Origin of the sequence: Spirulina major PCC 6313 (assembly GCF_001890765.1) — a bacterium.
Taxonomy (GTDB): Bacteria; Cyanobacteriota; Cyanobacteriia; order Cyanobacteriales; family Spirulinaceae; genus Spirulina; species Spirulina major.
Map to the genome: position 1 here is coordinate 1,785,673 of NZ_KV878783.1, position 57,671 is coordinate 1,843,343.

The window sequence follows — 57,671 nt, forward strand, 5'->3', positions numbered from 1 at the left end:
TTGATCAGGGTGGTTTGGTTGATGTCGCCGCTGGTGTCAATGAGACGGCCTTCTTTGGCGAGGCGGATCGAGAGGGCGGTATCCGGCAGGGCTTGGAGCATACTGTAGATGGCGACGGGAATGCCGTGACTTTGCACAAATTGGACGATGCGATCGCCCGCCCCCGGTGCTTCCCCATCAAAGCCAATAATAAACCCGGCCATAATTCGCAAGCCGGAATGGGTAATCTTATCCACCGATTCCCCTAACGGGCTGCGGGTATTTTGAAACTTCTTCGTCACTTCAAGGCTACCTTCATCGGGGGTTTCAATCCCCAAAAACACAGAGCCAAAGTTACAAGCCACCATCATGTCCATTAGCTCTTGATCTTGGGCAAGATCCACCGAAGCCTCCGTGTTGAAGGTGAACGGATAGCCCCGTTCTTCAATCCAGGGCTGCAAGGCTTGAAGCAACAATTTCACATTGCGCTTGTTGCCGATGAAATTGTCATCTACCACAAACACCGTTTCGCGCCAGCCCAATTCATAGAGATATTGCAATTCTGCTAAGAGTTGCTCCGGGGTTTTGGTGCGGGGTTTGCGACCGTAGAGCACAATAATGTCGCAAAATTCACATTGGAACGGGCAACCCCGCGAAAACTGCACCGACATCACCGCGTAGGCATCCAAGTCCAGCAGGTCATAGCGAGGAATCGGGGTGGAAGTCACGTCGGGCTTTTCCCCACCGGAGCGAAAGGTTCCCGATTGAGCACCGTTTTGGATCGCTTCGACAAACATCGGTAGGGTAATTTCCCCTTCATCCAGAATCAGAAAATCAATGCCAGCGGCTTCGCAATCTTGGGGGATGGACGTGGGATAGGGCCCACCCGCCGCGACTAATTTGCCCCGCCGTTTGGCTTCTCGAATTTGATCGAGCAGGTCTTTTTTCTGCACAATCATGCCTGACAAAATAACGATATCAGCCCAGTCCCATTCTTCGTCGGTGACCTCGCGGACATTGCGATCGACGAGTTTCATGTCCCACTCTTGGGGAAGGAGTGCCGCGACGGTAATTAATCCTAGGGGCGGTAAAAAGGTTTTACGGCCAATGAGCGCGATCGTTCGTTCAAAAGACCAAAAGCTTTTCGGAAAAATGGGATAAATAAACAGGGCTTTCATAAGCAGGCATTTGTGGGGGTAACAATGTCGAAGTTCCGTCAAATTGCGTCATGCAAAACAATCTGAATAGACACCCGGCTTAACTTTGCATTGTAGAGGATTGCAGAAGATGAGTATTGGACTCTCGACGCTGACCGATGAGGCGGTCAGCTAATCGCCATGTAAATTTCCAGTGCGATCCCCTTACAGCAAGGGCTTCAGGCTCATTAATATGCAGTTTAGATGCTGATCAGCTTACAACCTGGGCCTCTCTACCCAGACCACGAATGATCTGGGTTTTGCATTTTTGAGTAATCCGACTCCGATGCCAGATCAACCCCTTTAATCTTCTTTGGCAATAATCCACACGGCATGGATAATACCGGGAATATACCCTAAAAGGGTCAAGAGAATATTAAGCCAGAAGGCGGGACGAATCCCGACTTGGAGAAATACACCGAGTGGGGGTAGAAAGATAGCGCAAATAATCCGAACAATATCCATGGGTTGGTTAACTGTATATAAAGAAGGACAGAGAAGGGCGAAAGAACTTGCCCTGATTGGAATGTGAGGGCTTAGATTTTAGGAGGGAGCCAGCCCTGTAAACTGTGAGTCACCAGACAAAACCCTCAAATAGCTGTGACCAAAGCTCCCGTCTCCACAATGCCCTGAAAACCTGGTGGGGTCAAGGTATCCCCTGGGTGCATCTGAGCCATCTGACACCGTGCTGATCGGTCTGTCGCGGTCGTTCAAACCCCACGAGGTCAGTGTGACGAAATGGCTGCCCCTTTTGCCCTGCTGAGGCGCGATCGCGCTTTAATGATGTTCAAACTTCGATCGCGGGGGTTCGGCTAGGGCGGGGAAGAGTTTGGCTTGGAGGGACATGACAACCACATAGAGGGTGGGAACCATGAAAAGAGTGAGGAAGGTGGCGACGAACATGCCGCCGAACACGGCTGTACCGAGAGATTGCCGACTGCCTGCCCCGGCTCCGGTGGCGATCACGAGGGGGAAGATACCGCAGAGGGTGGAGATCGCGGTCATCAGGATCGGGCGGAGACGTTCGCGGGAGGCTTCGATCGCTGCCTTGACGAGGGGCAACCCTTCGGCGCGGAGTTGGTTGGCGAATTCGACGATTAGGATCGAGTTTTTACTCGCTAACCCGATTAACATGACCAGCCCCACTTGGCAGTAGACATCGTTGATTAAACCCCGCGAGGATTGGGCCAACAACGCGCCGAGGATGGCGAGGGGAACCGCCAGCATGATGATGAAGGGGTCGAAAAAGTTTTCGTATTGGGCGGCGAGGACGAGGAAGACGAAGACGAGACCGAGGCCAAAAATCCAGGGGGCTTGGCCGCCGGATTCCACTTCTTCGGCGGAGGTTCCTGACCATTCGTAGCCGAGGCCGGGGGGGAGGGCTTCGGCGGCGATCGCTTCCATGGCGGCGATCGCATCCCCGGAACTCATGCCGGGAGCCGCACCGCCGGTGATTTCGATGGAGCGGTTGAGGTTGAAATGGTTGATGGTTTGGGCTCCGGTGCTGGGGGTGGCTTTGACGAGAGCGCCGACGGTGTAGAGGCGGCCATTTTGCGATCGCACATAGAGCGTATCGAGATCGGCGGGATTGTCGCGGAACTGTTGATCCGCCTGGACATAGACGCGGTAGTTGCGTTGGCCGAGGGTGAAATCATTGACATAGCGAGAGGCGATCGCCGTTTGCAGCGTCCGCAACAGGTCATCAATGGGCACTTGCAACGCCTTCGCCCCGCCCCGATTAATCTCTAAATCCAGCTTGGGTGTACTGGCGGCAAAGGAGGTAAACACCCGTTGCAGACCGGGATTTTGATTCGCTGCCCCGATGATTTTGCCGGAAGTTTGCACCAAGGTATCCAGGTCATTCACCCCCCGCCGGTCTTGGAGTTGGAACGAAAAGCCGCCAAAGGTTCCCAGACCACGAATCGGGGGTGGATTGACAGGGAAAACTCGCGCTTCGGTGATGCCCATCAAGGTGGGGAAGAGTTTGCCAATGATGGCTTGCACCGATTGATCCGGCCGCCGCCGTTCTGACCAGGGTTTGAGGGGAGAGAAGATGATGCCATTGTTAGCACTGCTGCCCGTGAAACTGAAGCCGGTGACGGCAAAGGTGGCGCGGACTTCGGGGACTTTCAACAATTCTGCTTCCACTCGCGCCACCACATCGCTGGTGTAGTTGAGGGAAACGCCTTCAGGGGCTTGAATCAGGGTGATGAAATAGCCTTGGTCTTCTTCGGGGAGGAAACCGGAGGGAACTTTGGTGAACATGAACGCCGTGCCGACGAGGGCGATCGCAAACACCCCTACCAACACCCAGCGAAACCGCATGATCGTCCGGAGGGTGTCGGCATAGCTGCGTTGGCAGAAGTCGAGGAAACCATTGAAGCGATCGAAGAGCCATTGCAGCGGCGCGGGGGCGTGGCGACCTTGACGCAGTAAGACCCCGGAAATGGCGGGGGTAAAGGTGAGGGCGAGAAAGGTGGAAACGGCGATGGAAAAGGCGATCGTCAGGGCAAATTGACGATACAACGCCCCCGTGGAACCGGGGAAAAAGGCCACGGGCACAAACACCGCCATCAGCACCAACGAGGTGGCGATCACGGCTCCAGTCAGTTCCTGCATGGATGCGATCGCAGCTTCCCTCGGTCGCATCCCTTGGGTTTGAATGAGGCGATCGATATTTTCCACCACAATAATCGCATCATCCACCACCATCCCCGTCGCCAAGGTCAAGCCAAACAGGGTCAACGCATTGATCGAAAACCCAAACGCCTTGACGAAAATAAATGTGCCAATCAACGACGCTGGAATCGTAATCGCCGGGATCAACGTCGTCCGCCAATCCTGCAAAAACACAAAAATAATCAACACCACGAGGGCGATCGCTTGAATCAACGTCCACACCACCTCCGTCATCGAGGCTTCCACAAACTCCGTCGTATCAAACCCGATCGCATAGGTCATGTCCGGCGGAAACTGGTCAGCCAGCCGCGCCATCTCCGCCTTCACCGCTGCCGCCACCTCTAGGGCATTACTCCCCGACAGTTGCGACACCCCCAAGCCCACCGCCGTATTGCCCCGAAACCGCAAAATCGTGTTGTAGTCTTCCGCGCCCAATTCAACGCGCCCCACATCCCGGAACTGCACCAAGGAACCACTATCGGGATCGGTCGCCAGCACCATCTGCTCGAATTCGTCGGCACTGGTGAAGCGGCTGAAGGATTCAAGATCCAGTTGATATTGCTGCTCGCCATCGTTGGGCGACTGACCTAAACGCCCCGCCCCAATTTGGAAATTTTGCTCACTGACCGCGTTGGTGACATCGAGCATCGTCAAGCCCCGACTGGCCAGGCGCTGGGGGTCTACCCAGAGGCGCATCGCGTAGCGCCGTTCTCCGAAAATTTGAATCCCCGCCACCCCTTGAATCCGCTTTAAGGCTTCCGCCACGTAGAGATCGGCATAGTTACTTAAAAAAGAGGTGTCGTAGGTTCCCCCCTCAGAATAGAGGCTCAAGGCCATCAAAAAGCCGCTGGATTGCTTGCTGACACTGACCCCGGTACGCTGAACGGCTTCGGGGAGGCGGGCTTGGACTGTGGCGATCCGGTTTTGGACATCCACAGCGGCGAGATCGAGATCGCGCCCAGCATCAAAGGTGATGTTAATTTGGCTGGTGCCGTTGTTGCTGCTGCTGCTGGAGATGTAGCGCACGCCTTCGACACCGTTGATTTCCTGTTCGAGCACGTTGGTGACGGTGTTTTCAACGATTTCGGCGCTGGCCCCGGTGTAGTTGGCGGTGACTTGGACTTGGGGCGGCGCGATTTCGGGGTATTGGGCGATGGGTAAGGTGGGGAGAATCACCCCGCCAATCAGACTAATCACGATCGCAAAAACGATCGCCACCACCGGACGCTTAATAAAGGTGTTGACAAACATAAGCTATGGAGCGGTAAAGGACGCATCGGGCGCATCGGGCGCATCATCGGGGAGGGGCATGATCGGTGCGCCGTCAGTGAGGTTGAGAATCCCGGAAACGACGATGCGATCGCCCGGTTGCACCCCCGACAGAATATTGTAGGCATCTCCTTGAATCTGCCCCAGTTCAACAGGACGCTGGCGAGCAATGAACTCCGTATCGGGAGGCACTTCATCCTCCTCGGTCGGCACTTCAGCAACAAACACGAAGGGCTTCCCGGCTAACCGCGTAATCGCCACGGTCGGCACGAGCAAACCCGGCTCCGTGCGCCACACCAGCCGCGCCCGCACAAACTGCCCATTCCGCAATAATTCGCCGGGATTGATGAAGCGGGCTTTGGCGAGGAGGGTTTGTTGGGCGGGGTTAACGTTGGGATCGATGAAGCTAATTTCGCCGGTGTTGAGGATGTTGCCCTGTTCGGTCACCAGTTCCACCAGTTGCCCCAGTTGCAATTCAGGGGCGCGTTCGGTGGGGATCGAAATGCTGAGATTGAGGACGTTATTTTGGGTCAGGGTGGTGAGGGTGTTGCTGTCGGTGACCACATCCCCCAGTTCCACGGCAAGATCCCCCACTACCCCCGCAAAGGGCGCAGTGACAACGGTTTCTTCCAGTTGGGCTTGGGCGCGGTTGGCGTTGGCCTGGGCGGATTGGCGGTTGGCTTGGGCTTGGGTGAGGGTGGCGCGGGCAGCGGTGATCCGTTCATCGATCGCGGCTAGGGTGGCGATCGCCACATCGCGATCGCGCTTCGCCTGGTCTAATCGCTGCTCACTCAGCACCCCTTCTTTTACCAAAAACTCGATCCGTTTGTAATCTTCCATTTTCAAATCCACATCGGCTTTGAGGGCGATGCGATCGGCATTGAGGGCCGCGATCTCAGACTGCACATTATTTTCCACCGCCCGTTCTGAGTTAACGGTGGCGAGCAAACTGGCCAGATTCGCCTCAGCCTGATCGGGTTTGAGTTCCACCAACCGCGCTCCGGCCGCGACGCGATCGCCCGCCGCCACAAAAATTCGCTGCACCCGTCCCGTCGCCTCCGGTCGCACCTCCACCACCTGTTCCGCTGCCAGCGACCCGACAAAATCCGTCGAATTGGCCACCATTGTCGGCCCCAGGGTGATCAACTTCACCGGCAGAGCTTGGCTTTGGGGCTGTCCGATGGCCGTCTGCTGTTGTTGCTGTCCACTCCACCAGCGCCATCCCACCCCCACCCCCGTCAGGAGGACCGTCGCGCCCACCAATGCCATCACCCGTACTTTCGAGTTGGGCCGTTGCGGCGGGATTGGACTGATTTGGCTGGAATTGGCGTTAGACATCGGGCATTCCTGGCGGATTTTACAGATCGACTCACTCCGAATCGTAACGAAAATTCAAAAATTAAGGCTACCACTCCAGGCAGATTCAGAATAAATGCTGAACCATGGTCATCGGGTAGGCGGCTTCCGGTGTTATTGATCCGGGGTGAATTGTTGGGCATAGAAGCGGGCATAGCGACCGTTCTGGTCGAGGAGTTCGGCGTGGGTTCCGGCTTCGACGATTTGCCCCTGTTCCATGACGAAGAGGCGATCGGCGCGGCGGACGGTGGCGAGGCGGTGGGCGATGACGAAGACGGTGCGATCGCGCATAATCCGTTCTAATGCCTCCTGCACAAGGGCTTCGGATTCGGAATCGAGGGCGGAGGTAGCTTCGTCCAAAATGAGGATGTGGGGGTTGAGGTACATGGCGCGGGCGATCGCAATCCGTTGCCGCTGACCCCCGGAGAGATTCACGCCCCGCTCGCCCACATAGGTGGTGTAGCCTTGGCTGAATTCCGTGATGAATTGATGGGCGTTGGCAATTTTGGCGGCGGCTTCCACTTGGTCAAGGTGAAAATCCTGTTGCCCAAAGGCGATATTTTCGGCAATGGTTCCAGAAAATAAAATCGTTTCCTGGGGTACAATCCCGATCTGCTGCCGCAGACTTTTGAGGGTCACATCTGCGACGTTAATACCGTCAATCAGAATCCGTCCGGTGGCGGCTTGGTAGAAGCGGGGTAATAGATTAACTAAAGTGGTTTTACCGGCTCCCGAATGACCCACAAGGGCGATCATTTCACCGGGATGCACCAGAAAACTGAGGTTATTTAACACCGGTTCACCGGGGACATAGGCGAAGGAAATATCGTCGTATTCGACTTTACCAGACACTCTGGGGAGAGCGATCGCATCCTGTTTTTCCTCCACCCCTGGCGTTAAATTCAGCAGTTCAAAGACTCGATCCACTGACGCTTGAGCTTGTTTGAATTCGTTGTAATTCGAGGTGGTGATACTAATCGGATCAATCAGCATCCCCACGGCGGCCAGATAGCCCACAAACTCACTGCCCGTTAAATTCCCCTGGGCAATTTGCCACGTTCCTAAAAAGAAAATAAACACCACACTCATGGCATAGAGAAAGCCCACAAAAACAATCTGAAAGGCTTTGATTTTTTCGGTCATGTAGCGAGTGCGGCGGTTGTCTTCGGCGTAGTGGGTAAATTGGTTTAAGGTGTAGTCTTCAGCGGCAAAGGCTTGAACGAGGCGAATCCCGCTGAAATATTCAATCAACAGGGAGGAAAGGTCAGAAATCCGGTTTTGGCTACGGCGAGAATATTGCAAGAGTTGTTCCCCAAAAAAGCCCACCAACAGCGCCATCAAGGGTCCAATCACTAACGCGCTCGCGGTGAGTTGCCAGTTGAGATACACCATCATTCCCAAAACAACTATCAGTTGCAAAATACAGGGCACAAACTGCTGAAAAATCTTATTCACAATTTCGCCGATTCGATCCACATCTTCCGTGAGCCGATAGGATAAATCCCCCGTTTTTGTCTGTTCAAAATAACTTAAGCTCAACCGTTGTACATGGGCATAGACGGCTTTTCGGAGGTTGAGGGTGAGTTGGAGGGCGGCTTTGGCCATGAGGGTGTCTTGGCCGTATTGCGCGATCGCCCGCACGAAGAAAATCGCCGCCGCAATGCCCGCAATCCTTGCACTGCCCTGCACGTTTCCCGTCCCCACCGATTCGGCTAAGGCTTCCGCGATTTTAATCAAGGCGGGCCAACAGGCGGTAAACACGAGCGTCGCCAGGAGAGCAGAGGCGATCGTCAGGCGTTGAGCCTGAATATAGGGGGCGAGTTGGCGATAGTGAAACGGGGTTTTCAAGGGTTTTACGGAAAAAAATAAGGGCATGACCGGCCGGGTCAGCAATCCACGGCCGGAGAGACAACAACGCAGCCACTGGATTTAAGCGGGGGTGTGGGCTTCGATGATGTGGGTGGAGGGGGTGGTGTGATGGTTTGCGGGGGACGTGTTGACGGGGAAAAAGGGTTGATGCAGGCTGATCAACTGGGCGAGGGTGCGCTTCAGTTGAGTCCGGGGCACGATCGCATCCACAAACCCACAGTTGAGCAGATATTCCGCCGTTTGGAAATCATCGGGCAGTTTTTCGCGGATCGTCTGTTCAATCACCCGCCGCCCCGCAAAGCCGATCACCGCCTTCGGTTCAGCTAGAATCACATCCCCCAACATCGCAAAACTCGCCGTCACGCCGCCCATGGTGGGATTGGTGAGAATCGGGATATAAAGAAGCTTGGCTTGGCGATGGCGTTCGAGAGCGCCGGAAATTTTCGCCATCTGCATCAAACTGAGCATCCCTTCTTGCATCCGCGCCCCACCGGAGGCACAGACGATAATCACCGTTAACCCTTCTTGCGTGCCGTACTCAATCAGGCGGGTCAGTTTTTCCCCCACCACTGATCCCATACTGCCGCCCATGAAGCTAAAGTCCATCACGCCGAGGACGACGGGTAAACCATCGAGGAGGCCGGTGCCAATTTGCACGGCATCGTTGAGGTGGGTTTTGGCTTGGTATTCCCGCAGGCGGTCTTTGTAGGCTTTGCGATCGCGAAACTCCAGCGGGTCCATCGGGCAAATGTCTTCATGGAGCGGGGTCCAGGTTTTCCCGTCGATCAATTGGTGAATCCGCTCGGTGCTGCCGACGCGCATGTGATGGTGACAGTCCACGCAAACCTGTAAATTGGCTTGCAGGTCTTTGGTATAGGTTAAAACGCTGCATTTTGGGCATTTCGTCCAAAGGCCATCGGCGATTTCGCGCTCTTGGTGGCCTTGGGGGGCAACGGGTTGGTTTTTTTCGCGATTGGCAAACCAGTCAAATAAAGACATGTTGGGATTTTAACGACTCCGCTTCAATGAGTTGCAATGGTGAAGAACAGGGGGCGTGGTTAGCCAAATTCATCATCGGTTTCCAGTTCTTCTTCCTTGGGACTCAGCAATAGTAATGCTGTCCATCGATCCGGGCTGAGGACTTGTACAGCCGTTTCGCCGGTCAAAAAACATCCGCTCGCCCCCACATTGACGACACGACTTGGAATGTCATGACTGGCTAAAATTTGCTGCATGAGTTCGGCTTCCCAGCGTGCGCCTGCGATCTTAATTGTTATCCATGACACAAAATTCATAATATCAAGACGCGGCAAGTCTCGTTTCATCAGGTCTCAAATTTCATCCCGCCCCCAACAGAAAGCGTTGATAAGTGGATACTATTATGTCACCCCAAAAAAGGGTTAGGGTGGCCCCTAGGGCCAGAAAGGGGCCAAAGGGGATCGGTTGACGACGATCCAAGAGCCGCAGGGCGATCGCACCGCCGCCCAAAAACGCCCCCAAGGCACAGCCCACAAAGGCCGCCAGGGCTGCCCCCTGCCAGCCCAACCACGCCCCGATCAGGGCTAATAATTTCGCATCCCCCGCCCCCATCGCGGTACGTCCATAGATGAGGGAGCCAATCAGGGCGATCGCTTCCAACCCCCACAGGGCAAACACAGCCCCAAAGATGCCCGTCACCAGCCGATCGGCACTGCCTTGAAATGCCCCCGTTTCAAACCAGCCTTGAATGACCATGAAGCCCAGCCCCGCGACGAGACCCGATTGGGTGAGGGGGTTGGGGAGGGTAAGGGTGTCGCAGTCGATCAGGGCGAGGGCGAGGAGCCAACTGAGCAGGAGACAATAGCCGATCGCGCTCACCGTGGGGCCAAATTGCCAAAAGACCGCGAGGAACAGGCCGCCCGCGATCGCTTCAACGAGGGGATACCGCAGTGCGATCGCGCCTCGACAGTACCGACACCGGCCCCGCAACCAAAACCAGGCGAACACCGGCACATTGTCATGCCAGGCCAGCCGCTCCTGACAGCGGGGACAGTGGGAGGGCGGCGCGAGAATCGATTCTCCTGCCGGGAGGCGATAGATCACCACGTTGAGAAAACTCCCAATCGCCGCGCCAACGATGAAGACAAATAAACTACTAATGACCTGAATCAGACTATCCATAGGCGGGGTGCGATCGCAATTTAAGCCGTACCATACCAAAGTTTTAATCCCTCACCCAACCCTCTCCCCCAGGCGCGAGGGCTTTTTTGTGGCCCGCGTTTCCTGCTGCCTTAAAGCCACTCTTCGGCGGTGGTGAAGGTGGGAAGGTTGGGGGGGATGACGGTGCGATCGCAACTCGTCTTACGGCTTTCTTGCTGCGTCGCCACATTGATCGTCACCGCCTCGAAGCGCACCGACTGCGCCCCCAGAGGCACAATTAATTGGGTCATGGTGGCGAGGCTGCCTGTCCCATCGGCTTCAAACTCAATGAACGCCCGTGGCCCGTCGAGGAGTTGGCGCGTTTCCCGATCCTGAACCCAGAGTTTGACATAGACCGTGCCCAGGGTTTGGGGCGGTAATTTCACCGTCATCAAAATCATTTCTCCAGCGGTGAGTTCTCCCGCTTGCACTTCGAGGATCGGGGCGGGGACGGCGGCGGGTTCCGGCGGTGGGATGGGGCGATCGCGGATGTCCGGATCGGGAGTGGGGAGCGTGGGGCGGCTCGCAGGCGCAACGGTGTTGAGTTCCGGGGGGTAGGGGAGTCCGGAGGTGTCGTATTTGGGGGCGAGGGGGCTGGGGCGTTGGGCGAGGGTGCTAATGGTGTCGGGGTCGTCGTCTTCATCATCGACCACAAATTCTTGAATGGGCCAATCGCCTCGCTCCCAACGGTTCGCATCGGTGGTCATTTGACGCTGTTCGGCTTGGGCGATCGCACTCAATGCCTCTTCCACAGAATCCAGGCCGGTAATGCGATGCTCGCCATAATCAAACCGATGGGAATCCTCATGATCGGGGTGATCAGCCTCAACAGAATCACGATCATCATCCTGACTGGCGTGCTTGGTGCGGTCGGGCCCGGTGGGCATTGCATCGGTGCGATCGCTTTCCGTGGTCAAATCGCTCAACCGTCGCCAAAAATGCTGCTCAAATTGAGATGGGGACGCGGCTTCTTCCACTGGTTTGTCCGTGGCCGCAGCGGGATCATGGGAATCTGGTTCGGCGGCCGCGTCGAAGGGTTCCGATGCTGGCCCGGAGTCTGCCTGTTTTCCTCGTGCCGTGTGGTTTTGTAAGACAGTCGCCAGCCGCGAATCCAGCGGCGGCGGAGGGTCATGGCGTGGAGCCTCAGACCCCAGAGAAACGACGGGAATCGGTTCAGAGGGGATGTGATGGCGTTGTTGTGTCGCGATCGCCCAATCCTCTTCGGTGGGATAGGCGAGAGGTGGCGGGGGGGCTGGGGAATCGGGAGGTTGAACCGGCGCGGGTTCCGTCGGGGGAGGAGGTGCGATCGCCTCTAGATCGGGAAAAGCGGGCAACGGGGAAACTTCCGAAGCAGCCGCTTCCGGCGGCGGCGGCAATGCCAGGGGATCGCGATCGCGACGCGGCGGCGGACTGCTGAAATTAGGCAGATCGAGCACTTTCCGGCGGGGGCCTTGGGGTTGATTCAACCGAGGCGGCATCACCGACAGGGGACGCGCCTTCACACTAGGGCCACTGTTCCAAAAATCATCAAGGGGCGGAACTTGCATCGGCGGTAAATGGACTTCCGGCGGGGGTTCCGGTTGCGGTAACGGCACTTGTTTCACCGTATCCAACAATTCCGCCAAACTCGCCGTGATCGAAAAACTCTGGCTCGTCAGTTTATAGGGAATCGTCTGCTCTGCTTGATAGGCATACACCTCTAGCACCACTTCCCCCAAAATTAACCGCGTCTCATACCCCGTCGGCACATCTAATAAATAGTTAAACACCAACGGAATCGTCGCATCACTCAGGGGCTGCTCCACATTCAACAACAGGTCAAAGGTTTGGGGATCGCGGAGTTCATAGCGCAACACCCCATCAAACCCCTGATCCAAAATGCTGGGGTGTTGGGGTGGGAGGAAGTTCACATGACCCGAAATCAAAATCGGCTCTTCTTGACGACGCACAAAGGTATCTTGCAGCAGAGTGATTCCCAACTGTACCTGGCTGAAGTTGGGGGCTGGTGGGTGGTCAGTAGCTTCAACGGGGGTGACTTGGGGCGGCGACGGCGGCGGCACATAGGGGGCCGGTTCCGTCACCTGGGCCAGGATACTTTCCAGGCTGTTGATCGACTGTTCGAGGAGGGAATGGGCGGTAACGCTGTCGAAGTCGTTGGGGTCTGGGGTTGGTTCGGGGGTTGGTTCGGGGCGAGGCAGGGGATCGGATGGAACCCCATTAAGGGGATGATCGCGATAACCGGGCTGTGGTGGCGGGGGCGCGGTAAAAACAGGTCGCGGCTCGACGCTGGGGGCTGTGCCGTTCCGATCGCGCCCCTGGGCAACCTCAGCCGGTGGTGCGATGGGTGGCGATGCGATGGGTGGCGATGCGATGGGCTCGGCTTTGGGAGGTTGAACCCGAAGTAAGAGAGTTTGGCTCTCGGTGTCAAGACTGGGGGCATTGAAACGAAATTCCCATAGACCCGTTTTAAGTTCAGTAAAGGGAATCACCACCATCAAGCCATCTTTGTTGGTGCGGCCGGTGCGTTTTTGCGATCGCTTCTGGGGCGGCTCTTGATCCAGCGTTTGGTAAAACACTCGAATCTCCACATCCGTATCCGCAGGACACCCCTGGGCCACAATGCGATACTGTCCCGCTGCTAACGCTAACTTCCGATTTTTAATCGGAAACCACGATCGCGTTTCCTTTTTTTGTAGTAAAAACTCCCAAGCCTCCATGCCTAATCCCCATCGTGAACGGTCTGAATTTCCGTCATCCCCATCACCCCTGCTCCATCGCATCCTTAGCCAAGCGTTGCTTCAGTGTAGCTAATGAACCGAGCAAATCCGCTTGGGACTGCTGGGTCTGCTCCTGAGTTTTCAGCCATTTTAGGCCAACCATTCCCGCTTCGGCCTCGCTTTCGCCCAGAACCAGACAAAGGGATGCGCCACTGCGATCCGCCCGCTTGAATTGTTTTTTAAACGCTGCCCCGCTGAGGTCAAATTCCACCCGCAGCCCCGCCTGACGTAATGCCTGGGCTAATTTCATCCCTTGGGCCGTGGCGCGATCGCCCTGAGACACCAAATACACCTGCGCCCATGCCGTTGGCGCATCCTCACCCCTCAACTGCTCCAGCAGCAAGATCAACCGCTCCACCCCCATCGCCCAACCCACCGCCGGAGTCGCACTACCGCCCAACTCCGACACTAGCCCGTCATAGCGACCGCCGCCGCACACCGTCGCCTGAGCACCGAGATCCGTAGACTGAATCTCAAAGGCCGTATGGGTGTAGTAGTCCAACCCCCGCACCAGACGCGGATTAATCCGATACTCAATCCCCAAGGTGGTTAGCATTGCCTGCACCTGCTCGAAATGGTGGCGAGAGGCATCGCTGAGATAGTCCAAAAGCTGGGGCGCATTTTGAACGATCGCTTGCGTGTTCGGGTCTTTGCTGTCGAGGATGCGCAGGGGGTTACGGGTGAGGCGGTCTTGGGAATCGGCATCAAGATCCGCCTTGTGGGGGGTGAGGAACTCGATCAAGGCGGCGCGGTAGGCGGTGCGATCGCTCTGATTCCCCACGGAATTAATCTCCAATTGCAGCGACTTCAACCCCAACTGCTGCAAAATATCCGTCGCCACGGCGATCACTTCCACATCCGCCGCCGGGGACTCACTGCCGATCAACTCCGCCCCAATTTGATGAAACTGCCGCTGCCGTCCCGCTTGGGGTCGCTCGTAGCGAAACACCGGCCCCCCATACCAGAGCCGCTGTACATTACGTTTCGCCCCTAGTTTATGCTCAATGAAGGCCCGCACCACCCCCGCCGTAAATTCCGGCCGGAGGGTAATACTGCGATCGCCCCGATCCGTGAACGTATACATTTCTTTCCCCACCACATCGGTGGCTTCACCAATGCCCCGCGCAAACAATTCCGTCTGCTCAAAAATCGGTGGCCGCACTTCACTATAAAGCGCATTCCCAAACACCGAGCGGGCGATCGCTTCCACCTGTTGCCAGTACCCCACTTCCTCCGGCAAAATATCCCGTGTGCCCCGCAGCGCCTTAATTGTACCCATCCCGCTTTTCTTGCTTCCCTCAGCGATTAATCAGTGATTCGAGAAAATCTTAACAAATTCTGAAACCCCCTCCCGCCGAAAATGCCCTGATTCTCGTTCGGAACGCCATCATCAGCCGCGATCCGCGTCAACCCTGCCCCCCCGCACGGAGCAATAGTCACGGAGCGATCGCCCTCCATCAAAATCCCCCCCGCGATCTTGAAGGTGAAGGGTGGATGCGATCGCCGGCCTAGGCCGGCAAATCACCCGATCCAATGTTCGAGTATTGCTCAAAAAAGTATGGAGGTTAGCGGATTCGAACCGCTGACATCCTGCTTGCAAAGCAGGCGCTCTACCAACTGAGCTAAACCCCCGTGTTTGGGTGCGTTTTTTTGTGACGCATTAGCCATTATACAGGCTCTAGAAGAATTGTCTAGGGTTTTGCTAGAATTTGTGCCAACCCTCCGCTATGTTGACCCCAACCCATGACCCAGATCATCGCCACCTTTTATAAATTTGTTGCGTTGCCCGATTGTGTAGACCGGATGGCTCAACTGCGGGATCTGAGCCAGGGCTGGGCGGTGCAGGGGACATTATTACTCGCATCTGAGGGGATTAATGGCGCGATCGCTGGGTCTGCCGCAGCGGTGGAGAGGGCGATCGCCGACTTACGCACCCTGCCCCCCTTTGCCGACCTCACCCCCAAACTTGCCACCACCCCCACCCCCCCCTTCCAACGCCTCAAAATCAAACAGAAAGCCGAAATCGTCACCTTCGGCATCCCCGACGCTGACCCGCATCGCGCCGTCGGAACCTACGTCGCCCCCGCAGACTGGAACGCTTTAATCACCCGTCCCGATGTTGTCCTCGTGGACACCCGCAACGATTACGAGGTACAAATCGGCACATTCCAGGGCGCTCATGATCCACGCACGGCATCTTTCCGCGAATTTCCCCACTACGTCCAAGACCACCTCAACCCCCACACCCATCCGAAAGTTGCCCTCTTTTGTACTGGCGGCATTCGCTGCGAAAAAGCCACCTCCTATCTGCTTCAGCAGGGTTTTCCGGAGGTCTATCATCTCCAGGGCGGCATTCTTAACTATTTAGACCAGATTCCCCCAGAGCAAAGCCTGTGGCAAGGGGAATGTTTTGTCTTTGATGAACGGGTCACGGTACAGCCGGATCTGACCCCCGGCAACTATACCCTCTGCCATCACTGTGGCTATCCTCTGCGTCAGGGTACAACCATCTGCCCGGACTGTCAGGCTGAACAGTCCCCGTCATGAGGCGATCGCACCCAGCCGCAAACCCAGAACGCCCCGGTACTGCGTTGGGTTGAATCCTACAGGAATTGAGACCCTTGGAACGGCAGTTGAATGAAAAAGGTCGTGCCTTGGCCCACCTCGGTTTCAAAGCGAATTTGGCCTTGGTGAGCATCAATAATAGATTTTGCGATCGCTGTCCCTAACCCCGTGCCTCGCTTCTTCCCATAGGTCACAAACGCCTCAAAAAAAGTTTCCCGAATTTCCAGCGGAATACCCGGGCCATTATCTTGAATAGCGATCGTGACCCCCACTTTTCCGGTCGTCACGGTCACGCCGATCTCGCCCCCCTCGCCATCCAACGCCTCCACCGCATTCACCACCAAATTTTGCAACGCCCGCATTAACTTATTCTCATCCGCTTCCAGGGTGAGGGACTCAGGGCAACTCAAGACAAACGTCACATTGGCCTGAGCAAAATAAATACGATTCAGTTTTTCAAAGCGATGGAGCGCCGCCGTTAAATTAATGTCCTGTTTACGAAGATGGGCACTTCCCCGCGAAAATTCCAGCAATTCTTCCGCCATGGCCGCCATCCGAATTGACTGCTGTTGAATCAACTCACACCATTCAATCGTGTCTTCATCATCTTCGTACATTTCCCGTAACATACTACTGGATAAGTTGATGCTACTGAGGGGACTTTTGAAGTCATGGATGATGGTATTGACCATTTCACCCAACAACACCATTTTGTCTTTATAGGTCACCTGCTTGACAAACTCTTCAGTGGTGGTGCGCAGCCGTTGAATAATAAAATTAAAGAGATGAAGAACGGTTTCACCCTTTGTATTATTGAGAATATCAATGAGAACATTACGGGGAAACCTTGCTAGGGTTGCACCTTCGCACACCATGGCTTGGGCACTACGAGGCTTACCATCTAAAATTCCGAACTCACCAAAGAAATCATCAGAATTGGCTTGGGCAACAATTTGGTAATGATCATTGATCGTATGTTTTCGGAAGAGCACAGTGCCGTCTAAAACTAGGTAAAGATAATCTGAAACTTCACCTTCTTCAAAAATAACAACATGGTCTGAAAACGTTTCAATAATCGCCCGTGCTGACAGTTCCTCAGCTTGTTCAGGTTCAAAGAATTTAATGAACTGGTGGCTTTTGAGATCCATGGCCTATTTCGGCAACTGAAAGTAATGCAAAGTGGTTTAATCATACCCTACTCAAACTTTTTTGAGTTTCCCCCTCCATAGTTCTTAGGAAAAATATTGGGAGTGAATCCAGAGCATGACGATTTATATCGGGTTAGATTTTGGGACATCGGGAGCGCGTTTGGTGGCCATCACCGCCCTTGGTGATGTGATCGCGACAGCACAAGTTCCCTGGACAGATGGGGGTGAAACTGCGTCATGGCAACGGGGGTTAACGTCGTTACTGGACGCGATCCCGATCGCAGTCCGGCAACAGACCGCTGTCCTGGCCATTAATGGCACATCTTCTACTGTAATCCTATGCGATCGCACAGGTCAGCCCCTTGTGCCTGCTTTGCTTTACAACGACGATCGCGGCAAAACCGTAAAAAAATCCCTGGCCGCCCTGGCTCCGCCGGATCACCTGGTTCAGAGTGCCACCTCTAGTTTGGCGAAGGTGCTCTGGTGGCAGGTTAACAGCGATTGCACCCTGTGGCCACAGGCGCGGTATCTGCTCCATCAAGCGGACTGGCTCGCGGCGCAACTCCACGGGCGGTGGGGCATCACCGACTATCACAACGCCTTGAAATTGGGCTACGACGTGGAGCAGCTACGGTATCCAGATTGGTTGCAGGCGTGGGAGGGGTTTCGGCTTTGCCCCCAGGTGGTGGAGCCGGGAACGCCCGTCGGGACTGTGACGGCAGCGGTGGCGGCGCGGTTTGGTTTCCCCCCAGATTGTCAGGTCTGTGCAGGGACGACGGATAGTATTGCGGCGTTTTTGGCCAGTGGGGTGATGCAACCGGGGGAGGCGGTGACCTCGTTGGGGTCAACGCTGGTGTTGAAATTGTTGAGCGATCGCCCGGTGCATGATCTGGCGGCGGGGGTCTATAGCCATCGCTTGGGGCAACGGTGGTTAACGGGGGGCGCGTCGAATACGGGCGGGGCGGTGTTGGCGGCGTTTTTCGATCCGGCGGAACTCGCGGCATTGAGTGAGCAGATCGACGGGACGCAGCCGAGTCCGTTGCAGTATTATCCCCTGCTGAAACCGGGCGATCGCTTCCCGATCAACGACCCCACCTTAGCCCCCTGTCTTGAACCGCGACCCGCTGATTCGGGGGCCTTTCTCCACGGCCTCCTTGACAGCATGGCCCGGATCGAAGCCGAGGGCTATGCTCGCCTCGCCGCCCTGGGCGCAACGCCGTTAACCCAAGTTTGGACGGCGGGCGGCGGCGCACAAAATGGGGCTTGGATGGCCTTGCGGCAACGACGGTTAGGGGTTCCGGTGGTGCGATCGCCCCAACAGGAGGCGGCCTACGGGACGGCACGGCTCGCCCAATGGCAAGGTTTACGCCAGTTTTAAACAGTCAATGCAAATCCAAGCAAGAGGAAGCGAAGCCCAAAGGGTACACTGGGTGAGGGGCTATTCTAACGGGTACTGAGGCCGCATCCTCAAGGCATAGGCAGCCAAGGCGATCGCAAGGGGCAATCGTGGCGGTGAGGGGAACGCGCTAAACCGGGGTTGACAGGTTTAAGTCACCATTTTTTTTGAGTTTTTTCATCATCAGTAGTATCGACCTTTTTTGAGCAACCATGGATTTATTGGAGTATCAGGCGAAGACATTGTTTCGGGATGTGGGCATTCCGGTGTTGCCGTCTCAGCGTATTTACCAACCGCGTGATATTAAAAAACTACAGGTTCCCTATCCGGTGGTGCTCAAGTCTCAGGTGCGTGTCGGGGGACGGGCCAAGGCAGGGGGGATTCGGTTTGTGGAAAATACAATTGATGCGATCGCCGCCACCCAAACCATTCTTACGATTGCGATCGCGGGGGAATATCCCGAACTCGTCCTCGCCGAAGCCCGCTACGCCACCCAACAGGAACTCTATTTAGCGATCGTCCTGGACTACCATTTTCAGCATCCGGTGCTGCTGGGGTCGGGGCGGGGTGGGGTCGAAGTGGATACGGCCCTCGATGATATTCAAATCGTGGTGATTGAGGGGGAATTTTCCCCGTTTCATGCCCGGCGGTTAGCGATTCAAATGGGCTTAACCGGAGAGAGTATTCAAGCGGTGGGCCATATCGTCGAAAAAATGTATGAGCTTTTCGCCAGTAAAGACCTCGACAGTATTGAAATTAACCCCTTGGGGATCAATGCAGCGGGAGAAGTGATGGCCCTTGATGGCAAAATTACCCTCAGCGATACGGCGATCGCCCGACATCCCCAACTCCAGACCCTCCTCGACCATCCCGACGATCAAGACCCCCAGCCCACGCCCCTCGTCAAAGCACCAGCGGGCTGGTCAAATCCCAAAAAAGGGGAAGTGGGGTTAATCAGTCCTAATCCAGGAGTCGCGGCGATGGTCTGGGATGGCTTGGCAAAAAGTAAGACGCGCCCCGGCCAAAGTTGGCCCCTTGACCCCTATGGCGATCTGGCCGCCCAGACAACCCGTGCGCTACAGGCGGCGATTGACTGGCCCGATCTCAAAAGTGTGGTGGTGTATCTACCGGGGGAATTGGCTCCGGTGATGGGGGCGGCGATCGCCACCCTTCTCGCGCCACCCTCCACCCCCAGCACCGATGACCGCCTTGAACGCCCCACCGCCCTCGCTGTCAGCCGCCAACGGCGGGCCCAACCCGTCGCCCCCGCCCCCACCGAACGCCTCAAACCCCTCCCGAAACTCGTACTCTACTGCCCCGGCGGCTTAACCGACGTGGATCTTGCCGCTTTGGACACCTTACCCATCCACAGCGTCACCACCATTGACCAACTCCTCGCCGCCTTGACCGCCTAAGTCTCCCTGATGTCCTCGCCCTCACTGATCCCGATTTGCTATGATGTTCCCCCTCATTCAAACCAACCATATTTTGCTCCAGGGCATTCACGAACCCCTCGCCCAACGGATGATCGCGCCGATGCGTCGCTACGGGACGGAGATCGTGGCGGGGGTCAGTGTGGGGCAAGGGGGCAGCCAGGTGGACGATATCCCAGTATTTGACTTGGTGGAGCAAGCGATCGCTGCTGTGGGCGACATTGATACCAGCGTGGTTTGTGTGCCGCCGGATCAGGTGGCGGATGCGGCCCTCGAAGCGATCGCCGCCGGGATTCGTCAGCTGATCCTCGTGCCGCCCCAAGTGCCGCCCTTGGATACCCTATCCCTGATTAACCGCGCCAAGGCCACGGGAACGGTGATCCTGGGGGCGGGCAGTGCCGGGTTAATTGTGCCGGATCGGTTTTTGGTGGGAACCCTTGACCCCCAATGCTACAGCGTCGGCTCAGTGGGAATCATTGACCGCACCGATCGCATTGGCGATGCGATCGCTTGGGAACTAAGCCAAGCCGGAATTGGGCAATCCGTCGCCGTTCACCTCGGCACCGGGTCAATTTTGGGAACTACCTTCGCCGATTGGATTCCCCTCTTTGCCAGCAACGACGACACAAAAGCGATCGTCCTTCTCGAACAACACCTCTGGGGTAACGAAGCCGCCGCCACGGTCATCCCCTCCAACATCGATAAGCCCATTTTTGCCTATGTGGCCGGGCAAACTCTCCCGGTGAACGCGCCGCCTGGCGATTCCGCCACCTCGATCGCCTCCCAAAAAGTTCACGCCCTCCCCCACACCAACACCGCCGCCGAAAAAATCGCCGCCTACAAAGCCGCTAAAATCCGCGTCGCCCAATCCCCCCAACAACTAACGGAATGGCTGGCGAAAGCCCTGAAGTAGACCGTACACATTCCATGGGGTCACGATCATGAAAACAACGTCTGTGCAACCGATTTCCTGGGTCTTGGGGGCGATCTATGGGCTGCTGTTGGTGATGATTTCCTGGCTGGCCTATACCGATAATCTGCCGGACTATTTGGGGCGAATCCCTCACTACGACCTGATCGGGCATTTCTTTTTGTATTTTGTGGCGACCTATGTGGGGCATCGGATGCTGCGGGGACGGCGGCTCAGTCTGTGGGGGTGGCGCATTCCTCTCTTTCCCTTGATTTTTGGGATTATTACCGTCGTGGATGAATTTACCCAGGCGTTGTCCCCCGTGCGCACCTTTAGCGGTTTGGATTTGCTGATGAGTTTGATCGGGCTGGCGGTGGGGTACGGGTTGGCAGAACAGGCCCGCGATCGCCCGGCAACCCATCCCGATTCAACACGTTAACAAAACCTTACGGAGCGATCGCACCCCCTCCCCACCTGGCGCATACTAAGCAATAGTGCTGATATTCTGAACACGAAACTAACCCATGACTGCCACCTCCCCCGCTCCCCGTCTGGCGACCCACGCGGTTAACGCCCTCCTCAACATCAAACCCCTGGCCGCCCTCGCCAAAAACCGCGCCCGCGCCATGATGATCAACCGGGCTGAACGGATCGGCGTGCCGTGGCGCGATCGCGTCGCTGAACTGCGTCAACTGGATTGGGAACCCCACCGCGCCCAAGTGGAAAACCCCGACCTTGACTATCCCGAATACTATTACCGCGCCTTCCACGCCTACGACCAAGGCAACCTCAGTTGGGATGCCGCCCTCGAAGTGGAATGCGCTGCCCATACTGTCCACGCGCCCCTCTATCCCAACGCGGGCAAAGACGGCGACAAACGCGGCGATCAACACCTGCGATCGAGCTATCACGAGGTGTTACAAGGGCAGATCCCCACGCCCCCCCGTGACATTCTCGACCTCGGCTGTAGTGTGGGCATGAGCACCTTCGCCCTTCAGGATGTGTATCCCGACGCTCAGATCACCGGCCTTGAACTCTCCCCCTATTTCCTCGCCGTCGCCCAGTACCACAGCGAACAGCGCGATCGCGCCATCACTTGGCGACATGGAGCCGCAGAACAAACCGGCCTGCCTGATGCCTCCTTTGATCTCGTCTCCGCCTGTTTAATTTTCCACGAATTACCCCTCACCGCCGCCCGCGATATTTTCAAAGAAGCGCGGCGACTCCTGCGGCCTGGTGGTCATTTCGCCATGATGGATATGAATCCGCGATCGCAAATCTACCAAAAAATGCCCCCCTACATCCTCACCCTCCTCAAAAGCACTGAACCCTACCTCGATCAATACTTCGCCCTCGATGTAGACCAAGAACTCCCCGCCGCCGGATTCGCTCCCCCCACCATCACCCCCAACACAATCCGCCATCGTGCGATCGTCACCCAAGCGATCTAACCCCCATTCTCTAGGTCAAAGCCACAACCGAGCGCACCCTTCGACTCCGCTCAGGGTGCGCTCGTTGAATGTTCTAGCCTAGTCTCTCCTTGCCATACCAGATTCGGGCAACAAAGACAGAATCTAGAGAGGTGAGCGGAGTCGAACCGCGATCGCTCAGGCTTCAACTGCACTCAGCCTCTACAATCCGGATTTGGTATCAGTCTCCATCTCCTAGATTCTGTCGCCGAACGGTTGGGGTTTGGGATTAGACCGTCCGATCTTTCAATTTTTTGCCAATTCCGAGAGCTAACCCGGTCACTAAGAGTGTCGTTCCCGGTTCTGGTACATTTTCAGGGTTTTTGCCCCCTTGACGGTAGGCTTCATCGGCTTTGATGTCCACAAATGCCCGCGTAAATGATGCTGCACTTTGTCCCCCACTACGCAACAAATTCAAGTCCCACATGGCTCCCGTCACCGTCTGATCCCCCGTTGCCCAGGCTAAATCGACATAATCTTGGCCCGTTGTACCAGACTGATTGATCAGAGCATTTGTCGCATTGTAGGCAGTCGTTTGATAGCCCCCTGCACCATCAGCAACAAACGCATTCCCGTGGCCATCTGCACCGATCACTCGTTGGCCTTGTGCATCCTGTGCTGAATAATTCACCACTACATTTAAGAGTGCGTCATGCTGTTGCAGTCGATTGAGGGTGTTGTAAAACGACAGGACAGAATTGCCAATATCGCGATCTTCATCAGTCACCAGCACAATATTGACAGCAGCATCGTTCCGAAATTGATAGCGGTCAAAGGCAAAATCAATGCCTGCGTACCCATCTTCTGAACTACCACGAGAAACTAATTTTTGAGTGGCTTGGGCAAAGGCAGCAGCATCACCAAATTGTTGACCACCGAGCAAGAACGATCGCCCCAATTCTCCCGAACCGGTTTTACCAAATCCGACTAAACCGAAGCGGTTGGCTGCGCTGCCTGTGCCCACTCCTTTCGCCTGTAGACTCACATCTAGGTCACCAATCATCTGACCTAACCAGGTATGTTCACCGGCCATGGAGCCAGATTCATCCACAATGAATAAAAAATCGGCAAATTCTGCTGCGATCGCACTCGGCATCAAAACACTTGTGAGGGCAACACTTAAACCGGTAATGGCAATGGAGTGAAGACCTTTACCCATAGAACTCAAGAAAACAGACATGAGCTTTAACTCCTAAAAAATGAATCAGCTTCAATCTAAAAAAACGTTAGCTAGAAGAGTTTGAGATAGATTGAACCGATAATTATGCTCAAGGTATTCTCTACGCATATTCAGTTTTTTTATGCAGAGTTTAGATGACGTTGTTGTCCCAGAGGAGTTTGTCGAGGAGGAAATTGTCGAGGTCTTCAAAGGTGGAGGCGTAGGTGATTGTGGGGGTTTCGTAGCCTTTGAGGGAGACGGTGTATTGGCTGAAGCGTTGTTGGGCGCGACCGAGATCGGCGAGGTAGTTGTAGGTGGATTCGCCGAGGGCAATGTCGCGGTGGATTTGTTTGGTGCAGGATTCGAGGCGAAAGGCGGCGTTGACGGTGTCGCCGATCGCGGTGTAGTCGGGGCGATCGCCCGTTCCCGTATTACCAACCATGGCGTAGCCGGTGTTAATCCCCACGCCAATGCGCAGGGGAAAGGGTAAGGTGTAGTGGTTGCCGAGGTCGGCGGTCATTTTGTTGAGGTCGCTGACGGCTTGGAAAATCGAGAGGACATCATCTTTGGCGATCGCCTGCTCGCCGTGGAACCAGATCGACATCACCGCATCGCCGATATATTTATCCACCCAACTCCCCGATTCACGGATAATCTGACCCGCTTGCCGGAACCAATCCCCGATTAATTTCGAGAGGATCTTTTCATCCAGTTTGCGTGTCAACACCGTAAAATTCCGAATATCCACCACCAGCACCGACATCAAGCGCCGCACATGGAGCACCGAGGTTTGGGTGTCTTTGGCGCTAAGCTGATCCGTGTTCTCTTGGTTGGTATTGCCAAAGAAAAACCGTAGTTCGCTTTGACCAAAGGTGACATGATCGCCACTCTTGAGCACCACGGGCACATTGACCCGCCGCCCATTAATAAATGTGCCGTTGCGACTGCCCAGATCAATCAGATAAAAAATGCCGGTTTCGGTATATTGCAACATGGCGTGATTCCGGGAAATCCACCGATCCGGAATCACAAAGTTATTCTCCGCTCCCCGCCCAATCGTCCAATGGTTACGACCCACCAACGGCAAGTAGCGTTTGCCGGTAGCTGTGCGTAGTAATAGATATGGAAGGATTCCCGAATTCATACGGGCAATGGGAGAGAAGAAAAAATGGGTGGTGTCTTGGCCTTTAATTGTACGGTTGAATGTTTAAAATGCCATCTTTAGGGTTCTTGTGGGGTGGTGCAGTGGAGGCCGCCCCCGCCAGCGGCGATCGCATCAATCATTGATCCAAACCGAGGACGTATCGCCGTTCCCAAAAGCCGTTAGGCTAGAACATAGAGCAATCATAGAGATACTAACGAACGTGACATACAATATCGGACTATTAGGGCTGGGCACCGTGGGGACAGGCACAGCAGAGATTTTGCTCAACCCCGACGGTCGGAGTCCTCTGCTCAGGGATATTCGGATTCATCGGGTCGGCGTGCGTGCCCTCAACAAACCCCGGACGGTAGACTTTGAACCCGGTGTTTTAACCACTAACCTGGATGCGATCGTCGCTGACCCCGAAATTGACATCATTGTGGAATTAATCGGCGGCGTTGAACGGGCGCGGGAATTGATCCTCGCGGCGATCGCCCACGGCAAACATATCGTCACCGCCAACAAAGCCGTCATTGCCCGCCACGGCGATGAAATCTTCTCCGCTGCCCAAACCGCAGGCGTGTATGTTCTCCTCGAAGCCGCCGTCGGCGGCGGGATTCCCATTATTCAACCCCTCAAGCAATCCCTGGGCGGCAACCGAATCGAGCGCGTCACTGGCATCATCAACGGCACAACGAACTACATCCTCACCCAAATGCAAGATGAGGGAGCCGCCTTTGATGATGTTCTCGCCGAAGCCCAAGCCCTGGGCTATGCCGAAGCTGACCCCACCGCAGATGTGGATGGCTTTGATGCGGCTGATAAAATTTCGATCCTCGCCTCCCTTGCGTTTGGGGGACGGGTTCGCTACGAAGACATCGACCGCCAAGGGATTCGCAACATCAGTCCAGCGGATATTACCTATGCCCAACAACTGGGCTTCACAATTAAATTGCTGGCGATCGCCCAATGGAGCACCGCCCAAAACTCCCTACACCTCCGCGTCGGCCCCACCCTCGTCACCAATCACCACCCCCTCGCCAGCGTCAACGGGGTATTTAACGCTATCTTGATCGATGCCGATCCCCTCGGTCAGGTGATGTTCTATGGCCCCGGAGCCGGCAAAGGAGCCACCGCCAGCGCCGTCACCGCTGACCTGCTCAATATCACCGCCCTGCTCCAAAGCGAAAAACTCGAAGACGGCCTCCATCCCCTCCTCACCTGCACCCACACCGACTATTGCCCGATCACCCCCACTGAAGCGGTGGAAACCCGATTCTATGCGCGGTTCCTCTGTGGCGATCGCCCTGGGGTAATCGGCCATCTCGGCACTTGCTTCGGTGACCATAATGTGAGCTTAGAATCCATCGTCCAAATCGGCTACCACCAGGATCAAGCCGAAGTTGTGGTGGTGACTCACGACGTGCGCGAAGGGGATTTTCATGCGGCCCTTGATGCGATTCACGGCTTTGAAGAAATCGACGATATTCACATTGCTAGTGTGTTTCGGGTGTTGTAATGCCATTGCCGAGCGATCGCGATCTCACCGACCAATGGCGCGACAAAATCCGCCGCGCCAACCGCAACAACATTTTCTGCCATTGCCGCACCTGTGGCGAAGAATGGGTCGCCTCTGATGGTGATGGGCCCTGCATCTGTGGCAGTCGGGATCTAGAAGCGATCGCTTGTTGGCAATTTCCCGACGGTTAAGGCGTTGGAATAGGAGTGAGATGGTTCCCTACACCCCGCTGCTCTTGAGATCTACCGGGTACGTTACAATTTCCACCAGAGAGTAGTGCGAGCTTCTAGCTCGCTGCCCTCTTTGGTAGTGCGAGCTTCTAGCTCGCTGCCCGCATCGGGGAAATCAATCGCACAGCTTAGGTCAACATTTGCGCGTCATGTATAAGCAGTAGCCCACGGAAGAGGGCTTTTTTTGTGGCTATGGCAGGCGGGTGCGGAGTTTCATCACATTTTCGCGGCTGAGATTGAGCTTGATTTCGAGGTGTTGCTGGGGGTCGCGGAAGAGGAGGATAGAGCGATCGCCCACTTGCGTACAAGCCATTTCCGGATCATCGAGGTTGATGGTTTCGTAGCGGATGCCAGGAATACAGAGTTTCATCACCACCGTCGGTTGATTCTGGGGATAGAGATAGAGGGACTGGCGGGCCATGTCAAGATCAAGCTGCTTCACGGTGATATTATGCTCGTGCTCATCCTCTTCCTGTTGCCAATACACCGTGATCCCCGCAATCCGAGGATGGTGCAGGGTAAAGGTGTGGTCAAAGCGTTTAGGAGTCCAGTCTAATTCTTGGGTGCTGCCATGGGGCAGGATGAGTCGCTGGGCCAATTCAACGGTTTGGCCATTGAGACGGGTTAACCATTGACTGATCAAGGCAAAGTTATCGGCGTTATGGGCTGCATTGCTGTGGTGTTGCCAAATCAGAATCCCGTGCATAGTGTCTGAGAGAATAAACCTAAAAGTGTCTATAGTTTAATGGGTTTTGATCAATGGCAATCAGGGGGATGTGATGGGAAAGAAAGCGATCTTATGTGGCTATTACGGCAAAGGCAACGGCGGTGATGAGGCGTTGTTAGCGACGTTGTTGCAGATGTTGCCGGAAAATGTGCAGCCGATTGTGCTGTCGGGAAACCCGATGGAAACCTATAAACGCTACGGGGTGGAAAGTTGCGATCGCAACTCTGCCCTTGCCCTTTGGGACGCTTGCCGCAAAGCGGACTATTTCATTTGGGGCGGCGGCAGTTTGATGCAGGATGCCACCAGTTGGGCCAGTCCGATCTATTACGGCGGGGTGATGGGATTGGCGCAACAACAGGGCTTAACCTGTCTCGCTTGGGGCCAGGGGATTGGGCCGTTAAAACGCCCCTTTACCCGTTGGCTCACGAAACAGGTTTTACAAGGCTGTGCAGCGGTATCAGTGCGCGATCGCGCTTCGGCCAACCTCGTCCAGCAGTGGGACATCACCCCCGTCCTCGCCCCTGACCCCGTTTGGGCCCTCACCGCCGAACCCTGGACGGGCAAACCCTGGCCCCGCCCCACCGTCGCCGTCACCCTGCGTCCTCATCCCACCCTGACGCGCGATCGCCTCCACACCCTAATCACCGCCCTCGCCCAATTCCAAACCCAAACCGACGTGCATCTGCTCCTGGTTCCCTTTCAAGCCAGCCAAGACGGCCCCCTCGCGGAAGCGATCGCCGCCCAACTCCCCCAACCCGTGGAGATTATCCACGAACCCAACCCCTACCGCCTCAAAGGTCTGTTTCAACAGGTGGATCTCGCCATTGGGATGCGTCTGCACAGTCTGATCATGGCCGCCTCCGAGGGCTGTCGCTGTGTGGCGTTGAGCTATGACCCGAAGGTGACGCAGTTGATGGCGAGTGTGGGGCTGGCCGGTTGGGAATTAACCGATTTGCCCACCGATGCCGATGCGATCGCTGCTCAATGGCAAGCCTCCTTAGCTCAGGAACCGATGGGCCAAGATGCGATCGCGCTGCTCAAAACCGAAGCACAATGGCACCGCGATCTATTGAACATGGTGATCAATCCCCAGACTTAATCGTGTGTATCCCCTAGTGAGCCAGAGGCTCACACTCCCTCAAAATCTGATTTTTCCCCCCTAGTGAGCCAGAGGCTCACACTCCCTCAAAATCTGATTTTTCCCTCCCTAGTGAGCCAGAGGCTCACACTCCCTTCATCTTCGGTAGTGCGAGCTTCTAGCTCGCTACACTTTAGGGAGGAGCGATCGCATCGCTCAAAACCGAAGCCCAATGGCATCGCGATCTATTGAACATGGTGATCAATCCCCAGACTTAATCGTGTGTATCCCCTAGTGAGCCAGAGGCTCACACTCCCTCAAAATCTGATTTTTCCCTCCCTAGTGAGCCAGAGGCTCACACTCCCTTCATCTTCGGTAGTGCGAGCTTCTAGCTCGCTACACTTTAGGGAGGAGCGATCGCGCTGCTCAAAACCGAAGCCCAATGGCATCGCGATCTATTGAACATGGTGATCAATCCCTAGTCTTAATCGTGTGTATCCCCTAGTGAGCCAGAGGCTCACACTCCCTCAAAATCTGATTTTTCCCTCCCTAGTGAGCCAGAGGCTCACACTCCCTTCATCTTCGGTAGTGCGAGCTTCTAGCTCGCTACACTTTAGGGAGGAGCGATCGCGCTGCTCAAAAACCGAAGCCCAATGGCATCGCGATCTATTGAACATGGTGATCAATCCCTAGTCTTAATCGTGTGTATCCCCTAGTGAGCCAGAGGCTCACACTCCCCTCAAAATCTGATTTTTCCCCCCCTAGTGAGCCAGAGGCTCACACTCCCTTCCTCTTCGGTAGTGCGAGCTTCTAGCTCGCTACACTTTAGGGAGGAGCGATCGCATCGCTCAAAACCGAAGCCCAATGGCATCGCGATCTATTGAACATGGTGATCAATCCCTAGTCTTAATCGTGTGTATCCCCTAGTGAGCCAGAGGCTCACACTCCCTCAAAATCTGATTTTTCCCCCCCTAGTGAGCCAGAGGCTCACACTCCCTTCCTCTTCGGTAGTGCGAGCTTCTAGCTCGCTACACTTTAGGGAGGAGCGATCGCATCGCTCAAAACCGAAGCCCAATGGCACCGCGATCTTCTAGAGATGGTGATTAATCCCCAGTCTTAGCAACGCCCCGAAATATCCCGTCCGATTCACATCAGGCACAATCTGTTAGTTGGGGTGCATCGTCCGGCTGAAATAAGGGAATTAAATCCCGCTCTTACAAAGGGGGAAGTGGCATCCTCATCTTTTCACAATCCGCTATCGGCCCAATGACTGCCGTTGATCTCAATGGGGTCTGCCATAATAGTAGTCCGGGTTGATGAGATGCGATCGCCCGTCCGAGATGCCCTGTATGGAGACGGTTAATGATGATGATTGCGCATAACTTAGGTTTGAAGCTGGTTCCGTTGGCGATCGCCCTAGCGGGAATCGTAGGGACTCCGGCGGCCTTGGCGATGGAACGTGGGGGCGATCGCTATGCTGTGGCGGAGGTGGAGTCAGAGGATCAGTCTCGGACGGATCAATGTGAGCAGATCAAGAACACCATGGCAGCGGCTGAGGAACTGGCATCCGAAATTCCAGAATCGCCCACCTCAGAAGCTGATGCGTCGCCCCCCACTGGAGAATTGATTGAACACTTCAACACCGGTTCGCGCCTTTTCTCGCAAATGTCGGAGTTGTTTGGGCAGACGAGACCGTCAGACACGGATTTGCAGACCACTGTGGCGAAAATAGCCCTGGGTTTGTCTTCCATCTCTTCAGACTTTGCCGAAGTTGCATCATTGATGGCTGTAGTCGATGCCCAGCAACAAGAGTTGCAAGACTCAGGGGATGTCGATCCCGACGATCCGGAATCACTCCAGACCCTGATGGCTCCCTTGGCGAACCTAGGAGAAATAATGACGTTGCTTAGTCGTATCAATCAAAGTAGTGAAGAGCTTGAAATCTTATCAGATGATCTCGGACGCTACTGTGGGTTTGAAGAGTCGGTAGATGAATAAAAATAACCCGTAACTGTCCCCTGAGGGTCGTCGAAGGAGGCATTGTTGTTGGGTTTTGGTTTCGACTTCGCTCAACCCACGAGTTTTTGGGACGGTTACAATAACTCAGGGCATGAATTAATGATCGCCCGTCCGAGATGCCCTGTATAGAGACGGTTAATGGTAATGATTGTGCATAACTTAGGTTTGAAGCTGGTTCCGTTGGCGATCGCCGGGTAGATACAGAAAATATCCGTTGCTCAATGGGCCACCAACTGAGGCGCTCCATTAGGATGAAGCTGCCATGCTGTGGCTTCGTGAATCTCAGCAAGGGTGGGCAGCTTGTGCCATGGGTTGGAGAGCTGTTGTGATGCTGGGGGCGATCGCAACCCTCAAAACCGAAGCCCAATGACACCGCGATCTGCTGAACCTGGTGATCAATCCCCAGCCCTAGAGTAAAATCAACTCTATTCCCTCGTGTTGTCTTGCGTGTATGAGCTATAGTCTGCGCATTCTTGATCTACCTATTAGTGAACGCCCCCGCGAACGCCTGATCGAACAAGGGGCGAAAAATCTGGCCAATGCTGAACTATTGGCGATTCTCCTGGCCACGGGCCAAGGCCCTGGCAAGCTGTCCGCTGTGGGGTTGGGGCAATTGATATTGCAAACCTTGGGGGAGGGCGATCGCGATCCCCTTGATGTGTTGCGCCAAACTGACCCCCAAGAATTGATGAACATCGACGGCATCGGCCCAGCGAAAGCGGCCACAATCCTCGCAGCGATCGAACTGGGAAAACGTGCCTTTCTGCTCCGTCCCGCGCCCCGCGCCCTGATCGACACCCCCCAAGCCGCCGTCGATGCCTTCAGCCATGATCTGATGTGGCAAGCCCAAGAACGCTTCGCGGTGCTGTTGTTGGATGTGAAAAACTGCCTGATCGGGACGCAGGTGATTTCCATCGGCACGGCCACGGAAACCCTCGCCCACCCCCGCGATATTTTCCGCGAAGTCATCCGCAAAAATGCTACCCGCGTCATCGTCGCCCACAACCACCCCTCCGGCAGCACCGACCCCTCCCCCGAAGACATCCAACTCACGGCCCAACTCCTCCAAGCCGCCCAACTTCTCGCGATCCCCCTCCTCGATCACCTCATTCTCGGCAATGGCAACTACAGCAGCCTCCGCAAACTGACGGAACTTTGGGAACAATACCCCCAAGGCGATTGAGCGATCGCAAAACTCGGTAGGATAGGGAGCGCACTGAAAGATCAGAGAGATTATGGTTGCTGTGTTACCGCCTTGGGTTGTGCTTGATCCGCTGTTGGCGCAGTGGTTACGGGAGGATATTGGCCGGGGCGATCGCACCACCTCGGCCCTGTTTCCCCCCACCGCGCCCCCCATGGCGGCCCATTGGATCGCCAAAGCCGACGGCGTAGTCGCAGGCCTCGATTTGGCCGCACGGGTGTTTCAAATGCTCGACCCCCAAAGTCACAGCCAAAAACACTGCAACGATGGCGATCCCTGCCCAGCGGGAACCGTGGTAAGCGAATTTACCGCCACGCCAGCGGCCTTGTTGATGGGGGAACGGGTGGCGCTCAATCTGGTGATGCGGTTGAGCGGGATTGCGACGGCAACGGCGGCCTATGTGGCGCAACTGGCCGACTTGCCGACGCGCTTTGTGGATACGCGCAAAACTACACCCGGCCTGCGGATTCTGGAGAAATACGCCAGTCAGGTGGGGGGCGCGACCAATCATCGGATGGGGCTAGACGATGCGGTGATGTTGAAGGATAACCATATTGCAGCGGCGGGGGGGATTGGTAACGCGATCGCCCAAGTCCGCGCCGCCATGCCCTACCCGTTAAACATCGAAGTGGAAACGACGAACCCGGCGGAAATTGAGGAAGCGATCGCCCATCACGCCGACATCATCATGCTCGACAATATGCCCCCCGCCCAAATGCGCGACGCTGTAACTCGGATTCGCGCCGCCAACCCCCGCATCCAAATCGAGGCTTCCGGTAACATCACCCTTGCCACCATCCGCACCGTGGCGGAAACTGGCGTGGACTTCATCTCCAGCAGTGCCCCGGTGACGCGATCGCCCTGGTTAGATATCAGTATGCGCTGGGGTCGTCCCACCTAGCGCATCCTGAACAGGATTAGGATTCACGACAATCACCCCTTGGGCCTAACGCGGCGGGAACGGCGGATCACCGAGACGCTCACGCACCATGGCACGCAGTTCAGATTTTTGCTCATCGGTGAAGATCGATTGGGCACGCGCCAGATAGGGAATCACTTGTTCACCGACCTGGCGAATCGTGCTGGGGGATAAATCCATGCCCCCCAGAGCATCAAACGGTGATCCACCCCCTTGTACCGCTGCCACCATACTGTGCAGTTGTGCCGGCGAAAACAAATCACTCTCCGTCAACACGTCTAAGCCCAGCATCTGAAACTGACTTTTTTGGCTGTCTGTCAAATCCAACCGCTCCTCCACCTCAGTCATCATTGTCATGATCTTGTCAAGGGAAAAGTCTTCAGAGGGGGCATTTTCCCCAGACGGAGGCGCAGGCAACGGCGGCAACGCCTGCGCCACAAAGGGATGAATCATTACAGTCGTCAACAGTGTTGCTGTCGTCAAGCAAGCAAAAAATGAGCGTTTCATAGGTAGTCAAAAATCATAAAAGTGGATAGCGTTTGACGGTAGATTGCCTGATGAGAATGTTTAGAAACGTTTGGTTCGTGACCCAATCTCAGCAATACTTCAGAACAGTTAGGGATCACGCATCCTGTTGCTGTGCCTTAAGCTGAGTTAAACGTTCCATACGGCTCTTGGTTAGAACCATAGTGATTCCGCCTGAATACAACCGTTTTGTTGTGCGATTCTCAGGCAAAAAACACATTGCAAATTGGGTCAAAATTCAGGTTTTCGGTCTAAGTTCTATTATCCCTATTTGTTTTTTAATTACTTTGGCCTCAGGCGCAAAAAACTTAGCTTCAGGCGCGACTTTTTGGGTGTGAGGATTGATCTGAAGGAAAGCTGCGATCGCGTTTAACAGGATCACACGGGTTGAGACGGGGTACTGAATCGTATCATCGGGGAACGAGTGGTGTTAAATCTGGTGATGCACCTCAGCGGTCGCGACGGTGGCCTATCCCACTAGCCAGGGCAGTGCGGTGAATCATCGCCTAGGGTTGGATGATGCGGTGAGGGTGATTAGCGGAGGAGGAGCCAGGCGGATTGGAGGCTACCGATGACGAGGCCGAGGATGCCGCCCAGATTGACGATCGCTTGCAGTTCACTTTTAACAATGCCCTGCACAGCGGCTTCTAACTCGGCGGCGGATGTGGCCATGACGCGCTCAGAAATCACCTGATCGAGGGCCAGGATGGGGAGGATTTTGGCCACGAGGATTTCGAGTTCTTCTTCGAGGTAGCGTTCGAGGAGGAGGGCGAGTTCCCAACTGACGGTTTTGAGGGAGGTGTTGAGCACTTCCGAATCCCGCAAGCGTTTGAGCAAGATTTTCGCGAGGCCGTCCCAATCCACCGATGCGCCCAACTGTTCGAGGAGGTCGCCCCCTTTATCGCGGACGTAGGCGCGGATGCTTTCGCGGGTGGTTTTGCGCAGTTGGCGGACGGTGCTTAAGGGCAGGTTTTGGAGGGAAATATTTTGCAGCCAAAACCGGATGCGATCGCGCACTTCAAGGGACAATACCAATTCTTTTAACCGGGCATTGGTGATTTCTTTTTCATCTAAACAAAACGTCCGCAACCGCACTAACGAATTGCGCACCCCAAATAAATTCGCCATCACCCAAGTCGTGCCGCTGGTTTTTTCCCGTAGCCCTTCATCGATGATTTGGATATTGCGATCGGTGAGGAAATCAATCAAGGCTTGGCGGAGGACATCGGGCGGCAACACCACCTGCAAGAGCCAATCGGCGAGTTGGCGGGATTGGCTGTCGGTGAGTTGGAATTCCAACACCACTTGATCGAAAATATAGTTAATTTGCTCGGCTAAAAAATCTTCACGACGGGCCAAAACGCGCAGAATACGCGGCAACGAACCACTAAATAAATCCCGCAAAATATTGGCGAGAATGGTGGCGGTTTTTTGTTCTTGTTCGGCTTGGACTTGTTTGAGGGCCAGTTGCAAAAACCAGAGGAGAGCCTCTTGGACGCGCTCTTTTTGGAGCAGGCGTTTGGTGAGGCGTTGGAGTTCGCCGGGGGTGAGGAGTGACCCCATGATCGTGTCAGAAACGCGCCGGGCGAGGCGTTCTTGGTTGCGGGGAATCAGGCCGGGGGTGAAGGGCAGTCGCCATTTGCCGATGTAGATCGCCTGGTAGGGGCGAAAGAGCATTTGGATGGCTAGATCGTTGGTGAAGTAACCAATGATGCCGCCCGCAATGGGTGGAATCAACGCAAGCCAGAGGGTTTCAGGTTCCACAAGTCCAAAAAGTAAGCAGCAAGGGGGGCATCGGGCCAAGGGTCGAGAATGACGCGGTTGGGGGATGCGATCGCTAGTGGGGAGGTGATGGAGTTGAGGGCGATCGCCGCTTGATCAAGCCAGGGAATGGCCGCAGCCTCTTAACGATTGTACGCTGTTTGGACAACGAGCACCCCCATCATCCCCCCAAAGAGGGGGTAATGGGCGGCGGTGGGGAAACCGGCTTGGTGGGCGAGGGCGATCTGTTCGCGGCCGGTGGGGAATTTTTCGACACTGGGGGCGATGTAGGCGTAGTCGTCGGTGAGGTCGAAGCGGGTGGCGGTGGGAAGAACGACGTGATCCAGATACCAGGTTTGGAATTGGCGCACCCAGGGATGTTCCGGACGGTGAAAGTCGAGGATGGCCGCTTTGCCGCCGGGCTTGAGGACGCGGTGGAGTTCCCGGAGGGCGCGGGGAATGTCGGTGACATTGCGCAGACCATAGCCCATGGTGGCGCAGTCGAAGGCATCGGCATCGCAGGGGATGGCGAGGGCATCGCCTTCGCGCCATTGGAGGGTGTGGGTGCGATGGGGCAATCGTGCCTGAGCGCGTTGGGTGGCGGTGTTGAGTTGAGCAACTGAAAAATCAATGCCCCACACTTCCCCCTGAGGGCCGACGGCATCGGCGAGGAGAAGGGCAAGATCGCCACTGCCACAACAGAGATCTAAGGCGCGATCGCCCCGCCGGGGTTCGGCCCACTGCACTGCCATTTTTTTCCAGACTCGATGTAGTCCCCAACTCAGTTGTTCGTTGAGGTCGTCGTAGACCGGGGCAATACGGTCAAACAGATCGCGGATACTCTGGGCAGTGGCGGTCATAGATGCACGGGAAACAGGGCAAAATCAAACGGTTTCAGGCCTTAGGAGGCTGCGGCCAAGGCTAACACCGTCTGTTGGGCAGCGAGGTGGATCAGGTGAATTTCCTCTTCGCTGGGTTTGGGCGATCGCCCCCATTGCAACGACAACACCGCTAAGAGTTGATCGCGATAATGGAGGGGCAACACCAGATGGAGTTGTAACCCCGTCTCTTGGTAGGGTGTACCCTCTGGGGGCGGCGTGCTGGGGGAATTGACCCAGACTTGGGTTTTACCGCTAGCGATCGCCGTTTGCACCAGGGGATCACTGTCAATGGCAACGGGTTGATCGTGGCGACCTTCCGCCCCTCCCAATTGACCCGCCTGCACCTGACGCACCACACAACCATCGGCCGAAAAGCTTTCGCCGAGAGCCGCCGCCAAGGGGTCGAGGCACTGAGCGAATTCCATCGCGGATTGGGACACATCCGCGATGATCGAGAGCAATTTAGCTTGTTCTTCGGCGCGTTGGAGTTGTTCCGTGCGCTGTTTGAGCAGGTCGTAGGTTTCCGCCGCCCGATCAACAACCACCTTCAGTTCGTTGGGGTCCCAGGGTTTGGTGATGTATTTATAAACCTGCCCGGAGTTGATCGCATCGACGAGATCTTCCACGTCGGTAAAACCCGTGAGAATAATCCGCACGGTGTCCGGGAAATCCGGCACGGTTTTACTGAGAAATTCTGTTCCTTTCATCTCTGGCATGCGCTGATCCGAGATGATGACAGCCACTTCTCCTTCTTCGGACAGAACCTCTAAGGCACTGATGCCACTGTCGGCTTTAAAGACCCGAAAATCACGCCGAAAGGTGCGATAGAGCAGATCAAGATTATCTGGCTCGTCATCAACAACAAGCATTTTGGGTTTCTTTTTACGATCCATACTGGTTATCTGGCGTGTAACATCATCAAGGCCGGCGAGCAAGGTATTCATAAATTGATACACAACACCATCAGAGGTCAGACTGTGTGAATCTTGGTTTCACAGTTCAAAACCATCAACACAATCAGTCTTGGAACAGCATTCGCTTTTATTCAGATTACACCGGATCTTACGGTGAGGTTTTGCTTTTCTGGGAAATCTCATGACATTGATAGCGTTGATAGGGAAAGCCAATCCGATAAAAGTGGAGTGGATCAATCTGACAGTCTTGATCCTGTCGGAGGCGCACGGTTTCCGGAAAAGCATCATCGAGATATCCGGGCGCAATCATCCACAGAGCATGGGGGGCGATCGCTAATTCCGCCGGGGACAGCGTTGCGAGGCGTTGCCACACGGGGTCATAGCCCTCAGCGTAGCTCAAGAGAGTGAAGGCGGCGGGTTGATCGGGGGGACGTTCGGCGGCGAAGGCGAGGCCGTAACTCAATCCGACGGCCATTTCTAAGGTGTTTTGATAGGCCATGACGACGAGGATGGGGGCGCGATCGCGATTAAACTGCGCTGCCACCTCCGCCGGGGCATAGGGTTTCTGTAACGCCAAATCAAACACCACACCCAAGCTACTGACAATCAAAACCCCCGCCCAAAAACAACGCCACCGCACCCGCTGCACCGACCACACCGCCCCCAACAGCGCACAGACCGCCGGAAAATACACAAAGTGATAGCGGGGCGCGATGCTGATATCTTTCCCCAACCCGTAAATCAAGAAAAAATACTCCACCACCACGATCGCCACCACCGTCGTCAGGGTGAAGCGCGTCACCGACGGGCCAAGCCGTCGCCACCCCTGGATCATCTGTCGGATCAGCAGGATCACGAGAACGAGGGTAAGGAGACCGAGGCCAATTTGTAGCGATCGCGGTTGGCCCTCAATGGGCGGCACAAACAGCATCACAATCCACCCCACCAGGGTTTGACCCAGGGGCGCAAGACCCGCCGGGGGCGAGAGCCAGCCGGTTTTTGGGCTGTTGATATGTTGAAGGAGAACGGGGAGCCAGGGGAGAAAAAAACCGAAGGGCAGGCTAAACAGGAGGAGATTGCGCCCTAGGTTGCCAGGGGAAATGGGGGGGCGATCGCGCCTCAAAAAGAGCAGCAACGTCACCCCCTGGGCCAACACCGCCAGGGCACAAAAATAATGACTATAGATCGCCCCGCAACTGATTCCCCCCCACAGCACCCAGAGCCAGGGGCGTTGGCGTTTGTGCTGGAGATCGTGGTGAATTTGGACTTGGGCGGTGAGGGCGATCGTGAGTAGCGCCATGGGCAGGGTGTAGTGCCGCGCTTCTTGGGAGAGGTACACCGCAAAGGGAGACAGGGCCATCAACCCCGCCCCGGTTAACGCCGCCGATCGCGAAAATCCGACCCGATTTAACCCATAGAGTGCCACAATCCCCACCATCCCCCACAGCACCGCAAAACTCCGCGTCGCCACGGCAAGGGATGCCTGGGGAATCCAACCGAGCCAGGTATGGAGGAGACAGAAAAAGAGGGGCGGATGGGTGGATTGGGTGGCGAGATGGTGGGCGATCGCAGGGCAATCGGCGGCAGCATTGAACTGAAACAGCAGTGGTAGCGCCGCCACGGGTAACACTTGCTCCGTCGGGATTGCTTCAAACCCCAAACCGAGGCCGAAAATACTGGTGATCACCTCATCCACCCACAGGGGTTTGAGATCGAGGCAGAGCAGGCGCAAGCCCAGACCCACCGCCACGATCACGAGGAGTGCGATCGCCTCTGATTTAGTCGAGTTCTTCAGGTTCAGCTTCAGGAATCGCTTCAAGGTTTTCCAAAGGCAACGCAGATTTTTCGAGGCGACGCAGGGGCACTTTTTCCAGTTCCGGCAAGGCAATCCGGGATTTTTCGTGCTGTTGTTTGTCGCGGGGCAGGAGGTTCGGCAGGGGTTCGGGCTTGTCGAGCCAGAAGTCTGCGATCGGCAGGGTTTTTTCCAAATCATCCAACGGACGAGGAATCACCATCACCGCGCTAAACTCACCGATTCGCTCCGCCTCGTGCATCCCCACATCCACCGCCACCGCCACATTCGCCACCGTGCCGCGAATCAACGCCGTACACAGACCATCGCCAATTTTTTCATAGCCCGCCAAATGCACATCAGCGGCTTTCAACATCGCATCACAGGCTCCCACCAACGCCGGAAACCCCCGCGTTTCTAGCAACCCCAAGGATTGATTACTGAGGCGACTATGGCCACGTTGTTCCTGTTCGAGTTCAAAATATTTCGAGCCAATGGGAAAGACGGCTTCAAGGTTGGGCATGGGACGCGCCAAGACCATTTTGGAGACCAATTGCCCGAATTGATCCGCCGTTCGTGCTCCTTCTTCGACGGCGAGGCGCACATCGGCGGTTTTGCCCCGAATAATCGCGGTACAGTAGCCGCCGCCGATGTTTTCATAGCCGACGAGGGTCACGCCTGCGGACTTGAGCATCATGTCTGCTGTGCCGACGATCGCCGGAAAGCTGCGGGTGGAAACCAAGCCGAGGGCACTTTCAGTAATCACCCGGCGACGGGGTTGCAGCGGAGGCGCGGTGCGGGTGTTTACCAACCGGGACTTGATTTCAATTTGGGACATTGAGACTTACCTATGGGTTGCGACGCGAGGGCGGGCATTGTGGGGTTTACCCACCCCTAGTGTATCCCGTTCGGTTCGGGCTGCGTTGAGGAAATCTAATCGAGGGGATTAAGTTTTTTGGGGGTGTTTTAGGATAGGGCGGGGAAATAGGGGATATTAGGATTGGTTTTGGTTCCAAGCGATGAAGGTCATGACAGAATCGGCAATCTTGCAAACGGTGGCGGACTCCCTCGGTTTTATTTCGCCTCCGGTTGATCCGGCGGCGTTGGTGCTGCCGCAGCCGCTGAAGTTGGGGGTGTTGGCATCGGGGAGTGGGAGTAATTTTGGGGCGATCGCAGCCGCAATTCACGATCACACCCTCAACGCCAAAATTCAGGTCTTGATCTACAACAACCCGAAAGCAACGGCCAAGGAACGAGCCGCACAATTTGACATTCCGGCGGTGCTCCTGAACCATCGCCACTACGACAGCCGCGAGGCGTTAGATGATGCGATCGTGACCACCCTCAAAGCCCATGGTGTGGACTGGGTGGTAATGGCGGGCTGGATGCGCATTGTCACGTCAGTATTGATCGATGCCTTCCCCGATCGCGTCCTCAACATTCACCCCAGCTTGCTCCCCAGTTTTCCCGGCATCCACGGCGTTGAACAAGCCCTCGCCGCTGGGGTGAAGGTAACCGGCTGCACGGTTCACATCGCCCATCTCGCCGTGGATAGCGGGCCGATCATCATGCAAGCCGCTGTCCCCATCCTCCCCGACGACACCGCCGACAGCCTCCACGCCCGCATCCAAGTCCAAGAACACCGCATCTATCCCCAAGCGATCGCCCTCGCCGCCCACCTTGCCCAATCCACAACGGAATAAGCGCAAAGCTCAGGACAAACAAGCCTTTAAAGCCCCTCTCCCAGCGGGCTATTATACATATCCTTCCAATGTTGACCTAGCCTGCGATTGATCCCCGTTCTCCGTCAGGGCAGCGAGCTAGAAGCTCGCACTACAGAGGATTTCAGGTAGGGTACTGTGAGCCTCTGGCTCACGTATACCCGCTCCAGACTAGCAACTTGGCTTGTGGATCAGCAGTAGCCCAGCAGGAGAGGGGTTTGGGGTGAGGGTATTCAACCTAGGATGATTCTTTCCCTAAGGCTCCCGGTGCGCCCGTGAGGGTCTTTTTCGGGGAACAGGTGATGATCATAATCGCCAGGGTGAGGACGTAGGGCGCAGCATTGAAGAGGTAATAAAACGAATCAACGCCGACGGATTGCAGCGCTGGGCCCAGGGCCTGCGCCCCGCCAAACAACAGGGATGCATAGAGACATTGCACCGGATTCCACCGCGCAAAAATCACCAACGCCACCGCCATCAACCCTTGACCACTGGAAATTAATTCCGTCCACACCCCCGGATAGTAGAGGGAGAGGGACGCGCCACCAATGCCCGCGAGGAAACTCCCCCCGACAATACTCAGCATCCGCACTTTGAAGATCGAGACCCCCATGGCGCGGGCGGCTTCCGGGGCATCTCCCACCGCACGGATCAGCAGGCCCCAGCGGGTGGATTTAAAAAACCACTGCATGGCGGGGGCGAGGATGACCCCAAAGATAAAGAGGGGGCTGATTCTTAAGGCGGCTTGGATGGCGGGAACATCGCTCCAAGCACCGAGGTTGAGGGTAGGAATTTGGGGGGCGACGGGTTGAATGAAGGGTTTACCGAAGAAAAAGGCGATGCCGCTGCCGAAAATAATCATGGCGATGCCGACGGCCACATCATTAACGCGCCGTTGTTGGGAGAGCCAACCGTGGATCGCACCGAGCACCATCCCGGCTAAACCGGCCACCAGCACCCCCAGAAACGGAGCCATGACATCCCCGACGGCCTCGCGGCTGAGATAGGAGACAGCGTAGGCGCTCATGGCTCCGGTGAGGAGGGTTCCTTCGAGGCCGAGGTTGATTTTGCCGCTTTTTTCCGTGAGGCATTCGCCTAAGCTGACGAAGAGAAAGGGTGTGCCGCCGCGCATGGTTCCGGCTGCGATCGCTAAGGGAACACCCCACCAGCCCAATGCATCCGCCATAGTCTAAATCTCCTCTGTGGGTGAACGATGAATAGGATAAAGCCGAATGGATATGGGAGGAACTAGGCGGACGGAGGCGCTAATTCGCTTTTCGGTTGGAGGGCGGGAATTTTGCCGTAGAGGGATTCGCTATAGAGGACGCAGAGAAACACGAGACCCTGAAAGAGGAGCACGGTGGCATCGGGTAAACCGTGCGATCGCTGCAAAATCCCGCCACTGGCCAGAATCCCACCCAACAATATTGAGACGATTGCCGCTGCGAGGGGGTTATGTCGCGCCACAAAGGCCACCAGAATCCCGCCGTACCCATAGCCCACATTCAGGGATTCATTGGCCCGCCCATGCACCGCCGCCACTTCCACCATCCCCGCCAACCCGGCACAGGACCCCGCCAGAAAACAAATGGCCAGGGTGAGTTGTCCCACTGGCAACCCGGCAATTCTGGCGGCGCGAATGTTGCCGCCAGCGGTACGGGCGGCAAACCCGAAGGTGGTGCGCTGAATCAAAATATAGGCAATGATGCAGGCAACGATACCGTAGATTAACCCGAAGTGAATCCGCGTGCCGGGAATATCACCGAGGCGGTTGAGGTCGTCGAGGGGAAAACTAGAGGGTTTATTCAAGGACGAGGGATCGCGCATTGGCCCGCCCACGAGGTGATTGAGGAGGGCGATCGCAATATAGTTCATCAACAAACTACTGATCGTCTCATTCACCCCTCGCCAATGGCGCAGCGCCCCCACGATCGCAATCCATGCCCCGCCAAACACCATGCCTAATAACGCCATGGCAATTTGCACAATGAACGGCGGCGCACTGGTTCCCATCGCTAACCCGGCAATGATCGCCCCCACACCGCCCATCACCAAGGCTCCTTCGTTACCAATGATCACTAACCCCAACCGGGCCGGCAGTGCGGTACAAAGCGCACTCAACATCAACGGCGCAGCCCGAATTAAGGTGTTTTGCCAAGAACTCCACTGCCCAAACGCCGCCTTATAAATGGAGCCATAGACCCCAAAGGGATTTGCCCCCGCCGCCAGGCAAAACACCCCAAATAAAAACAACGCCACAATAATCGCGCCCATCGGCAGCAGAATAGCTTCAAAGGATTTGCGGGTCAGCATAGGGCAGAATAGCGTCAGGATTTAAGCTCGGTTCACTATAAAGGGGATTGACGGGCAAAACTGTCCTTATTTTGACCAATTTGCTAATCCCTGGCCGCATTGTAAAGAGTTTCGTGACCCCTTACCCCTTCTCTTCGCAACAGGGAATTAATGCCCTTGCTGGGCGGTGACGTGAGGGGGCACAGGATTTCGGATTAGCAGTGGCGCGATCGCGCAATCTGCACACTGAGCAAAATCACCGGAATCATCCCCACCGCCAAGATCGCCAGGGCCGGTGCAGCGGCTTCGGCTAAGCGTTCATCGGACGCATATTGATAGACCCGCACCGCCAAGGTATCAAAGTTAAACGGCCGAATGACTAAGGTCGCGGGCAACTCCTTCATCACATCCACAAAAATCAGCATGGCAGCAGTGAGCAACCCCCCTTGGAGTAACGGCACATGGACTTTCAGGAGTGTTGCCGTCGGCCCTTGGCCTAAGCTGCGGGAGGCATCATCAAGGTTGGGTTGAATTTTGCTGAGGCTGGATTCCACGGTGTTGAAGGAGACCGCGAGGAACCGGACGAGATAGGCAAAGACGAGGGCGGTAATCGTCCCACTCAGCAGCAGGCCGGTGGAGATGTTGACGTGCGATCGCATCCAGGCATCAATCCCATTATCCAACCGCCCCAGAGGAATCAACGTCCCCACCGCAATTACCGACCCCGGAATTGCATAGCCCATCGCCGCCAAACGCACCGACGCATTCATCATCCAATTGCCCCGCAAGCGTTGCCCATAGGCCATCACCACCGCCAACGCCACCCCCAACACCGCCGTAATCATCGCCAACACCACACTATGGCCCGCCAGCGTCCAAAAGGTTTGATCTACGGTATCCTGCCAGTGGGCTAGGGTCATCTGAATCAAGAGGGCAAAGGGCAGACCGCAGCCCAGCAACACCGGCACAGCACAAGCGCCCAACGCTCCCCACGCCCGCCAGCCTGTGAGGTGATACGGCTGAAAGGGTTTGGCATGGCCGGCGTTTTGGTAATATTTGGCGCGGCGACGAGACCAGCGTTCGAGGGCAATCAGGATCAAGATAAAGCCGAGGAGGACGGCGGCCAGTTGGGCGGCGGCGGTGCGTTCCCCCATGCCGAGCCAGGTGCGATAAATTCCCGTGGTGAAGGTGGTGATCCCAAAAAATTCCACGGTGCCGAAGTCGTTGAGGGTTTCCATCAGGACGAGGGCAAGGCCGGCGGCGAGGGAAGGACGGGCGAGGGGAAGGGCAACACGCCAAAATCCCCGCCAGGGGTTACAACCCAGGGAGCGACTGGCTTCGAGGGTGCAGGTGCATTGTTCTAAAAAGGCGACGCGGGCGAGGAGGTAAACGTAGGGATACAGCACGAGGACGAGGAGCGCGATCGCCCCTCCCATTGACCGTACATCGGGAAACCAATAGTCCTGAATCGTTTGCCAGCCGAAGGTTTGCCGTAATGCGGTTTGGATTGGCCCGTAATATTCCAGCAGTTCGGTATAGAGATAGGCCAGCAGATAGGCCGGAGCTGCTAGGGGCAAGAGCAAGAGCCATTCCAGCCAGCGGCTCCCCGGAAAGCGGCACATGGTCACGAGCCACGCCGCCCCTGTCCCCACCATCAGCACCCCCAACCCCACCCCCACCATCAGCACGAGGGAGTTGATAATATAATCCTGCAAAACTGTGGCAACAAGGTGCTGCCAGATCTCACCGGAGTCGCTGAAAATGCTGCTGATCACCGCCAGAATCGGGATCGAAATCAGGAGGGCGATCGCCGCCACGAGTAACGTCCAGCCACTGGTTAAGGTAACGATCGGGAGATGAGCCACAGCATCCTGAAGGGCTTTCTGGGTGCGACGAGGAAAGGACAAACTAGACAAGGCGCGGACAACTCCAATGACTTAAGGGAACTTAATGAAAATTACTCGCAATAATTGCTCTAAAATCATAGTACAATCCTTCAACCGAGACCAAAGTTTTTGGAATTCCTTAACTCCCCTAGCTCAATCCCTCCCCTGTATTCCGTCTAGATAGCTCACCCTGAATGCCGCCACCAACGGTGCTAGGGTACAATTCACCTTTGATCTACGCCTTTTGTGATGTCTGACCCGTCGATTACCCTTGCTGTTGAGAAACTTGCTAAGCACTTTGCCAATACTCGCCAAGCGGCAGTGTCTGAGGTGTCATTCCACCTGCGCCAAGGGGATATTTTGACGTTGCTCGGGCCGTCAGGCTGCGGTAAAACCACGTTATTGCGCTTGATTGCCGGGTTTGAAGAGCCGGATTATGGCACGGTGATGATTGATGGGCGTTATGTGGTGGGAGAAGGACGAGAGATTCCGCCAGAGAAGCGTGGCGTGGGCATGGTGTTTCAGGATTATGCCCTGTTTCCTCATTTGACGGTGGGGGAAAATATTGCGTTTGGGCTGCAAGGGTCGGGGAAGTTGACGAAAGCTACCCAGCAGCGGATCGGGGACGTGTTGCAGTTGGTGGGGCTTGAGGGATTGGGGCAACGGTATCCCTACCAATTGTCAGGGGGGCAGCAGCAGCGGGTGGCGTTGGCGCGGGCGTTGGCTCCCCGGCCGGCGTTGGTGCTGTTGGATGAACCCTTGAGTAATTTAGATGTGCAGGTACGATCGCACCTCCGCCAAGAATTGCGCCACATCCTCAAAGCGGCGGGCACATCGGCGATTTTCGTCACCCATGACCAAGAGGAAGCCCTCGCCATTTCCGATGCCGTGGGGGTCATGCAGCAGGGTCAGTTAGAACAGATTGACACGCCAGAAACGGTGTATTACCGACCGCGATCGCGCTTTGTGGCAGAATTTGTCACCCAAGCCAATTTTCTCCCCGCCCAGCGCCTCGCCGACGGTTGGGATACTGAAGTGGGACTGTTTGAGATCGCCACGGAACTAGAGGGCGATCGCGCCGAATTAATGATCCGCCAGGAGCAAATTCGCATCGCCCACGACCCCAACGGCAAGGGAGTGATTTGCGATCGGCAATTTTTGGGGCGCGAACAATCCTATCGTGTCGAACTCCCCTCCGGTCAGCGCCTCAATGTGCGCACCATGGCCCGCATTCCCTTCACCGTGGGCGATCGCGTCTCCCTCACCATCGACCCCTTCGCCCTCCAACTCTTCCCCGCCCATCCCTAACCCTGGTTGCCACCCTCAGCGAGGCTATGGACAAATCGGTGTCCCCCTGCCACAACTGCATGGTTTGGGGATCGCTCCCAATGCTCAATACAGCTTTGGGGCTATTTTTTCCCACTTCCTTAAAAATTGTTACATTAATTTATGTATTGACAAAAAATCCTGAACTTTTTCATCCATGTCACTCATTCCCCACCCTGGCCGACCATTAATCTGCCTCATCCCCCACCACCGATAACCCCTGCACCACCACCGACGGGGTGGCGACATTGCCTTGCCAAGTGCGATCGCACCCCAAACGCACATCCTGCCCCAAACTTTCGTAAACATTACCCGCCACCATCGTATCCTTGACCCGGCCCATGATCTTACCGTTGCGGACACGATAGCCTAAGTCCACATTCACCGAAAAATCCCCCGACAGATCCGCGCCCCCACCTAAAACCTGATCGACGATGAGGCCATCGGTGATCGTGTGGCGCAGTTGGGCGACGGTCATCGGGCCGGGGTCAATTAAGAGATTGACGAGATCGGGGCTGGGGTAGCGGCCCAGGTCGCTGCGAAAGCCGTTGCCGGTGCTAGGGAGGCCGAAGCGACGGCCTAGGGTGCGATCGCAATACATCTGGGTAAACACGCCCCCTTCCATTAGGGTTAGGGCTTGGGTGGGTGTGCCTTCGTCGTCCATGGGACAGTGACCAACGCCTTGGCAGGGATCTTGGCGAAGGGTCAAATTCGGCGCGAGAATGCGTTGGCCGTAGCGTTTGCTCCAGGGGGATGAGCCGTCGTGACAGGCTTTGGCGTTCATCGCATCGGCCACCACATCCCAGAGGAGGGAGGCGGCTTTGGGGGTGAAGAGGACGGGGACTTGGCCCGATGGGGCGGGGGCATGGTGTTGGGCCCAGGTGAGATGCTCCAGGATGGCGGCAAGGAGGTGATCCGGGTGGGGGAGGGTGTCGCTGTCGAGGTCGTCGTAGATGCCGAGAAAGTCCTCGCCCCGTACCCATTCCACGCCGATGGAGGTGCTGAGGCTGGTGGTGGTGTATTGACCGTGAAAGCCGTTGCTGGTGAGCAGCAGGACGGTATCGCGATCGCACTGGGCCGAGAAACTGCACAGCACGTCGGGATAGGTGTCGAGGACTTGGGTGATGGTGCGATCGCCGAGATCAATCAGGGCTTCACTGTCGATCCAAGTCCCGCGATCGCTAGGCGTAATCGGGGCCGAGTCGGGGAGTTCGATGGGTTCGCTGGGGTTGAGGTGGGCGATCGCGATCGCATTTTCCACCAACGGCTCCGGGTTCACTTCCCCATAGGCCACCGCTAAACCGGGTCGGCCCTCCATCCAGACCCGCACCGCCATCCCTGCCGATTCACTACTTTCCAGTTGTTTGAGGCGATTGGCTTCAAACACCACAGGGCGCGATCGCGAGGTGGAACTGTAGACCTCCACCCCTCCCGCCCCCAACCGTTGCGCCATCTCTAAAATCTGTTCGGCCCGTGCTAGCTCATTCATCTGCTGTTTGTCCTGCATCTATCCGCTTGTTCATGGTTCAGGCTGACGTTGCACCTCAATAGAGGTCATACCGGAGGAAGGTACAGGCGAGGGAGCCGTTATACACCGGAAACCGTTGACTGGCTTTGAGTCCCACCTGTTTACCGAGGGCCTTGGTAGTGAGGATGTAGGCTGTCCAGCCGGTGAATTGTTGTTTGAGGCGATCGCCCAACTGCCGATAAAACTCCACCAATTCGCTCTCGTTCCCCAAACGATGGCCATAGGGCGGATTGCAGATTAAAACCCCTGATTCACAGGGGGGTTTCATTTCGAGAATATCTTCAGTTTGAAATTCGATCAGGCGATCGAGGCCGCAATATTCCGCGTTGCTGTGGGCCTGTTGGAGGGTGCTGAGGTCGCGATCGCTGCCGATAATCGGGGCCGCGAGGCGATCGCGCTGTTGGGATTCCGCCTCTTGGCGCAGTTGTCGCCACAGATCCGCATCAAAATCCTGCCAGGTTTCAAAGCCAAATTGTGCCCGAAACAGGCCCGGTGCAATATTTAACGCCTTTAATCCCGCTTCGAGGGGAATCGTCCCCGACCCACAACAGGGGTCATAGAGGGGGCGATCGCCCTCCCAGCCAATCTGCGCCAACAGTGCCGCCGCCAGGGTTTCCTTCAATGGCGCAGTGCCCACCGCCGGCCGATAGCCCCGCCGATGCAAGCTACTCCCGGAACTGTCGAGACTGAGTACCCCGGTGTAGTTGTGAATGTGGAGATTGAGGCGCAGATCCGGCTGTTGCGCATCCACATCGGAGCGACGGCCCCCCCGTTGGCGTTGTTGATCGACGATCGCATTCTTCACCTGAAGGGCGGTGAAATGGGTGTGATTGAGGGCAGCATTACTGCCGGTGCAGTCCACGGCCAAGGTGTGGGCAGGGGTCAGGTAATCGCGCCAGTCTAGTTTCTGCACATCACGATAGAGGTCTTCGGCGCTGCGACAGGACACCTCCGCAATCGGCATCAAGACCCGAAACACCGTCCGCGCCCACAGATTCACCCGATAAAGCATGGCGCGATCGCCCCAAAACTCCACCCCCGTAAATTGGGTCGAAACCTGCTCGGCCCCTAAGGCTTCTAATTCCTGCGCCGCCAAAGGCTCTAGACCCCGCGCCACCGTCGCAAAATATCGCTGCATCGTCATCTCATCTCGTGATCCCATAGGCCAGATATAGCACTACGCTGCACCATTGCAGCAGGATGGGCGGCCAACTCATCTAAAATTTCATCAAAAACTCCTTGTGGAAACCCCCACCTCGCACCGCAGGTGGGGGAGGAAACAAGCGTCAGGCAGCGGGGTTAAATGCCCCACTGACTGACAATCTCTGCGGGCAACTGACCAAAATACCCGTGGCGCGATAGAGTAGCTCAACCTTGGCAGCACTAAACTGTCCAATACGCTTCCAAGTGAACTCAGAAACAGAAACTTGCCGAGTCGTATCCCCACTCACATAGCCCACCGAGACGCGACCTGCCATCTCAGCCCGCACTAGATCGCCCTTCCGGAATCCATGGCGGGTTACTGTGCCCCCATATTTGCGGCGTAGACCCTTTTTACGGGGAACCATGAGGTGCAGTTGCCTGCGACTGATGGGTGGCCGTTTAATCACCACAAATGGGGCAGATGTGAGCTTAACCTCTCCAAACCAAAGATAACCGTGACTGCGTTTCCGGTGGAAGGGACGATACTCGATGAAGTATCCACAGGCTAAAGCGATACCATCTACCGCATGGGTTTGGGGAATTTGTTCTGCTTTGTCCTGAGACTTCTTTAATCCCAAAGCAGAGCGAAGTTGAGCGGTGCCATTGCCATCCTGCTGCCACCCGTAGCGAGTGTAGACGGGGGCAATTTGCTCCATTTTCTCAATGGCGTAGGCTTGCCCCACCATGACCGGAGAGAAACCTTGCCCAGATTTTGCTCCCTTTCGACCTGAGGTTAAGTCCACGTCGGCGCGAACTTTCTCGTAGCCAATGGTGGCAATGGGGAATAGTTGGGACAACTCCTGAACAACTCGAAACTCTAGGTCTCGGTTGGCTCGGATACTGGGGGGCACTTTCTGCTGTTTACGGTTGTTAAATCGCTTTTGGCGATGATTTCGTAGCTGAAAGGGTAACTCTCGATTAATCCGCCGACTGCGGCGAGAACGCCGTAGCATTCTGCGATGATCCATCCGTTCACGCACCCTGGGGTAGGGGAGTTCTAGGTGGGACTGGAATAATGTCGCTTGAGCGGATTGAACGGCAATCCCTGAATAGAGTTTGCCGGGATCGACCCCGACCACGATGGGCTGGGTATTGCGACCCGATGGCTCCGCTTTCAGGCGCACTACCTTAATCCGTAGATTGGTTTTCACCCATTGGGCCTTGCCCTGCGCTACCCACCGTTGAGCGCGACTACTCTTGGTGGGCATGGCAGGAGTACCATCAGGGTTTTGGGCTGGGATGCGTTGCATGGAAGATAATTCCAAAACTATAGGTCTCTTCAGCCAGTGAGTACGGTGTTTCTGGGCTGAACCCACTCCCTGAGATTCCAGGGCCTTACAAATAATCCGATTTAGAGAAGCAACCGGAAGTGTTGCCGTACTAACCTTGGTGGCCTATTCGCAGCTACGACCGGGTTATCTCCGGTCACTCCCCCACCTCGGCGGATGCCAGGTGGGGGTCATTGAACTGTCCGGCTCTGTACATCGATAATCCTCAATCCTCCCCTGAGTATTGTGGGGTTAATTGAACCATCTTTTTAGCTGCGCCTGAGCTTGGGCTTTATGCTCATCCTTGATATGAACAGCAACAGTCGCGATCGCCAAACCCAAAGCACCAAAATCATCACTGTAGCCCGTCACTGGAATGAAATCAGGGATAGCGTCTAACGGGAAAATGAAATACCCCAGAGCACTGATAATGATGCCCTTTGCCCAGGCAGGAGTATCAGAATCTCGCGAACAGTAGTAAAGCGTTAGGGCCTGTAAAATAACTGCTTTTCCGGCTGCCGTCGCACTTTGCTTAATCTTTTTCCAGAACGACGTTTCATGATTACCATCACTATGATGGTGTGGATCAGAACTGGGCATTAGCTGTTATCTCCTCATCATGAAAATGTGCCTGAAATGCATGGTTGCAACGGGTTGAGCAGACCTTATTTTAAACAATTCATAATCGTTCTGCTCGCTACCTCAGCGAGCAATTTTACCGAGGGCAGGATGTGGTGGATTGACCCATTGCCCCCGGTTGGCGGCTGACGGTGGATAATAGGATGCTAGATTAACTCTGAACCCTGTGGAATGGGAGTTATTCAGGGTGAGACGGCATGGCTAATGTTTATCGCTATTATGAGATTCTCGAACTGCGTCCGGGGGCATCGGCGAAGGCGATTAAACAGGCCTATCGGCGGTTGGTGAAGCAGTGGCATCCCGATCGTTTTGCGATCGCAACGGGCACAGAACAGGCCGAAGCCGAGCAGCGGATTAAAGCGATTAACGAAGCCTACGCCTACCTCAAAGATCATCGGGTATCGGGGCAGCCGTTGGGGGATGAGGTGGCCCCCCGCAGCAAGGTGGAAAATGAGGCGGAATGGTACTACATCAAAGGGGTAGAAAAAGCGAAGCAGGAACGCTACAGCGATGCGATCGCTGACTTTTCCCAAGCTATTTTTTTACAGCCGGACTATCTGGCGGCCTATAAATATCGGGCGTTGGTCTATGCAGTGACAGGAAAAGATCGCCGGGCCAATGCCGATCTGCGCCGCGTGGCTCAACTGAAAAAACGCAGTCAAGCCCCCACCCCATCGCCCACCTCAGCGGCAACAGGGCGGACTCGTCCCCCGGCGGTGGCCTGGTCCTGTGCCGGAACCCTGCGCCAACATCGGGCGGGGGTGACGGGGTTGGCGTTGAGTCCCGATGGGCGCTATTTGGTGAGCAGCAGCAATGACGCGACGGTGCGAATGTGGCAGTTGAGTACGGGGCGATCGCTGCGGACCTTAACCGGCCATACGGGGCAGGTTCATTGTGTGGCGGTGAGTCCTGACGGGCGGTGGATTGCCAGCGGAGGGAGCGATCGCACCGTGCGCCTTTGGAATCTCCAAAATGGCCGGTTAGTCCGAACCTTGGGGGGCTGGTTTGGGGGACATAGCCAGGGGGTGTTTGCGATCGCCTTTCATCCCGACCGCAAACGCCTTGTCAGTGGCAGCGCCGATCAAACCGTGCGCCTCTGGGCGATCAGCAGCGGCAAAGAATTACGCACCTTAACGGGGTATTCCCACACCATTAACGCCGTCGCCATCAGTCCCGATGGCCTCACCTTGGTGAGCAGCAGCCTCGAAAAGTCCCTGAAAATTCGCCAGATGGGGACGGGGCGACTGTTGCGGGCGTTGCGGCAAGAGTATCGAATGACGGATTTGCTGTTTAATGCCGACGGGTCGCGTCTGTTCATTGCGGGGTCAGATCAGCAAATTCGGGTCTGGGATGTGGCCCTGGGTATGGTGATTCAAACCTATACGGGCCACGCAACACCCATCAGCGCCCTCACCCTCAGCACCGATGATCAATTTCTGGTCAGTGGCAGCGAAGACGGCATGATCAAGGTGTGGTCAGTGGCAACGGGTCAGGCTGACGATACGATCCATGGGCACAGCGATCGCATCACCGGCCTCGTGCTCAGTCCCGACGGGAACACCCTCGCCAGCAGCAGCCTCGATCACACGATTAAACTCTGGTGGCGTTCCGGCTCCTAGGGGGTGAGCTAAAACGGCCACCACTGCCGCCAGCGGGGGACGGGGTGATGCTGATGCCAGCGGGTGAGGAGTTCGGCGATCGCCTCGGAAAAACTCGGTTGGGGAAAGAGATGGCTGGGTAAATCATCCAGGGTTAGCCGCTGGGCGAGGGCAAGGGCAAAAACAGCGATCGCCTCCGATGCCGCCGACCCCAACACCGCCGCCCCCAACAGTTCCCCCGACGGCAACACCACCACCCGACAGAGTCCCGTGGTGGTTCCCCGCAGGGCCGCGCTGGCGCTGTCTTTGATATAGGTCTGATGGCAGAGTACCGCTTCGCCATAGTGGGCGCGGGCTTGAACCACCGTTAACCCCACCCGCGCAAAGGCTGGGTCTGTGTGGAGAATGATCGGGATGGTGCGGTAGTCCATCGCGCGGCGGTGACGCTTGAGGGCATGGTGGACGGCTTGGGTAGCTTCGGCTTGGGCGAGGTGGGGGAGGTCGTAGCCGCCTAAGCCTGCGCCGATGCCATAGATGCGGGGATGGTGGGTCTGGAGGGTTGCCGTGACGGGAATGCCGTGGGGGTGGACGGTGACTTGGACGCGATCGAGGTGTAGCCCGCTCTGTTCCGGTTGGGGGCGATCGAGCCAGAGCAGCGCATCGGTGGCGAGGGCCTGTTCCGGGAGTTGGAGCCAAGTTTGCCCGTCGAGGACTTTGAGTTGCTGAATGGGGCTGTGGGGGAGTACGGTCACGCCGCTGCCGTCGAGGATGGCCTGAATCCGTTGGACGAGGCTGGGGTCTTCGTGGGGCAGGAGGCGATCGCGACAAATCAAGGTGATCTGGCTGCCCAGCCGCTGCAAACTTTGGGCCAGTTCCACCGCATCGAGTTGATGCCCCACGATCGCCAGCTGTGCAGGCAGTTGAGGCAGGGTTAACAGTTGATCCACCGTCAACACATTCAGCCCAGCTAATTCCGGACGGGCGGTGGTGGTTTCCAAGGCAAGAAGATAGGCCCGCGATCGCAGCACCCGTTCCCCCACCTGCAACCCCAGGGCCGGTTCCGTGACAAACTCCGCCATCCCCGCCACCCAATCCACCCCCGCCATCCCCAACACCGCCGGACTCCATTGCTCCGTAATCGCCGCCACGCCCCCTTGAATCTGGGCAGTGATCGCGGGCCAATCCACGGCCGCCCATTCTGTTCTCTGTTGAGAACTCCAGTAGCGCAGGCCGTAGCGGATATAGGGGGCGATCGCCGGTGGTAGATTGTGATTCACCAGGGCGACGCGGGCCCCTTGTTGGGTGGCTTCGAGGGCAGCAGCGACACCAGCGGGCGTATGGCCCACAATAACCAAATCGTAATCAAACGCCATTAGCAATCATCGGGCGAAAGGGCGGTAACAGTGGTGTGCAACGCGGTGATCAGGCGTTGGTTTTCGGCCGGAGTGCGAACGGCAACGCGGAAGTAGCGATCGCCCAATTCCGGAAAACTGAGGCAATCCCGAATCAAAATTTTAGCGGTTTTGAGGAGATGGAGTTGGAGGCGATCGCTGGGAATCTCCGTCCGCACCAGGAGAAAATTCGCCGCCCCCGGTTGCGGTTCTAGACCCGGAATTTGGGCTAACCCCTCGGCCAACGCTTGGCGAGCGGGGGGGAGCCAAGCCCAGGTTTGCTGTTGAAAGTCGTAGTCCTGCAAAATCTCCACCCCCACTGCCGCCGCTAACCCATTCACCGCCCAGGGGTCGCGCCGGTCTTGCCAAATCCGAATCCGATCCGGATGGGCGATCGCATAGCCCAACCGCAGCCCCGGCAAACTATAAAACTTCGTCAGCGATCGTAAAATCACCACCTGGGGCCAAGCCGCCACCTGATCAATCAAACTTTCTTGCTGGGACGGCGGCAGAAAATCCATAAATGCCTCATCGACGATCGCCAACTGACTGCGGGCAATCCACGGCACAATTGCCCCTAGGGGCCAGAGTTTCCCCGTCGGATTGTGGGGATTATTGAGCAGCAGCCCGGACAGATCAGCGGGCAACTCTGGCTCTTGAGGATGCGCCGGATCGAGGGGTAACGGCACGTCCCGCACTGAAATTTGGAACGCCCGGAGGGCACGGCGATAATCCGCAAAGGCAGGGGTAAATAGGGTCGTGGTTTCGGTGTGGGCGGCAAGATCCCAGGCGGCCCAGGTCAGGAGTTCTGCCGCACCATTGCCCGGTAAAATCCAATCGGGATCGATATTGTGGTGGCGGGCGATCGCATCCCGCAGGTGGGTGTAGTTGGGGTCGGGGTAATGGCTGAGGGTGGGGGTGCTGGCTTGGAGGGCGGCGATCGCACAGGGTGGCGGGCCGAGGGGGTTAATACTCGCCGAAAAATCTAAAAGCTCACGGCAGGAACAGTCAGCAACATCGGTTGCCCAAACTAGATTCCCGCCGTGAGTCGGTCGCGTCTTCATTAATACCGCGAAAAATAGCTCGCCAAGTTACGGAGCGACTTTTTCCTTGAACAATTTACCGGCAGAGAACGCCGGCACTTTGGTCGCGGGGATTTTCATCGGATCGCCGGTTTTGGGGTTGCGACCTTCGCGCTCTTTGCGATCGCGAGGCTCAAAGGAACCAAAACCCACCAATGTCACTTTTTCGCCATTGGACACCGCTTCCATAATGGCTTCAACGGTAGCACTGATGACCCGATCCACATCTTTCTTGGTCACGCTGGTTTTTTCGTGAACCTGATCGACAAGTTCGCCTTTATTCATTACAAAATCTCCTTGCTGGATTGGCGCTCTCAAATTATAGAGAACAAGTTCAATTCACCCTGGACTTCAGCTTAAAATTGCTGAAAGCCTCATCGGGTCGTAATTTTACTGACTCATTCTAAGCGTTGTCTAGTCATTGTGGATCGCTGAAAGCCCCATTTTCCCAAGGTTTTTAATATTTCTTTGGGGTCGCGGGGCGCAAGTTAGGCAATCCTTGGGGCAACTCAAATCACTGAAACTCCACCGCTGTAAAGGCTTCAGCCTTTTTTACTCAAAAACTATCGTCGCTTTCCCGCGTCGGCCATCGGCAAAAACCTGTCTGTGTCGTGGCTGTTTGCAACACCATTTCGATAAAGAAAGGTTAAGACTTGCCGCGATCGCAGGCCCCTCCCTAGGATTTACCCAGCCATGGCCCTTCCCAACTCAGGTTAAACTAGTAGTCTATATCGTTAGGTTTAAAAGTCACTCATGCCTCCCCGTTGGCCCCGCAAACCCGATCGCGCAACTGACCCGGCCTATCGTCGTCTGGACGATCGCATGACCTTCGCGGTGCATGTAGCAGGGTTTCTAGCCTGCAATTCCGGCATTTGGTTTTTTTATGAACTCAAACAGGCGGCCTGGCCGTGGGCGAAATGGGTCACCGGGATTTGGGCCGTTCTGCTCCTGGTTCATTTCATTTACATTACAGCGATCGCTGATTACTCCCTAAACTCCGATGGCTAACCCCAATCCCACCGAAGCAATTGAAGCGATCGCCAGTGCGATCGGCAGTGTAGTCTACATTGACGTTGCCAAATGGCATCTCTACCTCAACGACGCGAAACTCCATACCCTTGTGGCCCAGCGTCTCTATCCCCTCTTGGTTGACAATGACATCAGTGAAGACCGTGTCCTTGAAGTGTTACGGCAAATTCCGGTCAAAGTTGGCGGGGGTAAGCGAGAACTACCGCTCCTCGAACTGTTGCCGATGCATTGTCAAGTTGACTTGATGGATGTCTTAGAAGAACTCCAGCATCAGCTCTAGGTCAGAGGATAAACATCAGGGCCGGAGGTCTGGCCAATCGGAGTGAGCCACACAAAACCCCACATCGGGAAAGGGAATTATGAGCGATCGCATCTTAGCTGAACTCTCCAAGGATGAACTGATTCAAGAAGTCGAGCGTCTGCAACAGGAATCCGAACACCTGCAAAAAGTTAAACTCGCCTTTGATGCTCAAGACCAACTGGTGCGATCGCTCGTCTCCATGGGACGCGCCGCCACCGGCCGCCTCATGTTGCGCTCCATGCTGCTCCAAACCATTAAAGTCTCCGTCAAGCTCACCTTCGCCGAAGAAAGTAGCCTCTTTCTCCTCGACACCAACGGCGCTGTCACCGAAAGCATCCTCGCCAGAGGAGCCACCATTCGAGAACAACGGGACGACCTGATCGGCAAAGTCCTCGATCAAGGACTCGCCGGCTGGGTTGTCCAACATCGCCAAACTGGCCGCATCGACGACACCCGCACCGATGACCGCTGGATGACCCTACCCAACCAGCCCTACACCGTCGGCTCCGCCCTTTGTGTCCCCATCCTGCGCGGTAAAGTGCTCCTCGGCCTGCTCACCCTCACCCACCCCAAACCCCGCCACTTCACCCCCCAACTGGCGGAACTGATGGAGATGTGCGCCACTCAGATGGCCCTCGCCCTCGATAATGCTCGGCTCTACATGCTTGAACATCAAAAGCAAGAAGCCACCAAGCAAGAAGCCAACACCAATCCAGACGAAAACACCACCGATCTTTCCCAAGTCGGAATTTTTATCATCTCCGATACCGGCAAGTTTCTCTATGCCAATCCCCGCGTCGCTCAAATTTTTGGCTATGAATTTGGCGAATTAGTAATCCTAGAATCAATTCTCAAACTCGTGTCCACCACCCATTATCGTGAAGTGGCAGAGCAGATGCAGCAATGCTTCCAAGGCTTTAACCCGATTCTGTCCTGTCAATTTCAAGGGCAACGCAAGGATCGCCGCGTCGTCGGGGTGGATGTCTACGGAACTCGTACAAAATTTTACGGGAAGTATGTGATCATCGGTGTGCTCAGTTTGACCTAGTGCGGTGGATGCCTTGGTGCTAGGGGGTTGAGGGGGGGAATCCTAGGGCGATCGCGCCAACCAATAGGTCATCATCTCCCCGCGCCCCTTCACCAACACAGTGCCACGGGGTTCGATCAAAAACTGATCCTGGAACGGCTTCAAGTGTTCGTAGGTGGTTTGGGTGACTTGAACGCGGTTCGGTTCCCCCTGAGACTCCATCCGCGAGGCCACATTCACCGTGTCCCCCCACATGTCATAGCCAAACTTACTCACCCCAATCACCCCCGCCACCACAGACCCCGTATTGATGCCGATCCGCAGGGCAAACTGTTTCCCGGTTTCTGCGTTGAATTGCTTGATGTAGTCCAAAAGCTCCAACGCCATCCGAGCGACGCGGGGCGCATGATCATCGCAGGGATAGGGCAGCCCCGACACCGCCATATAGGCATCCCCAATGGTTTTGATTTTTTCGAGGCCGTGACGGGCGGCAATATAGTCAAAATCGGAAAAAATCGTGTTGAGAATTTCCACGAGTTCCGTTGAGGAGAGTTCTGTTGAAAGTTCGGTGAAGTTAACCAGATCGGCAAATAACACCGTGACGCTGTCGAAATAGTCAGCGATCGTGCTTTCTTGATTTTTGAGGCGTTGGGCGATCGGGGCGGGCAGAATGTTGAGCAAGAGGGTTTCGGAACGTTCTTGTTCTTGGCGGAGGGCAGTTTCGGCTAGCTTACTGGCGGTGATATCCCGCGCCACCCAGAGCACGAGTTCGCCGGATAAGGGGGAAATATTCGCCGAAAACCACCGTTGCCCGGAGGCTAGGGACATTTCATATTCAACGTTGATGGTTTCTTGGCTATCGAGAATCCCTTGGATGGTGTTGAGGTAGTGGTCTACCTCTGCTGCCGGGATGATATCCCTAAGATTGGGGGTGGTGTGGGGAGGGTCGAACCGGAGGCGGCTGTGATCGAATTTGGTGGGGGCAACTTTGTGGCAGAGTCCCTCACGATCAAAGACGAGGATCATGTCATTCATGGCGGCAAACAGGGCCATGAGTTCGGCTTCGGAGGCTTGGAGGGCTTCTTCGATCAGGATGCGATCGCGAATTTCCTGTTCCAACCGCTGATTTTGCGACTCCAACGTCCGCCGCAACCGCAACAAATCCAATTGATGCTCCACCCGCACCAACACTTCCGCAAATTGAAACGGTTTCGGAATATAGTCAGCCGCCCCCACCCCAAAAGCCTTCACCTTATCCACCACATCATTGAGGGCACTAATAAAAAT

General features: G+C 56.0%; 50 protein-coding genes and 1 tRNA gene (2 of these 51 only partly in view). 18 read left to right on the forward strand and 33 right to left on the reverse strand.

Going from position 1 to position 57,671, the window contains the following annotated elements; all coding sequences use genetic code 11:
• The 11 genes from SPI6313_RS07680 to SPI6313_RS07730 all read right to left on the reverse strand — a co-directional run.
• Positions 1-1,157, reverse strand: the 5' portion of a protein-coding gene (locus SPI6313_RS07680; protein WP_072620465.1) for a B12-binding domain-containing radical SAM protein. It extends 436 nt beyond the left edge of the window; only the first 1,157 of its 1,593 coding nucleotides appear in the window; its start codon is at positions 1,155-1,157; its stop codon lies beyond the left edge, outside the window.
• A 321-nt stretch (positions 1,158-1,478) separates the two neighbouring features.
• Positions 1,479-1,640: a YqaE/Pmp3 family membrane protein gene (locus SPI6313_RS07685; RefSeq protein WP_072620466.1), complete on the reverse strand. Its 162-nt coding sequence runs from the start codon at positions 1,638-1,640 to the stop codon at positions 1,479-1,481.
• A 312-nt stretch (positions 1,641-1,952) separates the two neighbouring features.
• On the reverse strand, positions 1,953-5,105 hold the full coding sequence (locus SPI6313_RS07690) for an efflux RND transporter permease subunit (RefSeq protein ID WP_072620467.1): 3,153 nt from the start codon (positions 5,103-5,105) through the stop codon (positions 1,953-1,955).
• Positions 5,106-5,108: 3 nt separating this feature from the next.
• Positions 5,109-6,461 carry an efflux RND transporter periplasmic adaptor subunit gene (locus SPI6313_RS07695; protein ID WP_072620468.1) on the reverse strand — a complete coding sequence of 451 codons (1,353 nt, stop codon included), beginning with the start codon at positions 6,459-6,461 and terminating at the stop codon, positions 5,109-5,111.
• A gap of 132 nt (positions 6,462-6,593) precedes the next feature.
• On the reverse strand, positions 6,594-8,327 hold the full coding sequence (locus tag SPI6313_RS07700; protein WP_072623047.1) for an ABC transporter ATP-binding protein: 1,734 nt from the start codon (positions 8,325-8,327) through the stop codon (positions 6,594-6,596).
• 81 nt (positions 8,328-8,408) lie between these two features.
• Complete coding sequence (gene accD / locus SPI6313_RS07705; RefSeq protein WP_072620469.1) at positions 8,409-9,347, reverse strand: acetyl-CoA carboxylase, carboxyltransferase subunit beta; 939 nt, start codon at positions 9,345-9,347, stop codon at positions 8,409-8,411.
• Positions 9,348-9,406: 59 nt separating this feature from the next.
• Complete coding sequence (locus SPI6313_RS07710) at positions 9,407-9,673, reverse strand: hypothetical protein (RefSeq protein ID WP_072620470.1); 267 nt, start codon at positions 9,671-9,673, stop codon at positions 9,407-9,409.
• 13 nt (positions 9,674-9,686) lie between these two features.
• A complete protein-coding gene (locus SPI6313_RS07715; protein ID WP_072620471.1) occupies positions 9,687-10,508 on the reverse strand; it encodes a prepilin peptidase in 822 nt (273 codons plus the stop codon).
• 110 nt (positions 10,509-10,618) lie between these two features.
• Positions 10,619-13,243, reverse strand: coding sequence for a hypothetical protein (locus tag SPI6313_RS07720; RefSeq protein ID WP_072620472.1), 2,625 nt, complete (start codon positions 13,241-13,243; stop codon positions 10,619-10,621).
• Between the two features lie 43 nt (positions 13,244-13,286).
• Positions 13,287-14,582 (reverse strand): histidine--tRNA ligase, encoded by a 1,296-nt coding sequence (gene hisS / locus SPI6313_RS07725; RefSeq protein WP_072620473.1) that lies wholly within the window; start codon positions 14,580-14,582, stop codon positions 13,287-13,289.
• A 280-nt stretch (positions 14,583-14,862) separates the two neighbouring features.
• A tRNA-Ala gene (locus SPI6313_RS07730) sits at positions 14,863-14,935 on the reverse strand.
• Between the two features lie 111 nt (positions 14,936-15,046).
• On the opposite strand from SPI6313_RS07730, the gene trhO reads away from it, so the two are divergent.
• On the forward strand, positions 15,047-15,850 hold the full coding sequence (gene trhO, locus SPI6313_RS07735; RefSeq protein ID WP_072620474.1) for an oxygen-dependent tRNA uridine(34) hydroxylase TrhO: 804 nt from the start codon (positions 15,047-15,049) through the stop codon (positions 15,848-15,850).
• A gap of 56 nt (positions 15,851-15,906) precedes the next feature.
• Here the strand turns inward: trhO and SPI6313_RS07740 are convergent, their stop codons facing one another.
• Positions 15,907-17,016, reverse strand: a complete 1,110-nt coding sequence (locus SPI6313_RS07740; protein ID WP_072620475.1) for an ATP-binding protein — start codon at positions 17,014-17,016, stop codon at positions 15,907-15,909.
• A gap of 115 nt (positions 17,017-17,131) precedes the next feature.
• Between SPI6313_RS07740 and SPI6313_RS07745 the strand changes: the two genes are divergently transcribed.
• The 5 genes from SPI6313_RS07745 to SPI6313_RS07765 all read left to right on the forward strand — a co-directional run bounded on the left by SPI6313_RS07745 (position 17,132) and on the right by SPI6313_RS07765 (position 22,206).
• The gene (locus SPI6313_RS07745) at positions 17,132-18,394 is read left to right on the forward strand and encodes an FGGY-family carbohydrate kinase (RefSeq protein ID WP_072620476.1); all 1,263 of its coding nucleotides are present in this window, start codon (positions 17,132-17,134) and stop codon (positions 18,392-18,394) included.
• Between the two features lie 230 nt (positions 18,395-18,624).
• A complete protein-coding gene (locus SPI6313_RS07750) occupies positions 18,625-19,827 on the forward strand; it encodes an ATP-grasp domain-containing protein (RefSeq protein ID WP_072620477.1) in 1,203 nt (400 codons plus the stop codon).
• Between the two features lie 40 nt (positions 19,828-19,867).
• Positions 19,868-20,758 carry a succinate--CoA ligase subunit alpha gene (locus SPI6313_RS07755; RefSeq protein WP_072620478.1) on the forward strand — a complete coding sequence of 297 codons (891 nt, stop codon included), beginning with the start codon at positions 19,868-19,870 and terminating at the stop codon, positions 20,756-20,758.
• 28 nt (positions 20,759-20,786) lie between these two features.
• The gene (locus tag SPI6313_RS07760; protein WP_072620479.1) at positions 20,787-21,194 is read left to right on the forward strand and encodes a VanZ family protein; all 408 of its coding nucleotides are present in this window, start codon (positions 20,787-20,789) and stop codon (positions 21,192-21,194) included.
• An 85-nt stretch (positions 21,195-21,279) separates the two neighbouring features.
• Positions 21,280-22,206 (forward strand): class I SAM-dependent methyltransferase, encoded by a 927-nt coding sequence (locus SPI6313_RS07765; RefSeq protein WP_072620480.1) that lies wholly within the window; start codon positions 21,280-21,282, stop codon positions 22,204-22,206.
• 247 nt (positions 22,207-22,453) lie between these two features.
• On the opposite strand, the gene SPI6313_RS07770 is transcribed toward SPI6313_RS07765, so the two are convergent.
• From SPI6313_RS07770 to SPI6313_RS23960, 3 genes are all read right to left on the reverse strand, one after another.
• On the reverse strand, positions 22,454-23,404 hold the full coding sequence (locus SPI6313_RS07770; RefSeq protein WP_217650535.1) for a vWA domain-containing protein: 951 nt from the start codon (positions 23,402-23,404) through the stop codon (positions 22,454-22,456).
• 130 nt (positions 23,405-23,534) lie between these two features.
• Complete coding sequence (locus tag SPI6313_RS07775; RefSeq protein WP_072620482.1) at positions 23,535-24,527, reverse strand: adenylate/guanylate cyclase domain-containing protein; 993 nt, start codon at positions 24,525-24,527, stop codon at positions 23,535-23,537.
• Positions 24,528-24,604: 77 nt separating this feature from the next.
• On the reverse strand, positions 24,605-24,700 hold the full coding sequence (locus SPI6313_RS23960; RefSeq protein ID WP_139276580.1) for an agmatine deiminase family protein: 96 nt from the start codon (positions 24,698-24,700) through the stop codon (positions 24,605-24,607).
• 47 nt (positions 24,701-24,747) lie between these two features.
• On the opposite strand from SPI6313_RS23960, the gene SPI6313_RS07780 reads away from it, so the two are divergent.
• Together SPI6313_RS07780 and SPI6313_RS07785 are read left to right on the forward strand one after the other, a co-directional pair.
• Complete coding sequence (locus tag SPI6313_RS07780) at positions 24,748-26,046, forward strand: homoserine dehydrogenase (RefSeq protein ID WP_072620483.1); 1,299 nt, start codon at positions 24,748-24,750, stop codon at positions 26,044-26,046.
• Positions 26,046-26,237: a hypothetical protein gene (locus SPI6313_RS07785; RefSeq protein ID WP_072620484.1), complete on the forward strand. Its 192-nt coding sequence runs from the start codon at positions 26,046-26,048 to the stop codon at positions 26,235-26,237. Before SPI6313_RS07780 ends, SPI6313_RS07785 begins: the two co-directional genes overlap by 1 nt.
• Positions 26,238-26,466: 229 nt before the next feature.
• On the opposite strand, the gene SPI6313_RS07790 is transcribed toward SPI6313_RS07785, so the two are convergent.
• Positions 26,467-26,982, reverse strand: a complete 516-nt coding sequence (locus SPI6313_RS07790) for a hypothetical protein (protein WP_072620485.1) — start codon at positions 26,980-26,982, stop codon at positions 26,467-26,469.
• A gap of 73 nt (positions 26,983-27,055) precedes the next feature.
• On the opposite strand from SPI6313_RS07790, the gene csaB reads away from it, so the two are divergent.
• The 4 genes from csaB (at position 27,056) to nadC (ending at position 32,202) form a co-directional block, all read left to right on the forward strand.
• Positions 27,056-28,102 carry a polysaccharide pyruvyl transferase CsaB gene (gene csaB, locus SPI6313_RS07795; protein ID WP_072623048.1) on the forward strand — a complete coding sequence of 349 codons (1,047 nt, stop codon included), beginning with the start codon at positions 27,056-27,058 and terminating at the stop codon, positions 28,100-28,102.
• 1,341 nt (positions 28,103-29,443) lie between these two features.
• On the forward strand, positions 29,444-30,079 hold the full coding sequence (locus SPI6313_RS07800) for a hypothetical protein (protein ID WP_072620486.1): 636 nt from the start codon (positions 29,444-29,446) through the stop codon (positions 30,077-30,079).
• Between the two features lie 472 nt (positions 30,080-30,551).
• Entirely contained in the window at positions 30,552-31,283 is a 732-nt protein-coding gene (gene radC, locus SPI6313_RS07805) for a RadC family protein (protein ID WP_072620487.1), read from the forward strand.
• Positions 31,284-31,335: 52 nt separating this feature from the next.
• The gene (gene nadC, locus SPI6313_RS07810) at positions 31,336-32,202 is read left to right on the forward strand and encodes a carboxylating nicotinate-nucleotide diphosphorylase (RefSeq protein ID WP_072620488.1); all 867 of its coding nucleotides are present in this window, start codon (positions 31,336-31,338) and stop codon (positions 32,200-32,202) included.
• Between the two features lie 45 nt (positions 32,203-32,247).
• Here the strand turns inward: nadC and SPI6313_RS07815 are convergent, their stop codons facing one another.
• The 6 genes from SPI6313_RS07815 to ccmO form a co-directional block, all read right to left on the reverse strand.
• On the reverse strand, positions 32,248-32,727 hold the full coding sequence (locus tag SPI6313_RS07815; RefSeq protein WP_139276581.1) for a hypothetical protein: 480 nt from the start codon (positions 32,725-32,727) through the stop codon (positions 32,248-32,250).
• A gap of 552 nt (positions 32,728-33,279) precedes the next feature.
• On the reverse strand, positions 33,280-34,509 hold the full coding sequence (locus SPI6313_RS07820) for a DUF445 domain-containing protein (RefSeq protein ID WP_072620490.1): 1,230 nt from the start codon (positions 34,507-34,509) through the stop codon (positions 33,280-33,282).
• Between the two features lie 140 nt (positions 34,510-34,649).
• On the reverse strand, positions 34,650-35,366 hold the full coding sequence (gene ubiE / locus SPI6313_RS07825; RefSeq protein ID WP_072620491.1) for a bifunctional demethylmenaquinone methyltransferase/2-methoxy-6-polyprenyl-1,4-benzoquinol methylase UbiE: 717 nt from the start codon (positions 35,364-35,366) through the stop codon (positions 34,650-34,652).
• A 41-nt stretch (positions 35,367-35,407) separates the two neighbouring features.
• The gene (locus SPI6313_RS07830; RefSeq protein WP_072623049.1) at positions 35,408-36,331 is read right to left on the reverse strand and encodes a response regulator; all 924 of its coding nucleotides are present in this window, start codon (positions 36,329-36,331) and stop codon (positions 35,408-35,410) included.
• A 118-nt stretch (positions 36,332-36,449) separates the two neighbouring features.
• Positions 36,450-38,120 (reverse strand): glycosyltransferase family 39 protein, encoded by a 1,671-nt coding sequence (locus SPI6313_RS07835; RefSeq protein ID WP_175551097.1) that lies wholly within the window; start codon positions 38,118-38,120, stop codon positions 36,450-36,452.
• Entirely contained in the window at positions 38,080-38,931 is an 852-nt protein-coding gene (gene ccmO / locus SPI6313_RS24735; protein WP_084668944.1) for a beta-carboxysome assembly protein CcmO, read from the reverse strand. Before ccmO ends, SPI6313_RS07835 begins: the two co-directional genes overlap by 41 nt.
• Positions 38,932-39,139: 208 nt before the next feature.
• Here ccmO and purN point away from each other — a divergent pair, with 208 nt between their 5' ends.
• Positions 39,140-39,796 (forward strand): phosphoribosylglycinamide formyltransferase, encoded by a 657-nt coding sequence (gene purN / locus SPI6313_RS07845; protein WP_072623052.1) that lies wholly within the window; start codon positions 39,140-39,142, stop codon positions 39,794-39,796.
• Between the two features lie 256 nt (positions 39,797-40,052).
• Here purN and SPI6313_RS07850 read toward each other — a convergent pair whose 3' ends face one another.
• The 3 genes from SPI6313_RS07850 to SPI6313_RS07860 all read right to left on the reverse strand — a co-directional run bounded on the left by SPI6313_RS07850 (position 40,053) and on the right by SPI6313_RS07860 (position 43,971).
• Positions 40,053-41,000: an ABC transporter permease gene (locus tag SPI6313_RS07850; protein ID WP_072620492.1), complete on the reverse strand. Its 948-nt coding sequence runs from the start codon at positions 40,998-41,000 to the stop codon at positions 40,053-40,055.
• Positions 41,001-41,062: 62 nt separating this feature from the next.
• Positions 41,063-42,127 (reverse strand): ABC transporter permease, encoded by a 1,065-nt coding sequence (locus SPI6313_RS07855; protein WP_072620493.1) that lies wholly within the window; start codon positions 42,125-42,127, stop codon positions 41,063-41,065.
• 194 nt (positions 42,128-42,321) lie between these two features.
• A complete protein-coding gene (locus SPI6313_RS07860; RefSeq protein WP_342751666.1) occupies positions 42,322-43,971 on the reverse strand; it encodes an ABC transporter permease in 1,650 nt (549 codons plus the stop codon).
• Positions 43,972-44,241: 270 nt separating this feature from the next.
• Between SPI6313_RS07860 and SPI6313_RS07865 the strand changes: the two genes are divergently transcribed.
• The gene (locus SPI6313_RS07865; protein ID WP_072620495.1) at positions 44,242-45,300 is read left to right on the forward strand and encodes an ABC transporter ATP-binding protein; all 1,059 of its coding nucleotides are present in this window, start codon (positions 44,242-44,244) and stop codon (positions 45,298-45,300) included.
• Between the two features lie 205 nt (positions 45,301-45,505).
• Here SPI6313_RS07865 and SPI6313_RS07870 read toward each other — a convergent pair whose 3' ends face one another.
• The 4 genes from SPI6313_RS07870 to SPI6313_RS07885 form a co-directional block, all read right to left on the reverse strand.
• Positions 45,506-46,807, reverse strand: coding sequence for a TldD/PmbA family protein (locus SPI6313_RS07870; protein WP_245788649.1), 1,302 nt, complete (start codon positions 46,805-46,807; stop codon positions 45,506-45,508).
• A gap of 55 nt (positions 46,808-46,862) precedes the next feature.
• On the reverse strand, positions 46,863-47,984 hold the full coding sequence (locus tag SPI6313_RS07875) for a THUMP domain-containing class I SAM-dependent RNA methyltransferase (protein ID WP_072623053.1): 1,122 nt from the start codon (positions 47,982-47,984) through the stop codon (positions 46,863-46,865).
• Positions 47,985-48,132: 148 nt separating this feature from the next.
• Positions 48,133-49,299, reverse strand: a complete 1,167-nt coding sequence (locus tag SPI6313_RS07880; protein ID WP_072620497.1) for an RRXRR domain-containing protein — start codon at positions 49,297-49,299, stop codon at positions 48,133-48,135.
• A gap of 270 nt (positions 49,300-49,569) precedes the next feature.
• Complete coding sequence (locus SPI6313_RS07885; RefSeq protein ID WP_072620498.1) at positions 49,570-49,917, reverse strand: YkvA family protein; 348 nt, start codon at positions 49,915-49,917, stop codon at positions 49,570-49,572.
• 236 nt (positions 49,918-50,153) lie between these two features.
• On the opposite strand from SPI6313_RS07885, the gene SPI6313_RS07890 reads away from it, so the two are divergent.
• Entirely contained in the window at positions 50,154-51,575 is a 1,422-nt protein-coding gene (locus SPI6313_RS07890; RefSeq protein ID WP_072620499.1) for a DnaJ domain-containing protein, read from the forward strand.
• A gap of 8 nt (positions 51,576-51,583) precedes the next feature.
• Here the strand turns inward: SPI6313_RS07890 and SPI6313_RS07895 are convergent, their stop codons facing one another.
• Genes SPI6313_RS07895 through SPI6313_RS07905 form a run of 3 tightly spaced genes read right to left on the reverse strand, consistent with a single transcriptional unit; the run spans position 51,584 to position 54,312 of the window.
• Positions 51,584-52,927, reverse strand: coding sequence for an FAD-dependent oxidoreductase (locus SPI6313_RS07895; RefSeq protein WP_072620500.1), 1,344 nt, complete (start codon positions 52,925-52,927; stop codon positions 51,584-51,586).
• Positions 52,927-54,009, reverse strand: a complete 1,083-nt coding sequence (cobD, locus tag SPI6313_RS07900) for a threonine-phosphate decarboxylase CobD (RefSeq protein WP_072620501.1) — start codon at positions 54,007-54,009, stop codon at positions 52,927-52,929. The genes SPI6313_RS07895 and cobD overlap by 1 nt, the downstream gene beginning before the upstream one ends.
• A gap of 27 nt (positions 54,010-54,036) precedes the next feature.
• On the reverse strand, positions 54,037-54,312 hold the full coding sequence (locus SPI6313_RS07905; protein ID WP_072620502.1) for an HU family DNA-binding protein: 276 nt from the start codon (positions 54,310-54,312) through the stop codon (positions 54,037-54,039).
• 468 nt (positions 54,313-54,780) lie between these two features.
• On the opposite strand from SPI6313_RS07905, the gene SPI6313_RS07910 reads away from it, so the two are divergent.
• From SPI6313_RS07910 to SPI6313_RS07920, 3 genes are all read left to right on the forward strand, one after another.
• Complete coding sequence (locus tag SPI6313_RS07910) at positions 54,781-55,035, forward strand: 2TM domain-containing protein (protein WP_072620503.1); 255 nt, start codon at positions 54,781-54,783, stop codon at positions 55,033-55,035.
• The gene (locus SPI6313_RS07915) at positions 55,028-55,336 is read left to right on the forward strand and encodes a DUF3181 family protein (protein ID WP_072620504.1); all 309 of its coding nucleotides are present in this window, start codon (positions 55,028-55,030) and stop codon (positions 55,334-55,336) included. The genes SPI6313_RS07910 and SPI6313_RS07915 overlap by 8 nt, the downstream gene beginning before the upstream one ends.
• Before the next feature lie 79 nt (positions 55,337-55,415).
• Entirely contained in the window at positions 55,416-56,405 is a 990-nt protein-coding gene (locus SPI6313_RS07920) for a GAF domain-containing protein (protein ID WP_072620505.1), read from the forward strand.
• A gap of 42 nt (positions 56,406-56,447) precedes the next feature.
• On the opposite strand, the gene SPI6313_RS07925 is transcribed toward SPI6313_RS07920, so the two are convergent.
• A protein-coding gene (locus SPI6313_RS07925) for an adenylate/guanylate cyclase domain-containing protein (protein ID WP_072620506.1) crosses the window boundary here: on the reverse strand, positions 56,448-57,671 show its 3' portion. Its footprint extends 276 nt past the window's final position; 1,224 of the gene's 1,500 nt are visible here — the last part of the coding sequence; its start codon lies off the right edge, out of view; it ends in the stop codon at positions 56,448-56,450.

Coding starts and splice junctions, on each gene's coding strand:
- SPI6313_RS07880 (WP_072620497.1), bottom strand. CDS start 49,299: ATGCAACGCATCCCAGCCCAAAACCCTGATGGTACTCCTGCCATGCCC.
- SPI6313_RS07855 (WP_072620493.1), bottom strand. CDS start 42,127: ATGCTGACCCGCAAATCCTTTGAAGCTATTCTGCTGCCGATGGGCGCG.
- SPI6313_RS07755 (WP_072620478.1), top strand. CDS start 19,868: ATGATGTTCCCCCTCATTCAAACCAACCATATTTTGCTCCAGGGCATT.
- SPI6313_RS07915 (WP_072620504.1), top strand. CDS start 55,028: ATGGCTAACCCCAATCCCACCGAAGCAATTGAAGCGATCGCCAGTGCG.
- ubiE (WP_072620491.1), bottom strand. CDS start 35,366: ATGACCGCCACTGCCCAGAGTATCCGCGATCTGTTTGACCGTATTGCC.
- csaB (WP_072623048.1), top strand. CDS start 27,056: ATGGGAAAGAAAGCGATCTTATGTGGCTATTACGGCAAAGGCAACGGC.
- SPI6313_RS07865 (WP_072620495.1), top strand. CDS start 44,242: ATGTCTGACCCGTCGATTACCCTTGCTGTTGAGAAACTTGCTAAGCAC.
- SPI6313_RS07750 (WP_072620477.1), top strand. CDS start 18,625: ATGGATTTATTGGAGTATCAGGCGAAGACATTGTTTCGGGATGTGGGC.
- SPI6313_RS07850 (WP_072620492.1), bottom strand. CDS start 41,000: ATGGCGGATGCATTGGGCTGGTGGGGTGTTCCCTTAGCGATCGCAGCC.
- SPI6313_RS07815 (WP_139276581.1), bottom strand. CDS start 32,727: ATGAAACGCTCATTTTTTGCTTGCTTGACGACAGCAACACTGTTGACG.
- SPI6313_RS07770 (WP_217650535.1), bottom strand. CDS start 23,404: ATGTCTGTTTTCTTGAGTTCTATGGGTAAAGGTCTTCACTCCATTGCC.
- SPI6313_RS07715 (WP_072620471.1), bottom strand. CDS start 10,508: ATGGATAGTCTGATTCAGGTCATTAGTAGTTTATTTGTCTTCATCGTT.
- SPI6313_RS07695 (WP_072620468.1), bottom strand. CDS start 6,461: ATGTCTAACGCCAATTCCAGCCAAATCAGTCCAATCCCGCCGCAACGG.
- cobD (WP_072620501.1), bottom strand. CDS start 54,009: ATGAAGACGCGACCGACTCACGGCGGGAATCTAGTTTGGGCAACCGAT.
- SPI6313_RS07720 (WP_072620472.1), bottom strand. CDS start 13,243: ATGGAGGCTTGGGAGTTTTTACTACAAAAAAAGGAAACGCGATCGTGG.
- radC (WP_072620487.1), top strand. CDS start 30,552: ATGAGCTATAGTCTGCGCATTCTTGATCTACCTATTAGTGAACGCCCC.
- nadC (WP_072620488.1), top strand. CDS start 31,336: ATGGTTGCTGTGTTACCGCCTTGGGTTGTGCTTGATCCGCTGTTGGCG.
- SPI6313_RS07765 (WP_072620480.1), top strand. CDS start 21,280: ATGACTGCCACCTCCCCCGCTCCCCGTCTGGCGACCCACGCGGTTAAC.
- SPI6313_RS07785 (WP_072620484.1), top strand. CDS start 26,046: ATGCCATTGCCGAGCGATCGCGATCTCACCGACCAATGGCGCGACAAA.
- SPI6313_RS07775 (WP_072620482.1), bottom strand. CDS start 24,527: ATGAATTCGGGAATCCTTCCATATCTATTACTACGCACAGCTACCGGC.
- SPI6313_RS07895 (WP_072620500.1), bottom strand. CDS start 52,927: ATGGCGTTTGATTACGATTTGGTTATTGTGGGCCATACGCCCGCTGGT.
- SPI6313_RS07870 (WP_245788649.1), bottom strand. CDS start 46,807: ATGAATGAGCTAGCACGGGCCGAACAGATTTTAGAGATGGCGCAACGG.
- SPI6313_RS07920 (WP_072620505.1), top strand. CDS start 55,416: ATGAGCGATCGCATCTTAGCTGAACTCTCCAAGGATGAACTGATTCAA.
- ccmO (WP_084668944.1), bottom strand. CDS start 38,931: ATGTCCCAAATTGAAATCAAGTCCCGGTTGGTAAACACCCGCACCGCG.
- SPI6313_RS07905 (WP_072620502.1), bottom strand. CDS start 54,312: ATGAATAAAGGCGAACTTGTCGATCAGGTTCACGAAAAAACCAGCGTG.
- SPI6313_RS07745 (WP_072620476.1), top strand. CDS start 17,132: ATGACGATTTATATCGGGTTAGATTTTGGGACATCGGGAGCGCGTTTG.
- SPI6313_RS07830 (WP_072623049.1), bottom strand. CDS start 36,331: ATGAATACCTTGCTCGCCGGCCTTGATGATGTTACACGCCAGATAACC.
- accD (WP_072620469.1), bottom strand. CDS start 9,347: ATGTCTTTATTTGACTGGTTTGCCAATCGCGAAAAAAACCAACCCGTT.
- SPI6313_RS07890 (WP_072620499.1), top strand. CDS start 50,154: ATGGCTAATGTTTATCGCTATTATGAGATTCTCGAACTGCGTCCGGGG.
- SPI6313_RS07875 (WP_072623053.1), bottom strand. CDS start 47,984: ATGCAGCGATATTTTGCGACGGTGGCGCGGGGTCTAGAGCCTTTGGCG.
- SPI6313_RS07885 (WP_072620498.1), bottom strand. CDS start 49,917: ATGCCCAGTTCTGATCCACACCATCATAGTGATGGTAATCATGAAACG.
- hisS (WP_072620473.1), bottom strand. CDS start 14,582: ATGGGTACAATTAAGGCGCTGCGGGGCACACGGGATATTTTGCCGGAG.
- SPI6313_RS07910 (WP_072620503.1), top strand. CDS start 54,781: ATGCCTCCCCGTTGGCCCCGCAAACCCGATCGCGCAACTGACCCGGCC.
- SPI6313_RS07790 (WP_072620485.1), bottom strand. CDS start 26,982: ATGCACGGGATTCTGATTTGGCAACACCACAGCAATGCAGCCCATAAC.
- SPI6313_RS07740 (WP_072620475.1), bottom strand. CDS start 17,016: ATGGATCTCAAAAGCCACCAGTTCATTAAATTCTTTGAACCTGAACAA.
- SPI6313_RS07690 (WP_072620467.1), bottom strand. CDS start 5,105: ATGTTTGTCAACACCTTTATTAAGCGTCCGGTGGTGGCGATCGTTTTT.
- SPI6313_RS07800 (WP_072620486.1), top strand. CDS start 29,444: ATGATGATGATTGCGCATAACTTAGGTTTGAAGCTGGTTCCGTTGGCG.
- SPI6313_RS07760 (WP_072620479.1), top strand. CDS start 20,787: ATGAAAACAACGTCTGTGCAACCGATTTCCTGGGTCTTGGGGGCGATC.
- SPI6313_RS07710 (WP_072620470.1), bottom strand. CDS start 9,673: ATGAAACGAGACTTGCCGCGTCTTGATATTATGAATTTTGTGTCATGG.
- SPI6313_RS07685 (WP_072620466.1), bottom strand. CDS start 1,640: ATGGATATTGTTCGGATTATTTGCGCTATCTTTCTACCCCCACTCGGT.
- trhO (WP_072620474.1), top strand. CDS start 15,047: ATGACCCAGATCATCGCCACCTTTTATAAATTTGTTGCGTTGCCCGAT.